General features: G+C 63.7%; 54 protein-coding genes (1 of these 54 cut by a window edge). 22 read left to right on the top strand and 32 right to left on the bottom strand.

Going from position 1 to position 56890, the window contains the following annotated elements:
• Both bla and NCG91_RS21705 read left to right on the top strand, forming a co-directional pair.
• Positions 1-243, top strand: partial view of a subclass B3 metallo-beta-lactamase gene (gene bla / locus NCG91_RS21710; protein WP_251351157.1) — the final stretch only. The gene continues 663 nt to the left of window position 1, outside the view; the window shows 243 of its 906 coding nt (coding positions 664-906); the start codon falls outside the window, past its left edge; its stop codon occupies positions 241-243.
• Positions 244-328: 85 nt separating this feature from the next.
• Complete coding sequence (locus NCG91_RS21705) at positions 329-808, top strand: META domain-containing protein (protein WP_251351156.1); 480 nt, start codon at positions 329-331, stop codon at positions 806-808.
• 100 nt (positions 809-908) lie between these two features.
• On the opposite strand, the gene epsC is transcribed toward NCG91_RS21705, so the two are convergent.
• Positions 909-1847 carry a serine O-acetyltransferase EpsC gene (epsC, locus tag NCG91_RS21700; RefSeq protein ID WP_077402556.1) on the bottom strand — a complete coding sequence of 313 codons (939 nt, stop codon included), beginning with the start codon at positions 1845-1847 and terminating at the stop codon, positions 909-911.
• Positions 1848-2035: 188 nt separating this feature from the next.
• Between epsC and NCG91_RS21695 the strand changes: the two genes are divergently transcribed.
• A complete protein-coding gene (locus NCG91_RS21695) occupies positions 2036-3223 on the top strand; it encodes a multidrug effflux MFS transporter (protein ID WP_251351155.1) in 1188 nt (395 codons plus the stop codon).
• A gap of 127 nt (positions 3224-3350) precedes the next feature.
• Here the strand turns inward: NCG91_RS21695 and NCG91_RS21690 are convergent, their stop codons facing one another.
• Together NCG91_RS21690 and NCG91_RS21685 are read right to left on the bottom strand one after the other, a co-directional pair.
• Positions 3351-3647: a hypothetical protein gene (locus NCG91_RS21690; protein ID WP_251351154.1), complete on the bottom strand. Its 297-nt coding sequence runs from the start codon at positions 3645-3647 to the stop codon at positions 3351-3353.
• 80 nt (positions 3648-3727) lie between these two features.
• Positions 3728-4168 (bottom strand): carboxymuconolactone decarboxylase family protein, encoded by a 441-nt coding sequence (locus tag NCG91_RS21685; protein ID WP_251351153.1) that lies wholly within the window; start codon positions 4166-4168, stop codon positions 3728-3730.
• 104 nt (positions 4169-4272) lie between these two features.
• On the opposite strand from NCG91_RS21685, the gene pdxR reads away from it, so the two are divergent.
• A complete protein-coding gene (gene pdxR / locus NCG91_RS21680) occupies positions 4273-5745 on the top strand; it encodes a MocR-like pyridoxine biosynthesis transcription factor PdxR (RefSeq protein ID WP_251351152.1) in 1473 nt (490 codons plus the stop codon).
• Here the strand turns inward: pdxR and NCG91_RS21675 are convergent.
• The 5 genes from NCG91_RS21675 to trxC all read right to left on the bottom strand — a co-directional run bounded on the left by NCG91_RS21675 (position 5714) and on the right by trxC (position 8506).
• Positions 5714-6304 (bottom strand): DUF1287 domain-containing protein, encoded by a 591-nt coding sequence (locus NCG91_RS21675; RefSeq protein ID WP_251351151.1) that lies wholly within the window; start codon positions 6302-6304, stop codon positions 5714-5716. The two genes, pdxR and NCG91_RS21675, sit on opposite strands and share 32 nt — an antisense overlap.
• A 62-nt stretch (positions 6305-6366) precedes the next feature.
• Positions 6367-6702 carry a DUF6616 family protein gene (locus NCG91_RS21670; protein WP_251351150.1) on the bottom strand — a complete coding sequence of 112 codons (336 nt, stop codon included), beginning with the start codon at positions 6700-6702 and terminating at the stop codon, positions 6367-6369.
• Positions 6703-6718: 16 nt separating this feature from the next.
• Positions 6719-7465 (bottom strand): HEAT repeat domain-containing protein, encoded by a 747-nt coding sequence (locus NCG91_RS21665; RefSeq protein ID WP_251351149.1) that lies wholly within the window; start codon positions 7463-7465, stop codon positions 6719-6721.
• Positions 7462-7983 carry a MarR family winged helix-turn-helix transcriptional regulator gene (locus NCG91_RS21660; RefSeq protein WP_251351274.1) on the bottom strand — a complete coding sequence of 174 codons (522 nt, stop codon included), beginning with the start codon at positions 7981-7983 and terminating at the stop codon, positions 7462-7464. Before NCG91_RS21660 ends, NCG91_RS21665 begins: the two co-directional genes overlap by 4 nt.
• A gap of 70 nt (positions 7984-8053) precedes the next feature.
• Positions 8054-8506 (bottom strand): thioredoxin TrxC, encoded by a 453-nt coding sequence (trxC, locus tag NCG91_RS21655; RefSeq protein WP_251351148.1) that lies wholly within the window; start codon positions 8504-8506, stop codon positions 8054-8056.
• A gap of 159 nt (positions 8507-8665) precedes the next feature.
• On the opposite strand from trxC, the gene NCG91_RS21650 reads away from it, so the two are divergent.
• The gene (locus tag NCG91_RS21650; protein WP_251351147.1) at positions 8666-10093 is read left to right on the top strand and encodes a coniferyl aldehyde dehydrogenase; all 1428 of its coding nucleotides are present in this window, start codon (positions 8666-8668) and stop codon (positions 10091-10093) included.
• On the opposite strand, the gene NCG91_RS21645 is transcribed toward NCG91_RS21650, so the two are convergent.
• Positions 10094-10699 (bottom strand): LysE/ArgO family amino acid transporter, encoded by a 606-nt coding sequence (locus NCG91_RS21645; protein WP_034785705.1) that lies wholly within the window; start codon positions 10697-10699, stop codon positions 10094-10096.
• Positions 10700-10901: 202 nt separating this feature from the next.
• Here NCG91_RS21645 and NCG91_RS21640 point away from each other — a divergent pair, with 202 nt between their 5' ends.
• Positions 10902-11792, top strand: a complete 891-nt coding sequence (locus NCG91_RS21640) for a LysR family transcriptional regulator ArgP (RefSeq protein ID WP_034785706.1) — start codon at positions 10902-10904, stop codon at positions 11790-11792.
• Positions 11793-11897: 105 nt separating this feature from the next.
• Complete coding sequence (locus NCG91_RS21635; protein WP_251351146.1) at positions 11898-12914, top strand: alpha/beta hydrolase; 1017 nt, start codon at positions 11898-11900, stop codon at positions 12912-12914.
• 106 nt (positions 12915-13020) lie between these two features.
• On the opposite strand, the gene phaP is transcribed toward NCG91_RS21635, so the two are convergent.
• The 6 genes from phaP to NCG91_RS21605 all read right to left on the bottom strand — a co-directional run bounded on the left by phaP (position 13021) and on the right by NCG91_RS21605 (position 17613).
• Positions 13021-13659, bottom strand: coding sequence for a phasin family protein (gene phaP, locus NCG91_RS21630; protein ID WP_251351145.1), 639 nt, complete (start codon positions 13657-13659; stop codon positions 13021-13023).
• Between the two features lie 280 nt (positions 13660-13939).
• Positions 13940-14260, bottom strand: a complete 321-nt coding sequence (locus NCG91_RS21625) for a hypothetical protein (protein ID WP_099664586.1) — start codon at positions 14258-14260, stop codon at positions 13940-13942.
• A 27-nt stretch (positions 14261-14287) separates the two neighbouring features.
• The gene (locus NCG91_RS21620; protein WP_099664587.1) at positions 14288-14659 is read right to left on the bottom strand and encodes a VOC family protein; all 372 of its coding nucleotides are present in this window, start codon (positions 14657-14659) and stop codon (positions 14288-14290) included.
• A 116-nt stretch (positions 14660-14775) separates the two neighbouring features.
• Entirely contained in the window at positions 14776-16047 is a 1272-nt protein-coding gene (locus NCG91_RS21615) for a YncE family protein (protein ID WP_251351144.1), read from the bottom strand.
• Positions 16048-16101: 54 nt separating this feature from the next.
• Positions 16102-16872 (bottom strand): creatininase family protein, encoded by a 771-nt coding sequence (locus tag NCG91_RS21610; protein ID WP_251351273.1) that lies wholly within the window; start codon positions 16870-16872, stop codon positions 16102-16104.
• A gap of 276 nt (positions 16873-17148) precedes the next feature.
• Positions 17149-17613 carry an SRPBCC family protein gene (locus tag NCG91_RS21605; protein ID WP_251351143.1) on the bottom strand — a complete coding sequence of 155 codons (465 nt, stop codon included), beginning with the start codon at positions 17611-17613 and terminating at the stop codon, positions 17149-17151.
• A 371-nt stretch (positions 17614-17984) separates the two neighbouring features.
• Here NCG91_RS21605 and NCG91_RS21600 point away from each other — a divergent pair, with 371 nt between their 5' ends.
• Entirely contained in the window at positions 17985-18401 is a 417-nt protein-coding gene (locus tag NCG91_RS21600) for a hypothetical protein (protein ID WP_180278579.1), read from the top strand.
• Entirely contained in the window at positions 18364-18957 is a 594-nt protein-coding gene (locus tag NCG91_RS21595; protein WP_251351142.1) for a lysozyme inhibitor LprI family protein, read from the top strand. Before NCG91_RS21600 ends, NCG91_RS21595 begins: the two co-directional genes overlap by 38 nt.
• A gap of 216 nt (positions 18958-19173) precedes the next feature.
• Here NCG91_RS21595 and NCG91_RS21590 read toward each other — a convergent pair whose 3' ends face one another.
• From NCG91_RS21590 to NCG91_RS21580, 3 genes are all read right to left on the bottom strand, one after another.
• Positions 19174-20820, bottom strand: coding sequence for a methyl-accepting chemotaxis protein (locus NCG91_RS21590; protein ID WP_099664592.1), 1647 nt, complete (start codon positions 20818-20820; stop codon positions 19174-19176).
• An 80-nt stretch (positions 20821-20900) separates the two neighbouring features.
• Positions 20901-22022 (bottom strand): patatin-like phospholipase family protein, encoded by a 1122-nt coding sequence (locus NCG91_RS21585; protein ID WP_251351141.1) that lies wholly within the window; start codon positions 22020-22022, stop codon positions 20901-20903.
• A 313-nt stretch (positions 22023-22335) separates the two neighbouring features.
• Positions 22336-23262: a LysR family transcriptional regulator gene (locus NCG91_RS21580; RefSeq protein WP_251351140.1), complete on the bottom strand. Its 927-nt coding sequence runs from the start codon at positions 23260-23262 to the stop codon at positions 22336-22338.
• Between the two features lie 115 nt (positions 23263-23377).
• Between NCG91_RS21580 and NCG91_RS21575 the strand changes: the two genes are divergently transcribed.
• From NCG91_RS21575 to NCG91_RS21520, 12 genes are all read left to right on the top strand, one after another.
• Complete coding sequence (locus tag NCG91_RS21575; RefSeq protein WP_251351139.1) at positions 23378-24937, top strand: MFS transporter; 1560 nt, start codon at positions 23378-23380, stop codon at positions 24935-24937.
• A gap of 238 nt (positions 24938-25175) precedes the next feature.
• Positions 25176-26396, top strand: coding sequence for a maltoporin (locus NCG91_RS21570; protein WP_251351138.1), 1221 nt, complete (start codon positions 25176-25178; stop codon positions 26394-26396).
• A 309-nt stretch (positions 26397-26705) separates the two neighbouring features.
• Complete coding sequence (locus NCG91_RS21565) at positions 26706-27716, top strand: substrate-binding domain-containing protein (protein ID WP_251351137.1); 1011 nt, start codon at positions 26706-26708, stop codon at positions 27714-27716.
• Positions 27717-27956: 240 nt separating this feature from the next.
• On the top strand, positions 27957-29594 hold the full coding sequence (locus NCG91_RS21560; protein WP_251351136.1) for an alpha-amylase family glycosyl hydrolase: 1638 nt from the start codon (positions 27957-27959) through the stop codon (positions 29592-29594).
• A gap of 221 nt (positions 29595-29815) precedes the next feature.
• On the top strand, positions 29816-30901 hold the full coding sequence (locus tag NCG91_RS21555) for an ABC transporter ATP-binding protein (protein WP_251351135.1): 1086 nt from the start codon (positions 29816-29818) through the stop codon (positions 30899-30901).
• A gap of 108 nt (positions 30902-31009) precedes the next feature.
• The gene (gene malE / locus NCG91_RS21550) at positions 31010-32230 is read left to right on the top strand and encodes a maltose/maltodextrin ABC transporter substrate-binding protein MalE (RefSeq protein WP_077402478.1); all 1221 of its coding nucleotides are present in this window, start codon (positions 31010-31012) and stop codon (positions 32228-32230) included.
• A gap of 133 nt (positions 32231-32363) precedes the next feature.
• Positions 32364-33875, top strand: a complete 1512-nt coding sequence (gene malF / locus NCG91_RS21545) for a maltose ABC transporter permease MalF (RefSeq protein WP_099664600.1) — start codon at positions 32364-32366, stop codon at positions 33873-33875.
• 10 nt (positions 33876-33885) lie between these two features.
• Positions 33886-34776 carry a maltose ABC transporter permease MalG gene (gene malG / locus NCG91_RS21540; RefSeq protein ID WP_251351134.1) on the top strand — a complete coding sequence of 297 codons (891 nt, stop codon included), beginning with the start codon at positions 33886-33888 and terminating at the stop codon, positions 34774-34776.
• 2 nt (positions 34777-34778) lie between these two features.
• Complete coding sequence (locus NCG91_RS21535; protein WP_251351133.1) at positions 34779-36425, top strand: alpha-amylase family glycosyl hydrolase; 1647 nt, start codon at positions 34779-34781, stop codon at positions 36423-36425.
• Positions 36422-37333, top strand: coding sequence for a carbohydrate kinase family protein (locus NCG91_RS21530; RefSeq protein ID WP_251351132.1), 912 nt, complete (start codon positions 36422-36424; stop codon positions 37331-37333). The genes NCG91_RS21535 and NCG91_RS21530 overlap by 4 nt, the downstream gene beginning before the upstream one ends.
• A 94-nt stretch (positions 37334-37427) precedes the next feature.
• Entirely contained in the window at positions 37428-38714 is a 1287-nt protein-coding gene (locus NCG91_RS21525) for an O-acetylhomoserine aminocarboxypropyltransferase/cysteine synthase family protein (protein WP_251351131.1), read from the top strand.
• Between the two features lie 49 nt (positions 38715-38763).
• Positions 38764-39756 (top strand): AraC family transcriptional regulator, encoded by a 993-nt coding sequence (locus tag NCG91_RS21520; RefSeq protein WP_251351130.1) that lies wholly within the window; start codon positions 38764-38766, stop codon positions 39754-39756.
• An 18-nt stretch (positions 39757-39774) separates the two neighbouring features.
• Here the strand turns inward: NCG91_RS21520 and NCG91_RS21515 are convergent, their stop codons facing one another.
• The gene (locus NCG91_RS21515; RefSeq protein WP_251351129.1) at positions 39775-40578 is read right to left on the bottom strand and encodes an SDR family NAD(P)-dependent oxidoreductase; all 804 of its coding nucleotides are present in this window, start codon (positions 40576-40578) and stop codon (positions 39775-39777) included.
• A 178-nt stretch (positions 40579-40756) separates the two neighbouring features.
• Between NCG91_RS21515 and NCG91_RS21510 the strand changes: the two genes are divergently transcribed.
• A complete protein-coding gene (locus tag NCG91_RS21510) occupies positions 40757-41335 on the top strand; it encodes a TetR/AcrR family transcriptional regulator (RefSeq protein WP_251351128.1) in 579 nt (192 codons plus the stop codon).
• Here NCG91_RS21510 and NCG91_RS21505 read toward each other — a convergent pair.
• The 13 genes from NCG91_RS21505 to NCG91_RS21445 all read right to left on the bottom strand — a co-directional run.
• Positions 41292-42335 (bottom strand): AAA family ATPase, encoded by a 1044-nt coding sequence (locus NCG91_RS21505; protein WP_251351127.1) that lies wholly within the window; start codon positions 42333-42335, stop codon positions 41292-41294. The two genes, NCG91_RS21510 and NCG91_RS21505, sit on opposite strands and share 44 nt — an antisense overlap.
• On the bottom strand, positions 42332-43693 hold the full coding sequence (locus NCG91_RS21500) for a phenylacetate--CoA ligase family protein (RefSeq protein ID WP_251351126.1): 1362 nt from the start codon (positions 43691-43693) through the stop codon (positions 42332-42334). Before NCG91_RS21500 ends, NCG91_RS21505 begins: the two co-directional genes overlap by 4 nt.
• A 2-nt stretch (positions 43694-43695) precedes the next feature.
• Positions 43696-44289 carry a hypothetical protein gene (locus NCG91_RS21495; RefSeq protein ID WP_251351125.1) on the bottom strand — a complete coding sequence of 198 codons (594 nt, stop codon included), beginning with the start codon at positions 44287-44289 and terminating at the stop codon, positions 43696-43698.
• A 1-nt stretch (position 44290) separates the two neighbouring features.
• Complete coding sequence (locus NCG91_RS21490) at positions 44291-46063, bottom strand: VWA domain-containing protein (protein WP_251351124.1); 1773 nt, start codon at positions 46061-46063, stop codon at positions 44291-44293.
• Entirely contained in the window at positions 46060-47031 is a 972-nt protein-coding gene (locus NCG91_RS21485) for a hypothetical protein (protein ID WP_251351123.1), read from the bottom strand. The genes NCG91_RS21490 and NCG91_RS21485 overlap by 4 nt, the downstream gene beginning before the upstream one ends.
• A gap of 9 nt (positions 47032-47040) precedes the next feature.
• Entirely contained in the window at positions 47041-47526 is a 486-nt protein-coding gene (locus NCG91_RS21480; RefSeq protein ID WP_251351122.1) for a hypothetical protein, read from the bottom strand.
• Positions 47523-49103 (bottom strand): AAA family ATPase, encoded by a 1581-nt coding sequence (locus tag NCG91_RS21475; protein WP_251351121.1) that lies wholly within the window; start codon positions 49101-49103, stop codon positions 47523-47525. Before NCG91_RS21475 ends, NCG91_RS21480 begins: the two co-directional genes overlap by 4 nt.
• Before the next feature lie 170 nt (positions 49104-49273).
• Entirely contained in the window at positions 49274-50425 is a 1152-nt protein-coding gene (locus tag NCG91_RS21470) for an ABC transporter permease (RefSeq protein ID WP_251351120.1), read from the bottom strand.
• On the bottom strand, positions 50422-51603 hold the full coding sequence (locus NCG91_RS21465) for an ABC transporter permease (protein WP_251351119.1): 1182 nt from the start codon (positions 51601-51603) through the stop codon (positions 50422-50424). The genes NCG91_RS21470 and NCG91_RS21465 overlap by 4 nt, the downstream gene beginning before the upstream one ends.
• 6 nt (positions 51604-51609) lie before the next feature.
• On the bottom strand, positions 51610-52584 hold the full coding sequence (locus tag NCG91_RS21460) for an HlyD family secretion protein (protein WP_251351118.1): 975 nt from the start codon (positions 52582-52584) through the stop codon (positions 51610-51612).
• A 2-nt stretch (positions 52585-52586) separates the two neighbouring features.
• Positions 52587-54011 carry a TolC family protein gene (locus NCG91_RS21455; protein WP_251351117.1) on the bottom strand — a complete coding sequence of 475 codons (1425 nt, stop codon included), beginning with the start codon at positions 54009-54011 and terminating at the stop codon, positions 52587-52589.
• Positions 54012-54188: 177 nt separating this feature from the next.
• Positions 54189-55799 (bottom strand): bifunctional aspartate transaminase/aspartate 4-decarboxylase, encoded by a 1611-nt coding sequence (locus NCG91_RS21450; RefSeq protein WP_251351116.1) that lies wholly within the window; start codon positions 55797-55799, stop codon positions 54189-54191.
• A gap of 76 nt (positions 55800-55875) precedes the next feature.
• Positions 55876-56890, bottom strand: a 1015-nt coding sequence (locus tag NCG91_RS21445; protein ID WP_285817197.1) for an aspartate-alanine antiporter-like transporter, incomplete at its 5' end; no start/stop codon positions are given.

Raw genomic sequence — 56890 nt, 5'->3', positions numbered from 1 at the left:
AGCGCCAGCAGCGAGTATCCGAACGCGGTGGCGGACTTGCGCCGCAGCTTCGAGACCCTGGAAAAACTGCCTTGCGACGTGCTCATTTCCGCGCATCCGGAGGCTTCACAGTTGTGGGAGCGGCTGGAGGCGAGCGCCACGGCCGGCAGCGACGCCTTTGTCGACCCGCAAGCCTGCCGCGCCTATGTGGCGGCGGCGCGCACCGTGCTCGACTCCCGGCTGGAACAGGAAAAGCAGCAGTGAACTTGCCAATGAGCTTGTCAACCGTGCACGCTGACGCAGCGCCGATCTGCTACGCTGGCGCCATTCATTTAAAGAAGGAACCGCCATGTTCAAACTCGCCAGCCTGATTCCCCTCGCCGCCATCGTCGCCATCACCGCCGGCTGCGCGCAAACACCGGTGCGCAGCGACGCTGCCGCCGCCGCGCCAGGCGCCACCTCGCCCGCCAAGCCGGTGCCCAAGCTGACGGGCACGCAGTGGAAGCTGAAGGAATTGAAGGGCAAGCAAGTGGTGCGCAAGGCGCCCGAGCAGCGCGAAGTGACCCTGCTGCTGGCTGAAGGCCGCGCCAGCGGCAACAGCGGCTGCAACCAGATGATGGGCGGCTACACCAGCGATGGCGTCAGCACCCTGAACTTTGGACAGCTGGCCGGCACCATGATGATGTGCCAGCCGCAGGACATGGACCTGGAACGCCTGCTGCTGACCACCCTGGGCGAAGTCAATGGCTACCGCTACGCCGACCAGGAATTGCTGCTGCTGAAGGATGGCGTGCCCGTGGCGCGCTATGAAGCGCTGACGGTGAAGTAAGGTCATCACAAAGCCAGGAACCCTCTCCTGGCGCGAAGAGTGCCCGAAAAACGTTCAGGGCAAGGCGCAGCGCCGCCATGGACGTTTTCTCGGCCACTATTCAATCGTTGCGCATCTGCGCCTGCGATACATTGCTTTCTGGCGGCACGCTCTGTGTCAGCCACACATTCCCCCCGATGGTCGATCCCGCGCCGATGGTGATGCGCCCCAATACGGTCGCGCCCGCGTAAATCACCACGTCGTCCTCGACGATGGGGTGGCGCGGCGTGCCCTTGATCAGCGCACCGCTGGCATCGGCTGGAAAACGCTTGGCGCCCAGGGTGACTGCCTGGTACAGGCGCACGCGCTGGCCGATGATGGCCGTCTCGCCGATCACCACGCCCGTGCCGTGGTCGATGAAGAAGGAGGCGCCGATGTGCGCGCCAGGGTGGATATCGATGCCCGTCAGCGTGTGCGCGATGTCGGCGATCAGGCGCGCCAGGAAGGGCGCACCGAGCGCATGCAGCCGGTGCGCCAGGCGGTGGTACAGGATGGCGATGGTGCCCGGATAGCACAGCATGATCTCGGCCACCGAGGTGGCGGCCGGGTCGCCCGCGTAGGCGGCCTGCACGTCCGACACCAGCAGCGCGCGGATATCGGGCAGGCTGGCGGCGAAGGCGCGCGTGATGTCGCGCGCCTGCTGCGCCAGGGCCGCATCGTCGCTGGCGCCATCGCCTTCATCGCCGGCCGGCACGGAAAAGAGCAAGCCGCGCCGCACCTGCTCGCTGAGGCGGTTCAGGGTGGTGTTGAGGGTGTCGCCGACAAAATAATCGATGCTTTCGTCCGTCAGGTTGGGCCGCCCGTAATGCGTGGGGAACAAGGCTGCCGACAGGCCGTTGACGATGGTGGTAAGGGCTTCGCGCGACGGCAGTTCGCGCACCCTGCCGTTATGGCGGATTTTGTGCTTGTCTTCGCGCGAGCTGCGCAAGGCCTGGATCACGGGCCCCAGGTTCCACTGGGCCGTGTCGTCGGCGGGCGCCGCGGGATAAATACTGTGCATGGCGTATCACTTCCAGAAAACGGCAAACAAGCCGGGTCGCCCCAGCTTAGCGGCGGCGGCAAGCGATGCAAACGAAGAATTTCAAGATTCCATATACGAAAAACACATATGGATGGCAAAAAGGCCGGCGCCAAACCTGATTCCGGTCACTAGCGTAAAATGACGGACTAACAAAAACACTGTTCAACATGACTAAATTATTAACATGGATTTTGGCGGGCCTGGCGATGGTCGGACCGCTTGCAATTGACACCTATCTGCCGTCTTTCCCCGCCATCGCGCATGATTTCAATGCCAGCCCCCTGCTGGTGCAGCAAACCCTGAGCTTTTTCCTGTTCACGTTCGCCTTCATGATGCTGTTTTACGGCACCCTGTCCGACTCGTTCGGCCGCCGTCCCGTCATTCTCGTCTCGCTGGTGCTGTATGTGATCGCTTCCGTGGGTGCCGCGCTGGCGCCGTCGCTGGGCTGGCTGCTGGCCTGGCGCGTGCTGCAGGGCCTGTCGGCGGGCGCCGGCTCCGTCATCGGCCGCGCCATCGTGCAAGACCGCTATTCGGGCGCCGCCGCGCAGAAAATCCTCTCGCACATCATGATGGTGTTCGCGCTGGCGCCGGCCATCGCCCCCGTGCTGGGCGGCTGGCTGCAGGTGGGCCTGGGCTGGCGCTGGATCTTCTGGTTCCTGACGGCCTTCGGCGTGCTGATGTTCGTCGTCGTCTGGCGCGCGCTGCCGGAAAGCTTGCCGAAGGAACAGCGTCACGCCTTCCACCTGGGCGACATCGCCGTCAATTACTGGAAAGTGCTGTGCCACCGCCAGTTCCTGCTGCTGTCGACGGCCATCGGCGCGGCCTTTGGCGGCTTCGCCCTGTACATCGGTTCGGCCGCCTATTTCATCATCAACATCCTGCACCTGCCGGAAACGGCATTCGCCTGGCTGTTCATTCCCTTAATTAGCGGCATGGTGTTCGGTTCGGCCCTGTCGGCGAAGATCGCGCACCGCTACAGCCAGCGCCAGATGATCTGGACCGGCTTCATCCTGATGCTCATCGCCGCGCTGGTCAACATCGGCTACAACTACTTCTTTGCCGCCGAAGTGCCGTGGGCCGTGCTGCCATTGTTCTTCTACTCGTTCGCCCTGTCGATCGCCATGCCGCCGATGACCCTGATGGCCCTGAACCACTTCCCCAACAACAGCGGCCTGGCGTCGTCGATGCAGTCGTTCATCCAGATGCTGCTGTTCGCGCTGGTCTCGGGCCTGGTGGCGCCGCTGCTGTTCGACAGCGCCCTGAACCTGTCGTATGGCGTGATGGCGGGGTTGCTGGTGAGTTTGCTGTGCTGGGTGTTTGCGCAGGGCAAGAAAGCGGAAGTGGTCAAGCAGTAGCTTTTACAGCGGATTTTTCAGGACGGGGGCACCTGAAAAACGTTCAGGACAAGGCGCCGTGCCGCAGGCAGTACGCCAGTACGGCCAGGCGCGGCAACGCAGTCATGGACGTTTTCTCAGGCGCTCCTCAAGGCCAGGGGGCGGGCGTCACATCCACATACTGCGCGCCGCCCTGCTCCGGTTCCGCTTCATTTTGCTGCACCGGCTGGTTCAGGGAACCGGCCGGCGAACGCAGGCTCAAGATTTCCTTGCGCGCCTCGACGAAGTCGGCGGAACTGAGCGGGTGTTCCTGGTCGGGCCAGTGGCTGACGGCCCATTCCTGCAAGGTTTCAAAGCGCCGCCACAGTTCCGCGATGAATTCGCGGCGCGCCTCTTCCAGCTGTTCCGGTGTCTTTTCAATTGCTTCGCTGATATTGACTTCCATGGCCGTTCCCTCGCTGACAAGTTGTCTTGCCAGACTACGCAGGGATCAGCCAGGCGTCTGTTCGCGAACGAACACAGGATTTATACGGGCATCTTGCGGAAACCCACGGCCAGGCGGTTCCAGGTATTGATGGAGCCGATGGCCAGGGTCACGTTGACCATTTCCGCCGGCGTCAATTGTTCCGCCAGCGCCGCATACACGTCATCGGGCGCCTGGCTTTGCGGCAGCAGGGTCAGCGCTTCCGTCCAGGCCAGCACGGCCCGCTCGCGCGGCGTGAAGAACGGCGTTTCGCGCCAGACGGACACGGCATACAGGCGGCGCTCCGTTTCGCCCGCCTTGCGCGCGTCGCTCGTGTGCATGTCCACGCAAAAGGCGCAGCCATTGATTTGCGAGGCGCACAGGCGGATCAGCTCGAGCAGCGAGTGTTCCACGCCCAGCCTGGCGATCGCCGCTTCCAGCGCGTACATGGCCTTGACGGCGTCCGGCGAAGCTTGTGTAAAATCGAGTCGTTGCTGTGTCATGATGCATTCCTTGAGGGAGTGGAGATGCACCATTGTAGTAGCCCAGGAACAGCGCGCGGCAGGCCAATCCCCCCGAAAAACAGCAGACCACCAGCAGATACTCCATGGAATTACATATCCTGATCGACGGCACGCGCGACCTGGGCGGCCAGCTGTACCGCCAGCTCAGCGAGGCCATCCGCTCTGGCCGGCTGACGGATGGACAGCAATTGCCCCCCTCGCGCCTGCTGGCCAGCCAGCTGGGCCTGTCGCGCAAGACGGTGTCCGACGTGTATGACAAGCTCGGTTATGAAAAGCTGCTGGTCGGCAAAGTGGGCGTAGGCAGCTTCGTGCAGACGCCGCACGCGTCGCCGCAGCGCCGCCACGCCAGCACGCCCCTGGCCAGCGCGCAGCGCATCGCCCGCTGGGAAGCGACGCCCACGCCCCTGCGCCGCGCCAGCCAGGAAGAACCGGCGCGCTACGCCTTCATCGGCGGGCGCGCCACGCCCGCGCACTTCCCGCAGGATGAATGGCGCGCCTGCATGCTGCACGCGCTGCGCCAGGGTGGCCAGGCGCGCGGCCGCTATGGCCCTGTCGCCGGCTTGCCGGCCTTGCGCGCGGCGATCGCCGGCCATGCCGCTTTCAGCCGCGGCATCCATTGCACCGAGGAACAAGTGCTCGTCACCAGCGGCGCGCAGCAAGCCTTGCACCTGCTGGCACTGACCTTGCTGGAAGCAGGCGACACGGTTGCCGTGGAAGAACCCGGCTACCCGGTGGCGCGCGCCGTGTTCGCCAGCCAGGGCGCCCGCGTGGTGGGCATCGACGTGGACGAGGATGGCCTCATCGTCGGGCAAATCCCGGACGGCACGCGGCTGATCTATGTCACGCCCGCGCATCAATTTCCGCTGGGCATGCCGATGAGCATGGCGCGCCGCCATGCCTTGCTGGAGCGGGCGCAGCAGCTGGGCGCCATCATCATCGAGGACGACTACGACAGCGCCTTCCGTTACGAAGGCCGGCCCGAAGATTCCCTGCAAAGCATGGACCGCTACGGCGTCGTCGCGCATGTGGGCAGCTTTTCCAAGATCATGCTGCCAGAATTGCGGCTCGGCTATGTTGTGCTGCCGCAAGCTATCGTGGCCGCCGTGGAAACGGTGAAATACCTGAGCGATTGCCACACGGCCAGCCTGGGCCAGCATGCGCTGGCCAAGTTCATCAGCGACGGCCATCTGCTGCGTCATATCCGCCGCTGCCACGATATCTATGCGGGGCGGCGCGAACGGCTGCAGCACTGGTTCAACGGCCCGCTGTCGCCGTGGTTCCGCCTGGTGCCCGCCAGCGCCGGCTTCCACGTGGCGGCCCTGGCCCAGGCGCCGCTCGATATCGCCGAATTGCTGCGCCGCGCGCGCCTGGCCGACATCAGCCTGTATGCGTTATCGGGCTTTTATCACGGCGAGGCACGCCACGCAGGCCTGTTCCTCGGTTATGGCGCCATCGACAAGCTCGATATCGACACGGCGCTGGCCCAGGTGCTGGCGATCCTGCAAGAAATCGCTCCCCTGCCCCTCAGCGCGGTTGCCAACGATAGTGTCCCGTGATGGGATAGCTGAATAGGATATTTTCCTCGCGCGCGCCCTCGCCGATGTTGTGGATGATGAGCGGCACGCCGCCCCACGACTGCTTGTCGCTGACGATGCCGATGTGCGTGAGGTTGCGCGGCAGGCGCCAGGTGACGATGTCGCCCGCGCGGTAAGCGTTCGCTTCCTTGCTTGGCGGTAAGCTGGTGCCGTGACGGGCAAAGTAGGTGCCCAGGTTCGGCACGCGCCGGTGGTCGATATTGCGGTCCGGCCCCTTCATCTGCCAGCGCCCCTGCTGCTGGTACACCTGCCACGCCTTGCGCATGTCTTCGTGCACCAGCACCTGCAAATCCTGCCCCAGCTGGCGGTAGGCGCGTACCACCACGTCCGTGCACACGCCCCGTTCCAGCGGCACGTCGCCGCCCGGATAGGCAAGGCGTTCATAGCGCGGATCGTACTGCAGGGTCACGCCCACCTGCTTGCGGGCGGCGGCGACGAGGGCTTGCGGGGTGGCAGGAATGGCCGAGGCCAGCATGGGCGCCAGGGCAAGCATCAGGATGGAGAGCAGTTTGATTGGCATCAACGTCAATGGTCGGATGAAAATACCAACTTTACCGCAGCAGCAAGGAAAACGGCGGACGCTTAGACCCCGGCCAGTTGCGCCAGGTGGGCAGGAAAATCTACGGCCGGTCCCGCCGCATTGATGGTGTCGAAGTAATCATGCCAGCCCGTGGCGGCGATGCCGGCCAGCAAAGCGTCCAGTGCCGCCTCATCCGGGAAGCGCCAGACGGCATAAAATTGCTGGGCAGCCCCATGCAGCTTGCCGCCATCGATGGCGCCCATGGCCAGCGCTTCCGCGCCCGTGCCGGACAAGGCTGCCATGCCGGCGCCCACCGTGCCGAAATACGCCTGGCGCGCGGCGGCGTCGAGGGCGAGCCAGGCGGGTTTCGGACTATACAGTTCTAACAGGTAATGCATGTTTTCCTCCAAAAAGTTAAGCAAGCGAGCGTTGGGCGCGCTTGCAGATGCGTTGGGTGGCGGCATTGGCACTGTCCTGCAGCCATTGCGCGCACAGGCTGCGCACCCAATCCGGCTGGCTCTTGGCCGCATCGTTGAGCCAGTTGGCCACGGAATCCTGCACGTAGACTGCCGGATCGGCACGCAAGGCGTGCAACACGGGCAAGGCCAGCTGCGGCTGTTCTTTCAACCGGGCAATATGCGTGCACCACACGCCGCGCGGACGCAGCGCTTCGCAAGCGAAACGGCGTACTCTTTCCGACGGGTCAGCCGTCCACGGCGCCAGCAAGGCAATGGCCTCGTCAAGGCTCTCCGCCAGATGGGGCCGCAGCGCCAGCCAGGCCCATTCGCGCACGCCGAAGTGCCCATCGTCGGCCAGCGGCCGCATGGCCGCCAGCCGTTGCGGCAAGGTCAGGCCAGCCTGGGCGGCGATGGCAAAGCAGACCCAGCCCCGCACCGTGTCGGAAGCATGTGCTTGCAGCAGCGCCAGGTCGGCGTTGGCTTCCAGCAGCATTTGCGCCGCCAGCGCCATGCGTTTGGTGATGCCGGCTGCGGCGTGCGCGCGCAGTTGATCCAGGCGGGCAGCGCCGATAGCAGGCACGGCCGCAGCCAGCAACACGCTGAAATCGATGGCCAGCCCTTCCGTCAGGGTGGCGCTCGCCACGCTTCCACCGTTCAGCAGGGCCAGGCGCGCGGGAGCGATGTCGGCGACGCCGCGGCTCATGGCGCACCCTGCATTTCACCTCTATCCGTCTTGCGCCAGGCTTTTTCCAGCAGCGCACTTAATAGCTGCATTTCTTCCGGCGTGAAATCGGCAAACAGGCTGGCGATCCATTGCGCGTGTTCATCGACCAGGGTCGCGGCGGCCAGGTCTCCCTGGGCGCTCAGGCGCACCAGCAGCTTGCGCCGGTCGACCTGGTCCGCGTGGCGCGCCAGGAAACCATCGCGTTCCAGGCCGTCGAGCAAGCCCGTGATGGTGCCGCGCGTCACGCCGGCCTGCTCGGCCAGTTCGTGCGGCGACAGTCCGCCTGGCACGTCGCGCAGCAGGGACAACAGCACAAATTTTCCTTCCGACAAGCCATGCCGGCCCAGGCGCGCGGCGCAATCGCCATCGATGGCGGAGGCCAGGCCCAGCACTTCAAAGCACAGGCGCAAGCGCGCCGTGGACTGCGCCATGTCGAGACCGCTGGCGCGACGCTGCACGTCGCCCAGCAAGGCCGTGTATTTCTGTTCGAGTTTTATCATATGGCGCAATATAATATGGCACCATATTAAATGTCAAATGGAAAACCTCAATGGTTTTCCCATGCGCTTAGAGACGCGCCTTGTCCCTCGCCCAGGCGATGATGGCTTGCGCATCGATGGCGCCCGGCTGGCGCGCCACTTCCACGCCTCTGCGGAACAGGGCCAGGGTGGGAATGCTGCGGATATTGAAACGGCTGCCCAGGTCCGGCGACGCTTCCGTATTCACCTTGACGACGCGAAATGCGGGTTCCAGGGTCTTGGCGGCTTGCACATAGAATGGCGCCATGCTGCGGCACGGACCGCACCACGGCGCCCAGAAGTCGACCAGCACGGGAATGTCGCTGCGTTCGATATGCTTGAGGAAGCGGGCGCTGGCCAGGTCCACGGGCTGGCCCGTAAACAAATCCTTCTGGCACTTGCCGCACGTGGGCTGTTCGATCAGGCGCGCCGCCGGCAAGCGGTTGACGGCGTCGCAATGGGGGCACACGATGTGCAGGGAGTCTGGCGTGGTCGAGGTCATGGCGTTCCTGGAAAGAGTAGCGTACAGTTGCCGGACATTTTACGGCGTATCGTGCAGCGCCGTCGGCACGCTGGCGGCACTTGTCCACAGAGTCCACTATAGTGTGCTGAAACGTGTGATGAAACGGCGCGCACATTGCCGGGCCGGCCAAGGAAAACAATGCCTGATGTCGCAGAAAACATGCAATTGAGCACCGAACTGACTGCCGCCCTGCGCTTGCAACGCGCCGCCTGCCTGGCCCACCCCGTGCCGACCCTGGCCGAGCGCAAACGCGACCTGCACACCTTGCAGCGCTTCATCCGCGACCACAAGGAAGCGCTGTGCGCGGCGATCAGCGCCGACTACGGCAACCGTTCCCGTCACGAAACCTTGCTGGCGGAAATCTTCCCCGCCATCGATGGCATCGCCCATGTATTAAAACACTTGAAGAAATGGATGCGGCCGCAGCGCCGCGGCGTGGACTGGCGCAGCTTTCCTGGCGCCCGCAACCGCGTGATGCCGCAGCCGCTGGGCGTGGTGGGCGTCATCGTGCCGTGGAATTTTCCCGTGAACCTGAGCCTGGTACCCTTGACCTACATCTTCGCCGCCGGCAACCGCGCCATGGTCAAGATGAGCGAAAACTCGCGCCACCTGGCGCGGCTGCTGATCGACACCATGCCCGCCTACTTTCCGCCGGAAAAGCTGCAGTTCTTTGACGAAACGGGCGGCGTGGGTATGGAATTTTCGCAACTGCCGTTCGACCACCTGCTGTTTACGGGTTCCGGCCAGACGGGCCGCGCCGTCATGGCGGCCGCCGCGCGCAATCTGTGCCCCGTCACGCTGGAACTGGGCGGCAAGGCGCCGGCCATCGTCTGCGCCGATTTCGACGTGCGCACGGCAGCCGAGCGCATCCTGTTCGTCAAGTTCCTGAACGCGGGGCAAATCTGCACGTGCGTCGACCACGCCTGGCTGCCCGAGGCCAGCATTCCTGCCTTCGTTGAACACGCACGCGCCATCGTGCCCACGCGCTACCCGCGGCTGGACACGCCCGACTACACCTCCATCATCGACGAGGCCGCCTTTGAACGCCTGCTGCAGGCGCTCGACGAAGCACGCGCACGGGGCGCGCAAGTGATTTCGCTGTTGCCGGGGCCCGCCTACGACCGCGCCACGCGCAAGATCGCGCCGCACATCGTGCTCGACGCCCCCGAAGACAGCCTGCTGCTGACGCGGGAAATCTTCGGCCCCATCCTGCCGCTGCGCGGCTATGCCAGGCTGGACACCGTGATCGACAGCATCAATGCGGGACCACGGCCGCTGGCAATCTATCCGTTCAGCAACAAAACAGACACGGTGCAGCTGCTGATCGACCGCGTGATGTCGGGCGGCGTGTCCGTCAACGACGCCCTGTACCACGTAGGCCAGCACGACCTGCCGTTCGGCGGCGTGGGCGAGTCCGGCATGGGCCACTACCACGGCGTCGAAGGCTTTCACACCTTCAGCAAGCTGCGGCCCGTGTTTTACCAGGCCCGCTACAGTGCGTTGAAACTGCTGTGGCCGCCGTATGGCAAGCTGGCCAGCCGCGTGCTGGCCTTCCTGACCCGCTGATTACAGAAACAGCGAAGCGGCGATGGCCCACATGACGAGCGCAATGATGCCGTCGAGCACGCGCCAGGCCATGGGCTTGGCAAACACGGGCGCCAGGTAGCGGGCGCCAAAGCCCAGCAGGAAGAACCACAGGGCCGAAGCCATGATGGCGCCGCCGGCGAAGTAGAAGCGTCCCACGCCTTCATGCTGGCCGCCGATCGAACCGAGCAGGATGACCGTGTCGAGGAAAGCGTGCGGGTTCAGCAGGCTGAACGCCAGCGCCGCGCCGATCACGGCCCAGTAGCCTTCCGGCGACTTGGCAGCCGACACCGTCAGAGCCGTTGGGCGCCAGGCGGACTTGGCGGCACGCAAGCCATATGCGATCAGGAAGGTGGCGCCGCCGGCCTTGGCCCACAGCAAGAAATTGGGGTTGTCTGCAATGAAGGTGCCCATGCCGGCCACGCCGGCCGTGATCAAGATCGCATCGCACACCAGGCAGACCAGGATGCAGGTGAGCACGTAATGACGCTTCAAGCCCTGTTTCAGCAAGAAGGCGTTTTGCGTGCCGATGGCAACGATCAGGCTCGCCCCGAGCCCCATGCCTTTCAAGAAGATTGCGCTGTCCATATCGATTCCTTTATTGCTTTCCATCACGCGCACGGCCGCCCACGCTCTGCCGGCAACGGCAAAGTCATCAAAGGTAGGTGGAGGGTGTAGCGGTACCAGCAGGACCGCGCGGGAGAGTGGAGTTGTTACCCTATTTCAACAGTGTAAAGAAAAAGTAAATATAAGTATAATGAATGATTCTAACCATATATAAGAGAAACTTATGCGCGTCGTCGATTACCGTGGATTGGCCGCCCTCGACGCCGTGATCGGCCTGGGCAGCTTTGAAAAGGCCGCGCAGGCGCTGGCGATCAGCCAGCCGGCCGTGTCGCAGCGCATCCGCACCCTGGAAAACCTGGAAGGCACTTTATTGATCATCCGCAGCCACCCGCCCCTGCCCACGGAAGCGGGCCAGCGCCTGATCGCCCATTACCGGCAAGTCAAGCTGCTCGAAGCGGCGCTCGACGCCCAGCCCGGCCCCACCACGCATTTGCCGGAACTGGCCATCGCCGTCAACGCCGACAGCGCCGCCACCTGGATCCCGGAAGCGCTGGGGCCGCTGCTGTCGCCGCCGTCCTGCCTGCTCGATATCCGCCTCGACGACCAGGACCACACCCTGAGCCAGTTGCGCGAAGGGCGCGTATTTGCCTGCGTCACCAGCGCCAACGACCTGGTGGCGGGCACCACGGCCACGCCGCTGGGCGGCATGCGCTACCTGTGCGTGGCCTCGCCCGCGTTCGCGCAGCAATGGTTTCCCCATGGATTTACGGTGGAAGCCGTCAGCCAGGCGCCCGCCATCACGTTCGGCAGCAAGGATGCGCTGCACGAGCGCTACCTGCAGCACCGCCTCGGCTACACGGGCCGCTATCCGCACCACGTGCTCGGTTCGGCGCGCGACTTCGTGCGCTTCATCGAAGCGGGCTATGCTTACGGCATGGTGCCCCTGCTGCAGGCGGAAACGGCGCTGGCCGCCGGCAGGCTGGTCGACGTGGCGGCCGGGCAGGCGCTCGACGTGCCCCTGACCTGGCATGCCTGGGATATCCAGACCCCGCTCACGCGCACCCTGTCGGACGCCGTCATCGCCACGGCGCGCAAATGGCTGTTGCAGGATTGATTGACGCATGCCACATTTATCTATGCTATACAGCAACTTCCCCGTGTGCGCCCTGCCCTGCCTGGCCTACACTGCAAGCATCACCCCTCACCATCAGGAGCTGGCATGACGATCCTGCGCACCACCCTGCTCGGTTTGCTGGCGGCCATCCCGCTGGCTGCCGGCCTGGCTGCCTGCTCACCCTTGATGGCCATCAATGCCTTCTCGTCCGGCAGCGCCTCGCACGTGACACGCGGCCTGGCTTACGGCCCCCTGCCACGGCAAAAGCTCGATGTCTACGCCCCCAAAACCCGCACGGGGCCCGTGCCCGTGGTGCTGTTCTTTTATGGCGGCAACTGGACGACGGGCGAGCGCGCCGACTATGCCTTCGTGGGCCATGCGCTGGCGGCGCGCGGCTATCTGGCCGTGATCGCCGACTACCGGCTGTATCCGGACGTGCACTATCCCGAAATCCTGCAGGATGCGGCCCGCGCCGTGGCCTGGGCCGCGATGGAATCGAGCCGCCACGGCGGCGACCCGACGCGCCTGTTCGTCATGGGCCATAGCGCCGGCGCCTACAATGCGGCGATGGTGGCGCTCGACGCCAGCCTGCTGGCGCGCCACGGCATGCACCCGCACGACTTGCGGGGCTGGATAGGCCTGGCCGGCCCCTATGATTTCTTGCCGATCGAAAACACCACCACCCGGCCCGTTTTCTTTTACCCGGACACGCCCGCCGCGTCGCAGCCCATCCACCACGTGACGGCCGCAGCCCCGCCCGCCCTGCTGATCGCCCCCCTGCCCGGACAGGATAAACTGGTCGATCCGCAACGCAACACGGGCGGCCTGGCCAAGGCCTTGCGTGCGCTGCCCCGGCCCGTAACGGAAACGTATTTCGACCGCGTGGGTCACGCCACCCTGGTCGCCACGCTGGCCGCGCCCTTGCGCAGGCTGGCGCCCACCCTGGACGCCGTCAGCGCCTTCATCGACGCCAACAGCGGGAGCGGGAACGGTAACGCGGTCTTGTCCGCCGTCTCGCCGAAGACAGCCGTGCCGGCAAGCATCACCGTGCCCACCCGCTCACCTGGCGCGGCCACGCCGGCCTCTGAACTGCACGCATACGACAAAACGCCCGCCCCGTGAAGGGCGGGCGCTCTGTCCAAACCAGGAGGCACGATGCTGCGTGCCGGCTGGCCGCAGCTCAAGGCTCGGCCCTCGCGAAGCGGCTCAGCCGCAAGCAGCCTCGTGCTTACTCTTTACGGCTGGCGCTGCTGCTCTTGCTTTGTGCGGAACCCGCTTGCGATACGCTGCCGCTGGCCGAGCCTTCGCTGCCGGCCGACTGCTGGCTGCCCTGGTGGCTGCCGCTTTGCAGGCTTTGGCCGTCACGGCTTTGCGCGCCCCGTTGCTGGTCGCGGCTGGCGCCGTTTTGCTGATAGGCCTGGAACGGTTCAGCGATGCGCTGCATGGCTTCCTGCTGCTTGCGCACGTTTTTCTCCGTTTCTTCCGACGCCGTGCGGGCCACTTCTTCGGCCAGCGCCTTGGCAGTACGGCTCGTTTCATTCACATGACGCTCTGCCACGTTGGCCAGTTCGACCTGCGTATCGGCTGCCAGGCGCGACACCTGTTGCTGGTACTTGCGCAGTTGCTCGGCGGCTGGCTGGCCCGCCGCGGCAGCCACCTGGAACACATCTTCAGCGCGCTCGGCCGTCAGCAGGTTCTGGCTGGTGACTGCGGTTTCTTCCAGCAAGCCTTGCGCCAGTTGCATGTTCAGGTCGCTGAAGTGCTGCACCGACTGGAACAGCGACTTCGACAGTCCATTGAAAAAAGCCAGTTGCGCTTCCAGGTGGTTTTTGGCGGCGGGGGTAACACTACGGGAATATGGATACATGGAGTTCCTCATTAGATAGCGGTTGGGTGGACATAAACAGATGGCGACACCACCGGCTGTCGAACGGTGAAGCAGACGGCCGGGCTACGCCACGAAACGCGAAAAAACATATCCGATTGGTGGGACGATGCTTTGCAACGCGAGTCCCAAGGCTACGTGAGCACCGCAGTTGAGGGATGATCTGGATCAAAGGTGCGCTAGGCTGCGCAGAAAGTTTTGGCTGGACGGCTTGCTCTTGGCAAACGTCAGTGACGTGATGGGAAATCTGTGCCAGGCAGGCTCAGCCCGGCACGACGGGCTTGTAGCCACGGCTGCGCAGCGACGCTTCCAGCCAGCGGTTGCCATACCAGCCACGCGCCAGCAGGTAACTGAGCTCCGCGGCGGCCATCAGCAGCATCATCGGGCCGATGCGCAGTTCGGTGGCCAGATGGCTGCCAAACCACAGGCAGGCATCCATGGCCAGCATGAGCAGCAACAGCCACCAGCGGCGCTTGGCGACGGCCCAGAACGAGCCCAGCAACAGGGCCGGCCAGGAAAAGCCCGCTTTCACATAGGCATAGCGGCCGGCATCGTCGGCAAACAGGGTGGCGCTGTGCTTCATGCTGCTCTCTTCAGGTAATGACCGGCGTCAAGGCTCGGGATGGTGGCAGACGGCTTCGACATTGTGACCGTCCGGGCCCAGCACGAAGGCGCCGTAGTAATTCGGGTGATAGATTTCGCGGATACCGGGGGCGCCGTTATCCTTGCCGCCCGCTGCCAGTGCGGCCTGGTAAAAAGCATCCACCTGGGCGCGGTTGTCCGCCGCGAAGGCGAGATGCATGCCGGCATGCGGCGCGCCACCCACGCCGAACCAGAAATCGGGCTTGCCATCCTTGCCCAGGCCGACCCAGCCCTGCACTTCCATCACCACCGACACGCCCAGGGGCGCCAAGGCGGCCGAAAAGAAGGCCTTGCTGGCCTGTGCATCGCTGACATTCAAACCGATGTGATCAAGAATCATGTTGGTGCTCCCTGAAGGTAGTGGAATGGGGAATACAGTATGCGCCAACATTGCCTTTTAGGCAAGCATAACTGCAGACCCGGCACTGCGGTTCCAGGGAGCGCCACGCGCCTCGCCTAGCGCAGGTTGCCCGTATGGCCCAGCGAATAGCGGCCCGGCTGCGGCCACACGGTCAGGCCGTGCGGCTCCTGGCCGACTTTCACTTTGGAAACGTCGCCACTGTTCGTATCGATGCGGTACACCACGTCGTCGAAACGGCCGGACAGCCACAGATATTTACCATCGGCACTCACATTGCCCATGTCGGGGCTGCCGCCGCCGGGAATCGGCCAGTTCGACACGACTTTTTCCGTGGCGAAGTCGATCACGCTGACGCTGCCCTTGCCCTTCGGCTTGCCGTGGATGCGGTGCGTGCCGCGGTTGGCCACGTATAATTTCTTGCCGTCGCGGCTGGGGTACAGGCCGTGCGCGCCCACGCCCGTCTGGATGAAGCCGATTTCCTTCAGGGTGGCGCCATCGACGATGTGCACGCCGTCCGCGTCCATGTCGGCGATAAAGAATTTCTTGCCGTCCGGCGAGATGCGTATGTCTTGCGGCATGCCCTTCTTGACGCTGCAGATTTCATTCGCCGGACCGCCCACGGGGCCGGACTCGGCAAAGCGCTTGGCCGGCATCTGCAATTTCAAATAGCCGTCGACCTTGCGGCCCACCAGGTCGATCTTGGCGATGGTGCCGTCGAATTCGCAGGTGAACATGGCGTAGCGGCCGTCATTGGAAAAATCGGCATGGTTGATGCCGCCGCACTGGGGCGTGTCGATCGAATACTGCACGGCCATGGTCTTCGGATCGCGGAAATCGAGGCGGTGGCGCGCTTCGGCCACGACGATGGCCGACTTGCCGTCCGGCGTGTAATACATATTGTAGGGATCATCGACGGGCACTTCCTTGCCCGGCTTGCCCGTCAAGGGATCGATCGGCGTCAAGCTGCCCTTGTCCGTGCGCTCGGCATTGTTCGCCACCCACAGGGTGCGCAAGTCCCACGACGGCACCACGTGCTGCGGGCCGCTGCCGACCTTGAACTTGTCGACCACTTTCAGGCTGTCCTGGTCGATCACATACACGTCGTTCGAGCGCAGGTTGGGCACGTACACCCGGCGCAAGTGATCCTTGACGACGGGACTCATATTGCTGCTGGCGATGCTGCCATACACGTTTTTCGGGTCCACCAGCGGCGGCATGCCCGGCAGCGGCGAATAGGTTGCGGCCGGTGCTGCAGCGGCCGGGGCCGGCGTACTGGCGCCGATGACCTGGCTGGCCACGCCCAGGCCGGCCAGTGCGGCAGCCAGGGCGGACAAGGTGACGATGGTGCGTCGTTGAGATTTTTTCATGTGATTTCGCGTCGTTTCGTTGCAAAAGCCGGAAGTTCAGCACTTCCAGCGGAATTATTTAGGTCGTTGCAGCAGTTGCCTGATGGCGGCCACCGAGGTGTCCACCTGCAGCTTGATGCCGATCTGACCCAGTTCAGCCGTGGCACGGGTCGCGTCGCCGCGCACGCCGTCCGCCACGCCAGGCTTGGGTCCGTGGGCCATGGCCTCGCTGCGCACCAGCGACGGGTCCGTCGCCAGCATCAGCGCCGCGTCCGCCAAACCGGCATGCAGGCCGATCTCGGCGCTGCTGTGGCCGCGCTTCTGCAGTTCGGCAATATAGGCCGATTGCGTGATGTCATAGTAATCGAGCAAGGCGTAAGCGCGCGCTTCCTTGCCGGCGGAAGCCTTGCCCCAGGCGCGGTTGAGCTTATTCGCCACGTTCTGCTCGTTCTTTTGATAGCCGCCATGGTCGCCGAGAAAAATGATGTCACGGAAACCATGCTGGCGCAGGCTGGCGGCCGCCCCTTCCAGCACGGCTTCGAAGGCGGCCGGCGGTATCGAGATCGTGCCGGCAAAGCGCATATGGCCGGCCGGCGGCGAAATACTGCCTTCCGGCACGTAGGAAACGACGGGCGCGACGATGGTATTGCCCAGCTTTTCCGCAATCTGCCGCGCCAGCAGCCCGGCGCGCACATTGTGCTTGCCCAGCGCGATGTACGGCCCGCTCTGCTCGACGCCGCCAATCGGCACCAGCACGGTGGTGGCGCCATGGTCGATACGGCTGCGCAACTCCGTGCTGGTCAGTTCTTCCAGCATGACGCTGCCGCTGGCTGGCGTGGCCGCCATGACGGGCGCCGTGAGCAGCAGGCATGAAAACGTCAGGACGAACAGGGAAACGAGGGGCTTGCGTGAAAGGCGGAGCGTGGATGGCGCGCAAGGCGCCGTTCGCTGGGGGAACTGCAGAGTCATAAGCCAACATCTTTCCGAGGTCAAAGCGTGGTGCCGTGCCCGGCCTTGCCAGGCAAGCTGGCTGCCACGCAAGAATTGTATTCCATCATGACGGGAACGGCACGTTAATTTGCTGCAGTGCTTTGCAAGGAATTGACGAGGGGAAACTATCTATCAGGCTGTAGTCGCGTCCGCCCTGCCCGCCTCGCCATCATGTAGTGTTTCGTTGCGCTTCTCGGCATAGGCCTTCAGCGAAAGCATCGTCCTGGGAAGCCCGTCCCTGACTTGCCTGGCAACGCCTGGTCCGAACAGAAAGGCAAGCGCTCCCGTAAACCACACGCGGTGAACGACTTCCGATCCGCCATTGACGGCGGCAACCGTGTGTTCGAAGTGGATGCGGAACAGGGGGATGTGGCCCTCAACGGTGAACGAGCGGCCGGCAGTGCGCTCCGTGACCAGCAGCGGAATGCCCATGCCCTTGCTGGGAACGATCCTGCCATGCGTCCCCACCGCGAACGGCCCATTAAGCCGGGCTTGCTTTGTGTCCGGATCCCACAGGTGCCATCGGTCGACCTCGCTCCAAATCTGGTCGACGACCTTGGGCGGGACTGCAATGTGGATGCTTTCTTTGATTTGCATCAATTGGGAATCTCCCTATCATTGTGTAAAAGTAACTGGGTCTGCTATCCGGCGCCGCGCGGTGTCTGCATATTGGCCTGCGGCATAGCATTCATCACGCAATATCGCCATGCCATTGCGCCAATTCAAAGATACTCCGCCAGCAGGAACAAATGCCGCAGCTTTTTCTTTGCCTCGACAAAAAATATATCTGCTGGGATTGAAGGATACACTGTTTTTTTATCATGCCAATAGAATTAGATTCTGGTTATACTGGTCGCAGATAAAGCCGGGCCATGATGACAGCCTTGTTTGGCGCCAGGATCAAGCGATGCACCGGATTCGACCGCGCTGCTCGCCATAACCACGAGCATATGAAACTTTGAGAAATGATGAACACAGCACATTGGCGGGTTCAGGAACTACAGCATCACTCAGCGGATATCGCCTGGCTGAATGCCGAGGATGCCCGCCGCGCCTATGAGATAGCAGGCCTTCACGACTCGAGGACGCATCTCGGCCTGAACGTTAACACCGTTGATTCGATCGAGCGGCTCGCATCCGGAGAGGATGCGGCCATCGCAAGCAAGTGGTTACGTGCCCGTGTGCTAGGAAACCAGCAGCTCATCGTCGTGTTTGGAGAAGACGAATGTTTCTTGTGCAGCAGTGTGTTCCTGGTCGAGAATTGGTCGGATATTTTTGTCCCTTCACGTGACGACGCAATGGTTTATTCGAAGGACACGCCGCTTATCCTGTTTTACTGCCACGAGAATGAATTCGAAGTGGGACAGCGAATTATCTTTGATTAACAACCGGGTCAGGCCAGGAGCGGACCTCAATACGATCAATTATCAGAAGGAGCGAGTGCTCGTGGGAATTGCTGTTTTAAGCCGGTTGTCCATGTTGGGCCTTATTTTCTTGTGCCTTTCGCTGTCGTCCTTGACCAATGCCTCCGAACAACAAAGCGATATGGCATCGATAAAGCAGGAGCATTGCGAAGAAAGTAATAATCTTGAAAATACTTTCTGCATGAGTCGAGAACTAAAAGAATCCGACACGCGTTTAAACGTCATCTACAAGACATTGATGTACGCGCTTGCCAAGCCACAAGGACTGCAAAGCGCGCAACGTGCATGGCTTGTTTTCCGCGACGCGGAGTGCAAGTTCCAAAACAAGGCGATGCATGGTGGAAGTGCTTACCATTTTTCGATGGACCTATGTTTGATGCAACTGACTGAACAGCGCATATCGGCATTAGAAACCGTTAGGCCCTGTAATGGATGCGTAGAATTCAAGGATGCGTTTTATAAAACGGGATTCAACTTGCCAGAGCGCAAACGCACTCCTGCTTCAGGCAAGTTATGACACGGGGCCAGCTTGATGGCTTACTCCCGTCTTAACGCGCTTCGACTGCTATGTCCGCTTTGGACTGCGGACTCACGCGCGTACAAGGCAAGCATGCCCCCAGACTGCCGCGGAACCAGGCGGCGCCCTGCCCTTGCCATCCCAACATCAACATTCCCCCATGGAACAGCACCGTCACCAAAGAAAAACCCCGGCGTACCGGGGTAATTTCCAAGCTTAAGCGCGGGCGCTGCGGCCTGGCAGCGCCAGGCGCCGGCTGGCTGAGGCGGAAGCCGGGGCCGGCAAGCCGCCTGCCACTTTCAACGGTTTTGCCTGGGCGTCGCCACGCAGGCGGAACACGGCCACCACGTCGACCAGCTCGACGGCGCGGTCTTGCAGCGAGGATGCGGCCGCTGCCGCCTCTTCCACCAGGGCTGCGTTCTGCTGGGTGACCTGGTCCATTTGCGAGATGGCCTGGTTCACTTGCTCGATGCCGGCGCTTTGCTCGTGGCTGGCGTTGGCGATGTCGCCCATGATGTCCGTAACGCGGCGGATGCTGGCGACGATTTCTTCCATCGTCGCACCCGCCTGGTCGACCAGCGCGCTGCCCGTGTTGACCTTGTCGACGGAATCCTCGATCAAGCCCTTGATTTCCTTGGCGGCAGCCGCCGAGCGCTGCGCCAGGTTGCGCACTTCCGTGGCCACCACGGCGAAGCCGCGGCCTTGTTCGCCCGCGCGGGCCGCTTCGACGGCCGCATTCAACGCCAAAATGTTGGTTTGGAAGGCAATGCCGTCGATCACGCCGATAATGTCGGCGATCTTCTTCGCCGATTCGTTGATCGAGCCCATCGTGCCCACCACTTGCGCCACCACGGCGCCACCCTTGCGGGCCACGTCCGAAGCGGACACGGCCAGCGAGTTCGCCTGGCGTGCATTGTCCGTATTCTGGCGCACGGCCGAGGTCAGCTCTTCCAGGCTGGATGCAGTTTCTTCCAGGGAAGACGCCTGCTGCTCCGTGCGCACGGACAAGTCCGCGTTGCCGGCGGAAATCTGCGCGGCCGCCACGCTGACCGTATCGGCCGACGTACGCACGGTGGCGATCACACCGACGATGCGCTCGAGGAATTTGTTGAAGGCGGTGGCCGTGCGGCCCACTTCATCCATGCGCTCGACGGGCATGGCGGCGGACAGGTCCAGCGAAGCGCTGACACGCTCCAGCGTGTGTTCGATATCGCCCAGGCCGCCGCTGATGGTGCGGTAGATATGCCAGGCCAGCGCGCCCGTCAGCAGCACGGCCACGCCCAGCACGGCCAGCATGGTGTTGAACGCCGTATCGTAGGCTGCCAGGCTTTCCGCCTTCACATCATCGACCAGCTTGTTGTTGTAGGCGATATGGTCATCCATGCTTTTCTTGGCGGCCGCGGCAGTGATGGCCAGCGGCGTGCCGGCCAGCAAGGTGGCACGCACGCCATCCATGTCGCCTGCGTAGGCGGCGGCAAAGAATGGCACGAGCGCGCGGCGGTAGGCTTCCATGGCGGCCTGGTCGGCATCGAGCATCTTGCTGTCCGTCGCGTCGTACAGGCGCTCGGCGCGGTAGGTGGTGATGACCTTGTCGAAATTCGTGTTGGCATCGGCCACGGCCTTGTCCAGCGCCGTCTTGTCGGCCAAATTCGAGAACACGGACAGGCGGTAGCCGGCCAGACGCGAATCGGCCAGGAAACCCTTGGCCGCATTCAAGCCCTGGATGCTGGGAATGATGCGGTTTTGCACCGTGTCAAAACGCTCCTGGGCGCGCTGCAGCTGGATGGCGCCGCCGGCGCCCAGCAATAGCAGGGCCAGCAAGGCGATGGTGAGAGTCAGAATTAATTGCTTGGTGATATTCATGGTGTTTCACAGTAAAAAGAGTGGCCTGGCAAGGCCAGGCAGGATAAATAGCTGCCGATCAGGTGGCCGGGGATCGGTGGCTAGGCCGCCAGCGGGGCAGCGTCCGGCGTGCGGCGCAGCAAGTCGCCATGCTGGCGGCAAAACGCCAGGCCCGCCTTGTGGCCCACGTCGAACAGCAATTGCATGTTCGAACTGGACCAGTCCAGGGTATCGGGCCAGTGCTGTTCCGGGATGCCGCCCATCAGGTCGAGCTTGAGCAAGCGCCGCTTGGGCTGGCCCGTGCGCGCGTCCGTGTTGTGCTCGAGCTCAAACAGGCGCAGCTCGCTCTTGGAAATTTTCACCAGCGGCGTGATGATGGAGCGCACCCAGGCGTCGTACAGGTTGCGCGGCTTGCGCAGCAAGCGCTCGTCACCGAGGATATCGAGGATGACCAGGGTGTCGGCGTCATGGTGCTCGCCCTTGCCTTCGATAAACGGGTCGAAATTGAGCGTGTCGAGCGCCGCGCCTTCGATGTAATCGTCGCCCGCGATGGTCGTGGGCGCATACAGGAAGGGGAACGACAACGCGGCGCGCACGTGGATGGGTTCGATTTCGTGCTTGCCCCAGATTTGCATGCGATGTTCGCTGAGGTTGTAGGCATTGATGTAGAAATCGGGGCGCATGCGGGCCACGCCCGAGAAATCCACGGCCTTTTCCAGGAAGGGCAAGTGCGCGCACAGGCCCAGGCTTTTCGCCGACAGGTCCGACGGCGACAGCGACGACACCATCAGCTTGCCCCAGTCCGACCAGGCCGTGGGCACGCCCGCAAACGTTTGCTGGAACGCCTGAAAAAAAGGATTGTTGGCCGGCGGCTGGAAGGCGTCGCGGAAAGTGCTCGCGTGCATGCCCGGCTTCTGGAACACCTTGTAGTTGATCGGGATCATCTTGTAGATGCTGTCGGCCACGCCCGTGTCGGCCCAGCTTTGCAAGGCCTGGCGCGGCGTCGCCTCGTGCGGCGTCGTGTAAAGCAAGCCCATCAACACACCGGCGCCCGAGGCGGAAATGACGTCGAATTCGATGCCTTCGTCGAGGAAAGCGGCCAGGGCGCCGGCGATCAAGGTGGAATTTGGTGCGCCGCCACCAAGCAGCAGACCCGTTTTACGGGCCGGTTTCGCTGGCGCGGCTGGCGCCAGATCCGGCGGTGTCGTAGTGACTGTCTTCATGCACACTCCCTGAACGGAACGGGGTTACCATCCCTTAATTGTTGGTTACTACACGCTTATGGCGCCTAATCCTGCACATGTTCCCGCAAGCGACCAGCCGATGCAATGTTGCAGAAACAGATATGAAATTAACATAAATAAATTCCTTATGGCAATTTCCATAACGAATGACCGGTATTCAGGAAGGGTATAAGTTGATGCCGTGCGGCATTGCCTGATGCGGCGCAGCAAATATAAATTCCGCGCTGTTAGGAATAATCTCTTTGGGGTAGGAATATTCCCCAACCAGCCGCCGGTGCGGCGGCCAGGGGCATCACGGGAAGGATGCAGGGTCGGCAGGGGGCGCGGAAAAATGCAGGTGGGTACACAAATGGTCAACAAAGACGCGAATTTTGGGCGACAGGTGGCGGCTCGATGGCCACAGCACCCAGAACTTGCTTGAGTGCAGCAGGTAGTCGGCCAGCACGGCTTGCAATTCGCCGCGCGCGATGGCGTCGCGCACGATAAAGTCAGGCAGGTAAGCGAGGCCCACGCCCTGCGTGGCGGCGCCGATCAAGGCTTCGATATTGTTGCAGGTCAAGGCCGTCGGCAAGCGCAACTCGCCGCCGCTGTCGCCCCCGGCCCGCTGCAGCGCCCATTCCTGCAGTTTTCCCGTGGTGGGGAATTTATAGCGCACGCAAGCGTGCCCTTCCAGCGCGCGCGGCGTGGCCGGCACGCCATGGCGGGCGAAATACGCGGGCGAGCCGACGATGGCGAAGGCAAACGGCCCCAGCTCGCGCGCCATCAGCCGCGAATCCGTCAAGGTGCCGCTGCGCACGGCCACGTCGACGCCTTCGGCCACCACGTCGACGAGGCGGTCGTTGAAATCGAGGTCGAGCTCGATTTCCGGATACCGGCGCGTAAAGTCGGCCAGCAGGGGCAGGATGATGCGGTAGCCGATCACGGGCAGGCTGACCTTGAGCTTGCCGCGCGGCGCCTCGGCCAGGTGCGACAGTTCCGCCTCGGCATCACCGAGGTCGGCCAGGATGCGCTGGCAGCGCTCGTAAAACAGCGCCCCCTCGTTGCTCAGGCTGATGCGCCGCGTGCTGCGGTTGAGCAGGCGCACGCCCAGCTTTTCTTCCAGCCGCGCCACGCTCTTGCCCACGGCCGAGGCCGACACCCCGAGCAGCCGCCCGGCCGCCACATAACTGGACGTTTCCGCCGCGCGCACGAAGGCGGCAATGCCGTTCAGATTATCCATGTCATCTCGCCATGTTGATTGGGGAATATTTGTCCGTTATGAGTGGATTTTCAACCACTTTTTCATTGATTACGTCCATATTATCATCGGATTCCCTCTTTCTGGAATCATTCCCATGGATACGAATCAACGTATGAAGCCGGCCTCCCCGGCCCGGCGCGCCTTCGTGCTGGCGGCCGTCTGCCTGGCCGCGCTATGCATGCCGCTCAGTTTTACGGGGCCGGCCATCGCCATCCCCGCCATCGCTGCCGACCTGCACGGCACGCCGCTCGCGCTGGCGTGGATCACGAATGCCTTCATGCTCAGCTTTGGCGGCTGCCTGATGGTGGCCGGCGCGCTGGCCGACCGCTATGGCCGCAAGCGCGTGTTCGTGCTGGGCATGGGCGTGTTTTCCGCCGCCGCCCTGGCGCTCTCGGCCGCGCCCGGCATCCTGTGGCTCGACGTGCTGCGCGCCGTGCAGGGCCTGGGCTGCGCCATGGCCCTGTCGAGCGGACTGGCGGCCCTGGCGCAGGAATTCGACGGTTCCGCCCGCGCGCGCGCCTTCAGCCTGATCGGCACGGCCTTCGGCGTGGGCCTCGCCTTCGGTCCCTTCCTGGCCGGCACCTTGATCACACACACGGGCTGGCGCGCCATTTTTGTCGCCACGGCCGCGGCCGGCCTGGCCGCCCTGCTGGCCGCCGCGCGCGCCATGCGCGAATCGCGCGACCCGCAGGCGCAAGGCGTCGACTGGCCCGGCGCCCTGACGTTTACCGGCGCATTGTCCCTGTTTACGTATGGCTTGCTGCAGGCGCCCGACAGTGGCTGGGACAGCGCCGCCAGCCTGGGTTTGTTCAGTGCCGCGGCCTTGCTGCTGGCTATCTTCATCCGCGTGGAACGGCGCGCGGCGCGGCCCATGCTGGATTTATCCCTGTTCCGCCTGCCCGCCTTTGCCGGCGTGCAACTACTGGCGGCCGCGCCCGCGTTTTCCTTCGTCGTACTGCTGGTGCTGCTGCCGGCCCGCTTCATCGGCATCGAAGGCTACAGCGCGCTGGAGGCGGGACGCATGATGATTGCCCTGTCGGCGCCCATGCTGGTGCTGCCGATCCTGGCCGGCATGGCGGCGCAGCGCCTCGCCGCCGCGCACATCTGCGCCAGCGGCCTGCTGCTGGCGGCGGGCGGCTTGCTGTGGCTCTCCACCTGCGCGCCGGGCCAGTCGCCCGCCACCTTGCTGGGGCCGCTACTGCTGATCGGCTGCGGCATCAGCCTGCCCTGGGGCTTGATGGATGGCCTGGCCATCAGCGTCGTGCCCGTCGAACGGGCCGGCATGGCGGCCGGCATCTTCAATACGACGCGCGTGGCGGGTGAAGGCCTGGCGCTGGCCATCGTCAGCGCGCTGCTGGGCACCTTCACCATGGCGGCGCTGGGCGGCGCCGGCCTTGCCGGCATCGGCGCGGAGCAGGCGGCGCCCTTCCTGGCGCTGGGCGAGCTGCGCCATGCGGGCGCGTTGTTGCCGCAGGCCGGCGCCGCCGAACTGGCGCAAGCCTATGGCGCCGCCTTCCGCCACTTGCTGTATGTGCTGGCCAGCATCACCACGGCGTCGGCCCTGCTGATCCTCACCTTCCTGCGCCATCCGGCGAATGCAGCCGACATCGCGCGGGACACGGCCGCCCTGCCCGCCTGCAAGACGCCAAACTAAGCGGCCCGGCTTTCCCGCGACAGCCATCCTCCTCCCCGCCATACCCGGCGGCGCCCACGCGCCGCCGCCCGCATTTGATGCTTCTCCGCAACACCTCAAAAGTTTTCAAAGATAAAACTAGTTTACTCATCAAAGCGCTTTGAACTATACTCAAAGCGCTTTGAAACATAACTAAAGCGCTTTGGTTGTGCGAAGTTATGCGCACCGATCCCACACTTATAAAAACACTGGAGACGCAATGAACAAACATTTCTTGAAAACTTTGCCTGCCGCCGTGGCGTTGGCCTTGAGCGCTTCGGCCGCCCAGGCTGCCCTGCCGATCGATTTCGGCGGCTACATCCGCTCGGGCTTCGGCACCAGCAGCGAAGGCGGCAAGGAAGCGTGTTTCGGCCTGGCCGGCGCCTCGTCCAAGTATCGTCTGGGCAATGAGTGCGAAACCTACGGCGAGCTGAAATTCGGCGGCGAAGCCTTCAAGGCAGCCAACGGCACCACCTTCCGCATCAATACCCTGGTGGCGTTCTCCGTCAACCAGAACCAGGACTGGGAGCAATCGGACCCGTCGTGGCGCGAAATGAACGTCGTCGCCGACAAGATCGGCACAGGCGCCTTCGCCGAAGCGCGCGCCTGGGTCGGCAAGCGCTACTACGACCGCCAGGACGTGCACATCACCGATTACTACTTCTGGAACAACAGCGGCCCTGGCGCCGGCCTGGAAAACATCGACCTGGGCGCCGCCAAGCTGGCCTACGCCATCGTGCGCACGGCCGATGACGGCGACAGCAAGCGCATGGGCCTGTCCCACGACCTGCGCTTCTCCGGCATCAAGGTCAACCCGGATGGCGAACTGACCCTGGGCCTGCAATTCAACCAGAAACGCAATGCGCAAGGCGCGGCCCCCATCGCCAGCGGCCACTTGCTGACCATCATGCATACGCAAGGCAATCTGCTCGGCGGCTTCAACAAGGTGGCATTGCAGTACGGCAAGGGCAGCGCCGCCAACACGGGCGGCTTCAGCCTGGGCGCCAACAAGGATGACAAGGTCGTGCGCCTGACGGAACAGATCATGATCCAGCCCAAAGGCGCCTGGTCGGGCATGGGCACCTTCGTCTACGAAGACAAGGAATCGGCAGGCGTGAGCAGCAAGTGGACGTCGATCGGCGCGCGTCCCGTCTACCACTTCACGGACAACTACAGCCTGGCGGTGGAACTGGGCCACGACATCGTCAAGCCGGAAGGCGGCGAAAGCCGCAACCTGACCAAGCTGACCTTCGCGCCGCAACTGTCGGCCGGCAACAGCTTCTGGTCGCGCCCCGTGCTGCGCGCTTTCTACACCTACGCCAAATGGAACAAGGCAGCCCAGTCGGCCGCCGCCGCGGAATCGGCGCTGTCGTCGACCGGCGTGTTCGGTGGCAAGACCAACGGCAGCTCCGTCGGTTTCCAAGTGGAATCCTGGTGGTAATCGCAGGCCGCTAGAACGTTGGCAAGCGTCCCCGGACGCTTGCCGGTGGCAGCAACACCGCCCGCTCATCCAGGGGCAAGCAGTACCCGGACCCACCATTTCGCCGCTGCACGCGATGGCCGGCAGCTTCAATGTAGTGATTCAGCAGTATCCTCTTTTAGCGCGGGCGCCCCTGGGTTTGCCCGCGTATTTTTTTGGGCGCCGCCGCTTGTCATGACCCTGATCAATCCGGCATTTATCAGATAAACTACCCGTCATCGCACGGCACCGTTCCCGACCCACCCTGGATAGACCCCAACCGCAGCATCCATGAACCTCAAAAATCTCGCCAAAACGCTAGGAATATCCGAAACCACCGTCAGCCGCGCCTTGAATGGCTATCCGGAAGTGAGCGAACGCACGCGCGAGCGGGTGCTGGCCGCCGCGCAGGCGGCCGGCTACCGTCCCAATCCCATGGCGCGCAGCCTGGCCGTGGGACGCACGAATATCGTCGGCATCATCTACCCGCTGATGCCGAACGACCTGGCCGACCCCATGTTCATCGACATCGTGGGCGGCATGTCGGAAGCGCTGGAAGCGCAGCAGATGGATATGATGATCGCGCCTGCCTCGGCCACCAACGAATTCCACACCTATGAACGCATGGTCAAGGGCCGCCGCATCGATGGCCTCGTTGTCGGCCGCACCAAACCGTTCGACGAGCGCATCGCCTACCTGGCGCAGCAGGGCATGCCGTTCGTCGCGCATGGCCGCACGCAGCTGAACCAGCCGCACGCGTGGTTCGATTACGACAACGAGGCCGGCATGCGCCTGGCCGTCGAGCGCCTGGCGCAGCTGGGCCACCAGCGCATCGGCCTGATCAGCGCCACGCCGGACCTGAACTTCGTGCGCCAGCGCGTCGAGAGTTTCCAGCACGCCATGCAGGCGGGCGGCCTCGCCGTCGACCCGGACAACTTGGTCGACAACGCGCACGACCGCCGCGCCGGCTACCAGGCCATGCAGCGCCTGCTGGCCCGCTCGCCCCGCCCCACGGCCGTCATCGTCGACAACCACATGTCGGGCGTGGGCGCCGTGCGCGCCCTGCTCGACGCGGGCATCGCCATCGGCCGCGACATGTCCCTGATCGTCTGGGGCGTGATGGAAGATTCCCTGGCCGGCCACAACGTCACCACCGTCGTCCAGCCCGACCCGCGCGGCGCCGGCGCGAAGATGATCCACATGCTGCTGGCCCTGATGGATGGCACGCCCGTCACCGACTTGCAGGAACTGTGGCCGTGCGAACTGTTGCCGGGCGAGTCCGCCGGCCCCGTGCCGCACTAGACGTTTTCCGCTGCCCCCATGCCGCCGGCCGCCTGGCCGGCGCTCCCGCCTCGCCTTCCTGAATCACCCTCATAAAAAAATCGTATGTCTGACACGTGTATCGCTTTACTTTTCAAAGCGCTTTGAACTATACTCATTTCATACCCAAAGCGCTTTGAATTTTAAAATAAGACGTTCGCCTACCAACCAGCAGCGCCGCCCTGATAGCCAAGGCTACAGGCAACTTTTAAGAAATCATTCATGCCGACCATCCAGAACAATCTCGCCCACCTGCCCGCCGACTGGTGGCGCAGCGCCGTCATCTACCAGGTTTATCCACGCAGCTTCCTCGACAGCAATGGCGACGGCATCGGCGACTTGCCTGGCATTACTTCCAAGCTCGATTACATCGCCGCCCTGGGCGCCGACATCGTGTGGATTTCCCCCTTTTTCACGTCGCCGATGAAAGACTTCGGCTACGACGTGGCCGACTTCTGCGACGTCGACCCCATGTTTGGCACCCTGGCCGATTTCGACCGCCTGGTGGCGCGCGCCCATGAACTGGGCTTGAAAGTGATGATCGACCAGGTGCTGTCGCACTCGTCCGACAACCACCCGTGGTTCGTGGAAAGCCGCTCCAGCCGCGACAATGCCAAGGCCGACTGGTATGTGTGGGCCGACCAGAAACCGGATGGCACGGCGCCGAATAACTGGCTATCCGTGTTCGGCGGTTCCGCCTGGCAATGGGAGCCGCGCCGCGGCCAGTATTACCTGCACGATTTCCTCGCCAGCCAGCCCGACCTGAATTTCCACAATCCGGCCGTGCAGCAGGCGCAGCTGGACAACCTGCGTTTCTGGCTCGAGCGCGGCGTCGATGGCTTCCGCTTCGATTCCTGCAACTTCCCGTATCACGACCAATTGCTGCGCGACAATCCGCCCGCCGCCCAGCGCGATGCGAGCAGCGTGTCGGCCATCAACCCGTACGGCATGCAGGCGCACGTGTACGACAAGACGCAGCCGGAAAACATCGCTTATTTGCAGCGCGTGCGCGCCGTACTTGACGAATATCAAGCCATTTCCATCGGAGAAGTGGGCGACGATAATGCGCTGGCCACCATGGCTGCCTACACGGGCGCCGACAAGCTGCACATGGCCTACAGCTTCAATTTGCTGACGGCCGAGTTTTCGGCCGCGCACATCCGCACGCAAGTGGAAGAGTTCGAGGCGCAAGTGGCCGACGGCTGGGCGTCCTGGTCCGTGGGCAACCACGACAGCGTGCGCGTCATGACGCGCTGGGGCGGCGAAAACCCGTCGCCATCGCTGGCCAAGGTGGTGCTGGCCGTGCAGGCGGCGCTGAAAGGCACGCCGTGCCTGTACCAGGGCGACGAGCTGGCCCTGACGGAAGCGGATATTCCTTTCGAAGCGCTGCAAGACCCGTACGGCATCCCGTTCTGGCCCCAGTTCAAGGGCCGCGACGGCTGCCGCACGCCGATGCCTTGGGTGGCCGACGCGCCGCACGGCGGTTTCAGCACGGCAAAACCTTGGTTGCCCGTGCCGCCTGAACACCTGGCGCGCGCCGTTGATGTCGAAGAAAACGATGCCGCTTCACCACTGCAGTTTGCGCAAAACATCCTCGCCTGGCGCCGCACCCTGCCGCAATTGTTGCGCGGCGACATCGTCTTCTTCGATGCGCCGGAACCCGTGCTGGCCCTGCGCCGCGACTTGCCAGGCCAAGCGCCCGTGCTGGCCGCCTTCAACCTGGGCACGCAAGCCGTCACGTTTGCCTGGCCTGATGCGGCGCCCGCGGCCGACCTGGCCGGTCACGGCTTGCCAGGAAACAAAGATGGCCAACAGATCAGCTTGCCTGCGCATGGCGGCTGGTTCGGCACCCTGGCGTAAATCGCAGGCTTTGGCGGCCATGCCGCCAATTACAATAACGAGCCCCGCGCATCAGCGGGGCCGAACAACAGAGTATCAGTGCTTGGCAAAATCGTAGCGAGCGGATGAAAGTTGTGGCTGAGAAGCGCAGCTGTGCGAATGCACAGTGAGCATCGCCAGCCGCAAGTTCGACGCGCAGTAGATTTGGCCAGGCACATTCAGTGAGAATGAGGACGACAGACATGGCTGGACTGAAGTTAACAGGCCTGAAGAAGGCATATGGCGACGTGCAAACCCTGCACGGCATCGACCTGGAGATCGCCGACGGCGAATTCATGGTCTTCGTGGGCCCGTCGGGTTGCGGAAAATCCACCTTGCTGCGCAGCATCTGCGGCCTGGAAGAAATCAGCGGCGGCGACTTGTATATTGGCAAGACCCGCATGAACGACGTGCCGCCCGCCAAGCGCGGCATCGCCATGGTATTCCAGAGCTACGCCCTGTACCCGCACATGAGCGTGGCGCAAAACATGGCCTTCGGCCTGAAACTGGCCGGCATGAACAAGGTGCAGATCGCCGACGCCGTACAGCGCGCCGCGCAAATCCTGCGCATCGAACCTTTGCTGGAACGCAAACCAAAAGACTTGTCGGGCGGCCAGCGCCAGCGCGTGGCCATCGGCCGCGCCATCGTGCGCAAGCCCGACGTCTTCCTGTTCGACGAACCGCTGTCCAACCTGGACGCCTCGCTGCGCGTGCAGATGCGCATCGAACTGGCGAATCTGCACCGCGAATTGCGCTCGACCATGATTTACGTCACGCATGACCAGGTCGAGGCGATGACCCTGGCCGACCGCATCGTCGTGCTCAACGCGGGCCGCATCGAGCAAGTGGGCGCCCCGCTGGAGCTGTACCACCACCCCGCCAACCTGTTCGTGGCCGGCTTCCTCGGTTCGCCCCGCATGAATTTCCTCAAAGGCAAGATCCACAGCTATGCGGACGGCGTGGCCACCATCGCCACCAACGCGGGCGGCATGCTGCAAGCCGTGTTGACGCAGCCGCTGGCCAGCGGCACCCCCGTCACCGTCGGCGCGCGTCCAGAACACGTGCAGGCGTGCGCACCCGGCGCCACCGCCGCCCTCACGGCAACCGTGCAAGCGGTGGAAAAACTGGGCGACATCAGCTATCTGTATGTGCAGGTACCGGGCGGCGACGAGCCGCTGGTGGTGCGCGCCGATGCGGAAACGGACTGGGCCATTGGCCAATCCGTGGCGCTGCAGGTGGCGCCCGCCCGCGTCCATGTGTTCGACGAGCATGGCCAGACGCGTACCTGATTCCGGATTTAAGGGCCAGGCGCTACAGGCGCCGCCTGGCCTGGTTGCATCGTTTCAGCCTTGATATTCAACATAAACTTAGCATAAAAAAAGATACTGGAGATTGACATGTCCTTCACGCACCCGAAACGCAGCTTCATCAAAACCACCCTGATCGCCGCCGCCCTGGCCGGCATCGGCAACCTGGCCGCCGTCAGCATGGCGAACGCGGCCGAAGCAGGCACCCTCTTGATCTGGATCAATGGCGACAAGGGCTACAAGGGCCTGGCCAAGGTCGGCGAGGAATTCACCAAGAAAACGGGCATCAAGGTCGTCGTCGAGCACCCGGAAGATGCGCCAAACAAATTCCAGCAGGCAGCGGCCGCCGGCAAGGGCCCGGACATCTGGATCTGGCCGCATGACCGCATCGGCACTTGGATCGACGCCGGCTTGCTGCAACCATTGACGCCAAGCAAGGAAGCGCGCGCCGCTATCCTGCCGCTGGCCTGGAACGCCTTCACCGTGGGCGGCAAGACCTGGGGCTACCCGATCTCCATCGAAGCCGTCGCCCTCGTCTACAACAAGGACCTGGTGCCGACCCCGCCGAAAACCTTCGAGGAAATCGCCGCGCTGGACAAGAAATTGTCCGCGCAAGGCAAGAAAGCCATCCTGTGGGATTACACGAATACCTATTTCACGTGGCCTTTGCTGGGCGCGGGCGGCGGCTTCCCGTTTGAAGTCAAGTCCGACGGCCGCTACGATGCGGCGAAAACGGGCGTGAACAATGCCGGTTCGCAAGCTGGCGTGAATGCGCTGATGACCCTGATCAACAGCGGCGCCATGCCGAAGGGCGCGGGCTATGCCGAGATGGAAGCCGGTTTCAACCAGGGCAAGATCGCCATGATGATCAACGGCCCATGGTCGTGGGACAATGCGCGCAAGTCGAAGATCAATTTCGGCGTGGCAACGATCCCTACCGTCGCCGGCAAGACGGCCACCCCATTCGTGGGCGTGCTGGGCGCGATGATTTCGAAAGCCAGCCCGAACAAGGACCTGGCCACGGAATTCCTGGAAAACCAGATGCTGCAGATCAATGGCCTGAAAACCATCAACGCCGACGTCCCGCTGGGCACGCCAGCCAACAAGGTGCTGTTCGCGGAACTGAAAGCCAATCCGAACATCCAGGCGACGATGGAAAGCGCGCAAGCGGGTCGCCCGATGCCAAACAACCCGGAAATGGGCCGCTTCTGGTCGTCGATGCAATCGGCGCTGGAAAACATCACGCAAGGCCGCCAGACGACCAAGGATGGCCTGGATGCGGCGGCGAAGCGGATTACGACGGCGAATTGATAAACGCTGGTTAGGCGAAATTTAATTTTCGGCCATCAGCAGAAATCCGGGGTCAGACCCGCCGGGTCTGACCCCAGCTCTCCATTGCGTACAAGTTCGACGCAAACAGCATCCATCTTCACAGGTATCCATCGTGCGCAAGTTTATCGGCCCTACGGTATTGACCATCAGCATGGCGCTGGGTCTGTATCTGCTCTTCATGTTGTACATTTCCGGCCAGACCATGCTGGCCGCCGTTTTCCTCGGCTTGCTGACCCTGACGACGTTTGTCTTCACGTCGCCGCGCGCCTATGCCTACCGCTATCTGTTTCCCGGCATTACGGCGGTCATCGTCTTCGTGCTGCTGCCGATGGTGTACACGGTGTCGATCGGCTTTACCAATTTCAGTTCGCGCAACCTGCTCACCTATGAGCGCGCCACGCAATACCTGCTGGACGAGACGCAGCGCGTGGAAAGCGCCGGCTATGCGATGACCGTGCACGCCGACAACAAGGAATACCGCTTGCGCCTGGAAAGCCCGGACACGGGCGAAGTGCTGCTGACGCAGCCGCTGGCCCTCAAGCGCGCCGTGCCCCTGAACGTAGAAGTGACGCCGCTCGACCCCGTGCAGGCGCCCGTGCTGGCCCCGCCGCTGCCCATCAAGGACATCATCGCCCTGCAAAAGGATCTGAAGTTGCTCACCTTGATCTTGCCGAACAGGATCGAGCTGCGCATGGTGGGCTTGCGCGAATTCGGCCCCGTTGCGCACGTGTACAAGCAGTTGCCGGACAAAACGCTCAAGAAAATCGCCACGGGCGAACTCGTGACACCGAACTTCAAGACGGGCTTTTATGAAATGCCGGACGGCACGAAGCTGGAACCGGGCTTCAAGGTCAACGTCGGTTTCGCCAATTTCGTGAAAATCTTCTCCGACGAAGCATTCCGCGGCCCTTTCCTGCGCATTTTCGTGTGGACCATCGTTTTCGCCCTGATCAGCGTGGCCACCACGACGGGCCTGGGCATGGTGCTGGCCGTACTGCTGAACTGGGATGCGCTGCGCTTCCGCGGCCTGTATCGCACCCTGCTGTTCCTGCCGTACGCCGTGCCTGGCTTCATTTCCATCCTGGTCTTCAAAGGTTTGTTTAACAATAACTTCGGCGAAATCAACCTCGTGCTCGACGCCTTGTTCGGCATCAAGCCCGCCTGGTTCTCCGACACCACCCTGGCCAAGGCCATGATTTTGATCGTCAACACCTGGCTCGGCTACCCCTACATGATGGTGGTGTGCATGGGCTTGATCAAGGCGATCCCGTCGGACCTGTACGAAGCGTCGGCCCTGGCCGGCGCAGGACCGCTGACGAACTTCTTCAAAATAACGTTACCCCTGATCATCAAACCGCTGACGCCGCTGATGGTGGCCAGCCTGGGTTTCAATTTCAATAATTTCGTGCTGATCAGCTTGCTGACGGGCGGACGTCCCGATTTCCTCGACACGACGTTACCGGCCGGCACGACGGACTTGCTCGTGTCCTACACCTACCGCATCGCGTTCGAGGATTCCGGCCAGAACTTTGGCCTGGCCGCCGCCATCTCGACCCTGATCTTCTTCCTCGTGGCCGCGATTTCGCTGGTCAACATGCGCCTGACGCGCATGAACAAAGCATAAAGGACCGACCATGGCTATCGTTGTCGACCGTTCCAACCGCTGGCGCATCCTGGCGGCCCACGTCGCCGTGATCGCGCTGATCGCGCTGGTGATGTTTCCCTTCCTGATGATCTTGTCGATCTCATTACGCCCTGGCAATTTCGCCTCGGGCAGTTTGATTCCGCCCGAGATCAGCTTCGAGCACTGGCGCCTGGCGCTGGGCATGTCTTACCAGGCGCCCAACGGCGCCCTGGTCGAGCCGGACTTCCCCGTGCTGCTGTGGCTATGGAATTCCATCAAGGTGGCCAGCATGAGCGCCACCGTCACCGTGCTGCTGTCGACCACCTGCGCGTACGCATTCGCGCGCATGCAGTTCCGCTTCAAGTCGCAAACCCTGTCCGCGCTGATGCTGCTGCAGATGTTCCCCGCCGTGCTGGCCCTGGTAGCCATCTACGCCATCTTCGATGTGCTGGGCAGCTACGTGCCGTGGCTGGGCATCGACCACCACGGCAGCCTGGTGCTGGCCTATACGGGCGGCATCGCCCTGCATATCTGGACCATCAAGGGCTACTATCAAACCATCCCCATCGAAATCGAGGAAGCGGCCAAGGTCGACGGCGCCACGCAATGGCAAGCGTTTGTCTTTGTGCTGCTGCCGATGACGGTGCCCATCCTGATGGTGGTGTTCCTGCTGTCGTTCATCGGCGCCATCATCGAATACCCGATCGCTTCCGTGCTGCTGCATGAACAGAACAACCTGACCCTGGCCGTCGGCTCGAAACTGTTCCTGTACGAACAAAAATACCTGTGGGGCGACTTCGCCGCGGCCGCCATTTTGTCCGGCTTGCCCATCACGGCCGTGTTCCTGCTGGCACAAAAATGGATGATCTCCGGCCTGACGGCTGGCGGCGTGAAAGGCTGACCATGCGACGCTCCCTGACTGCGCTGGCCGCCCTGTTACTCAGCGCTTCGGCGCAGGCAGGGAGCTTCAGCTTCGCTGACAACCCCATCGTCTACTTCGCCGTGACGGACCGTTTCGCCAACGGCAATCCCGGCAACGACCACAGTTATGGCCGCGCCGCCGACCCGCAAGGCGGCGATGTCGGCAGCTTTCACGGCGGCGACATCGCCGGCCTCACGCAGCAGCTCAAAGCTGGCTACTTCAAGGAACTGGGCGTCAACGCCCTGTGGATCACGGCGCCGTACGAGCAGATCCACGGCTGGGTGGTGGGCGGCAAGCAGCAATTCCAGCATTACGCCTACCACGGCTACTGGGCGCTCGACTACACCACCATGGACGCCAACATGGGCACGCGCGAGGAATTGCGCGAGATGATCGATATTGCCCACGCGCAAGGCATCCGCGTGCTGTTCGACGTGGTGCTGAACCACCCCGGTTACGCGGACTTGCGCACCCTGTCCGAATATAAAGTACCCGTGCTGTGGCCGGGCCATGAAAAAGCCACCCTGCGCGACTATCATAGCTACATCGACTACAACAACTTTGATTTCGCACAATGGTGGGGTCCGGACTGGGTACGCGCGGGCCTGCCAGGCTATCCCGACGGCGGCAAGGACGATTTCACCATGCAACTGGCGTATCTGCCCGACTTCCGCACGGAAAGCAGCAAGGCCGTGGGCTTGCCGCCCATCCTGCAGCGTAAAAGCGATACGCGCGCCGTGGCCCTGCCCGATGCGACTGTCCGCACTTACCTTGTCCACTGGCTGGCCGACTGGGTGCGCGAATTCGGCGTCGACGGTTTCAGGGCCGACACCGTCAAGCACGTGGAGCCGGCCAGCTGGCTGGCCCTGCGCGCGGCGGCCACCGATGCCCTCAAGGATTGGAAAACCCGCCACCCGCAGCAGAAGATCGACGACGCACCGTTCTGGATGACGGGCGAAGCGTGGGGCCATGGCCCCGAGCGCAGCAGCTGGCATGACGCGGGCTTCGACTCGATGATCAATTTCGATTTCCAGAATCGCGCGGGCGGAGACTGGAAAAGCATCGATGGCGTGTACCGCCAGTATGCGGGCTTGCTGGGCGAGCGCCTCGGCAATGCACCCCGCTACGACATCCTGTCGTACATCTCCTCGCACGACACCAGCCTGTTCCCGCGCGACCGGCTGAAACATGGCCTGTCGGCCCTGCTGCTGGCGCCGGGCGGCGTGCAGCTGTTCTATGGCGATGAAAGCGCGCGCCAGCCTGGCGCCGCGCCCATCGGCGACGAACAGCAGGCCACACGCTCCGACATGAACTGGTCGTCGCTCGATGCGGCCACCCTCGCGCATGCGCGCAAGCTGGGCCAGTTCCGCCTGCGCCACCCTGCGCTGGCGCGCGGCGAACACCGCTTCATCGACGACAAGCCGTACGCGTTCGCCCGCGCGATGGATGGCGACGCCGTCATCGCCGTGCCCGAAGCGCAAGGCGCCATCACCTTGAAAGTCCACGGCGTGTTCGCCGAAGGCGCCGTGCTGCGCGACGCGTATACGAATCACACCTGTTTGGTTAAAAATGGCGCCGTCGCCGTGAACGCGGCCGGCACCGTCCTGTTAGAAAAGGCAGCACCATGAGTACCTATGACATCCTGGTGGTCGGCGGCGCCGGCATCGACACCATCGTGCGCGTCCCTTCCCTGCAATTGCCCGTGGCCGATTCCGTGCACGTGCCGCCCATCCGCGACTACGTGGCGCACACGGGCAATGGCGTGGCGCTCGGCTGCCACGCGCTGGGCTTGCGCTGCAAGTTCATCGACTTCATCGGCGACGATGCGCAAGGCGCGGCCATCCTGCAGCGCTACAAGGAGGCCAGGCTCGATTTCTCGCACATCGTCGAACCGTCGGGCACGCGGCGCAGCGTCAACCTGGTCGACCCGCAAGGGCGCAGGATGTCGCTGTACGACGGCCGCCACCCGGAAGACGTGCGCATGCCGGCCGCCTTCTATCTGCCCTACCTGGGGCCGGCCCGCCACGCGCACTTTTCCATCATGGGCTGGGTGGCCGAGCTGTTCGACGATGCGCAAGCGTGCGGCACCACCGTGTCGACCGACCTGCACGACTGGGATGGCGTCAACCCGCACCACAAGACATTCGCCCTGCGCGCCGACCTGGTCTTCCTCAGCACGGCGGCGCTGGGCGAACGGCGCGACGATGTCATGCGCGCCATCGTGGCTGAAGGGCGCGCGCAGGCCGTCATCGCCATGGCCGGGGCGGATGGCGCCTATCTGCTGGAACGGAGCGGCGAAACCGTGCGCCATACTCCGACGGCAGGCATGAATTTGCCCGTGGTGGACACGAATGGCGCCGGCGACTCCTTCGTCGCCGCCTTCCTGCAGGCCTGGCTGGACGACGCAGGCCTGGACGAAGCCATGCGCCGCGGCGCCATCGGCGGCGCGTTTGCCTGCGCCCAGCATGGCACGCATGAACGGTTTATCGGCAAGGCAGAGCTGAATGACTTATATCAAGACAGCACTAGCTTATGACTTAAAATTCTATCAAGCGTGATAACTTGGTAACGGGCGCATGGCACAATGGCTGCGGATTTCACCATTGCAGACCATTCGAACCGGAGACCACATGAGAATCGAAACCCTGGCCGTGCACGCCGGCTACACCCCCGACCCGACCACCAAGGCTGCCGCCGTCCCCATCTACCAGACGGTGGCCTACGCCTTCGACAATGCCCAGCATGGCGCAGACCTGTTCGACCTGAAAGTCGCCGGGAATATCTACACGCGCATCATGAACCCCACGCAGGACGTGCTGGAAAAGCGGGTCGCGGCGCTGGAAGGCGGCGTGGCCGCGCTGGCCGTGGCGTCGGGCATGGCGGCCATCACCTACGCGATCCAGACCATCGCCGAAGCGGGCGACAATTTCATCTCCGCCAGCCAGCTGTATGGCGGCACCTACAACCTGTTTGCCCACACCCTGCCGCAAATCGGCATCGAAGTGCGCTTCGCCGACGCGCGCCAGCCCGAGACCTTCGCCGCGCTGATCGACGCGCGCACCAAGGCCATCTTCTGCGAATCGATCGGCAACCCGCTGGGCAATGTGACGGACGTGGCCAAGCTGGCCGAGATCGCGCACGCGCACGGCATCCCGCTGATCGTCGATAACACGGTGCCCAGCCCCTACCTGTTCCGCCCCATCGAGCATGGCGCCGACATCGTCGTCCATTCGCTGACCAAATACCTGGGCGGCCACGGCACCACCGTCGGCGGCGCCATCGTCGACAGCGGCAAATTCCCATGGGCCGAACACAAGGAGCGCTTCAAGCGCCTGAACGAACCGGACGTGTCGTATCACGGCGTCGTCTACACGGAAGCGTTCGGCCCCGCCGCCTTCATCGGCCGCGCGCGCGTCGTCCCGCTGCGCAACATGGGCGCGGCCATCTCGCCCTTGAGCGCCTTCCAGCTGATCCAGGGCATCGAGACCCTGGCCCTGCGCATGGACCGCATCTGCGACAACACGCTGGCCCTGGCCAAACACTTGAAAAACCATCCGAAAGTCGCGTGGGTCAATTACGCGGGCCTGGAAGACCACCCGGACCACGCGCTGGTGAAAAAATACATGCACGGCCGCGCCTCGGGCATCCTGTCCTTCGGCCTGAAGCTGGCTGCAGGCGAAGACCCGCGCGCGGCCGGCGCCCGCGTGCTCGACGCCCTGCAGCTGTTCACGCGCCTGGTCAACATCGGCGACGCCAAGTCGCTGGCCACCCACCCGGCCTCCACCACGCATCGCCAGCTCAATCCCGAAGAACTGGCCAAGGCGGGCGTGTCCGAAGACATGCTGCGCCTGTCCGTGGGCATCGAGCATATCGACGACTTGCGCGAAGACCTGGAGCAGGCATTGAACGCGGCGTAAGCCTCTTTTCCACGCCGGCCGGAGGGGACTTCATGCCATAATCGGCGGCATGTCTTCCCCTCCTACTCCCCCTGAGCAGCCGGCATCCGGCCATTTCCGCGCCGAATACGCGCGGCGCATGAATGCCGTGCTTGACCATATCGACCGCCACCTCGACACGCCGCTGGAGCTGGCGCAGCTGGCCGACGTCGCGCATTTTTCACGCTTCCACTTTCACCGCGTGTTCGCCGCCTGGATGGGCGAGACGCTGGGCGACTATGCACGCCGCCGGCGCCTGGAAACGGCCGCCCTGCGGCTGGCCTGCCGCCCCGGCGAAACGATACTGGACATCGCGCTGGCGACAGGCTTCGGCTCCGGCGAAGCGTTTGCGCGCGCCTTCAAGCTGAAGTTCGGCTGCACGCCGACGGCCTGGCGCGCCGGCATCGCCGCAAAAAACGCTGCCATGCTCGCAGCCATGCGCCTGCGCCGGCAAGATAGCAATCCGGATCAGGCCATGCGCAATCCCGGTCAGGAAAACGGGCCGAATTTCCAGCACCATGGGCACTCCAATCCACTTCATAGAGAGAGTCCCATGCAAGTCACCATCCTCGACCTGCCGCCCGCCACCGTGGCGTGCCAACGCCATATCGGCCCTTACGGCCCCGCCATCGGCGCCTTCTGGCGCGACACTGTCGCGCCATGGATGCAATCGCACGGCCTGGACGACGCGACGTGCTACGGCATCGGCCATGACGATCCCAGCATCACGCCGCCGGACAAATGCCGCTACGACGCCTGCGTCGCCGTGCCCGATGCATTCCAGTCGGGCGGCCGGGCCAGCATCACCACCCTGCCGGGCGGGCGCTATGCGGTGGCGCAATTCAAGGGGCCGTCCAGCGCCATTGCCGAAACGTGGACGCGCATGACGCGCGAATGGCTGCCGGCCAGCGGCCTGCAGTGGGATGAGCGCCCGTGCTTCGAGCGCTTTTCCGCGGCCACGGCGCTGGACCCGGCCACCGGCGAATTCTCTTGCGACATCTGCATCCCCGTACGGCCGCTGTAGCTTCCTCTTTCGCGTGTATCAGCCCGCGATACCATAGCGCGATGCCGGCTTGCCGCGCATCGCGCCTGCGAACAGGGCCAGGCGTGCAGAGTCAAACTGCTCCCACAAGGCCTGGTCTTCGACGGAAGGCAAGGTCACCAGTTCGCCCTGGTCCAGGCCCGCCAGCGCCGCATCGACACAGTCTTCGGCGCGCATGATGGTGGCCTGGTCCAGCTGCGCCAGCGGCACGCCGCTCAATTCCCAGATTTCCGTCGCCGTCGATGCGGGCAGCACCAGCTGCACCACGATGCCCGTGCCGGCCAGCTCCTGCTGCAAGCCGCGCGTGAAATTCATCACATAGCCCTTGGTGGCGCTGTAGATCGTGCTGACGGGCAAGATGTGGAAGGACAGCACGGAGCCGATATTGATGATGGTGCCGCTGTTGCGCTGCTTGAACTGCGGCAGCACGGCGTAGCTCAGCTCCGCCACGGCCGTCACGTTGACCTTGTCCATGGTGGCGATGCCCGCTTTCGGCGTATCGACGACGGGCGCCAGGGTCGACGCGCCCGCATTATTGACCAGCATGGTGATGGCCGGATTGCTGGCCAGTTCATCGGCCACGCGCTGCAGGTCGGCCGGTGCGGACAAGTCCGCCGCCATGACACGCACGGACACGCCATACTTTTCCGCCAGCGACCTGGCCAGCACGTCCAGGCGTTCGACCCGGCGCGCCACCAGGATCAGATCGAAGCCGCGGCTGGCCAGGCGGTCCGCATATACGGCGCCCAGGCCCGACGACGCGCCGGTGACGAGGGCCGTGCCCGGTGTATTGACTGTACTCATGATAGTTCCTTTGCAATTGGTAAATTCGAATGAATGGCTTTCAGCAGGACGGATCAAACATGATATCCATCATGTTTGATCCGACGCTAAACATGACGGTCATCATGCTTAGCGACGCAAGCATGACGCACGTAATGTATGATGTCAACAGAAATTATTTAATGATCGGGAGAACACCATGCGATACCCAGCGTCCGAAACGGCAGAAAAACACCAGCGCATCCTGCAGGAAGCGGCGCGGCTGTTCCGTGAACAGGGCTTTGACGGCGTCAGCGTGGGACAGATCATGAAGGCGACAGGACTCACGCATGGCCCCTTCTACAACCACTTTGCCTCGAAGGAAGCGCTGATGGCGGAAAGTACCCTGCACGGCTCGGAGCACTCGCGCGCGGCGCTCGATGCGGCAACCATCAGTCCGGAAGCCATGCGCCAGTATGTGCGCGATTATGTGAGTGCGGCCCACCGCGATGCGCCGGGCAACGGGTGCTTGCTGGCGGCGCTGGCCGGCGACGCGCGCAAGCAGCCGGCAGTGCTGCCCGCCTTCACCTTCCACCTGAAATCCATCATCGGCAAGCTGACCACGCATTTTCCGTGGCAGAAAAAACGCAACCCCCGGCAGGAAGCCATCGTCATGCTGTCGGCCATGGTGGGCGCCGTGGCGCTGGCGCGCGCCGTCGACGATGCCGCGTTTTCGGACGAGATACTGGCGGCGGTCAGCACGGCATTCGCGCCGCCAGCACTTGCGCCACCTGCCTGACCCTCTCGTCCACCGAACCTGACACATCGACAAAGGCGATCCCCCGCCGCGCCAGTTCGGCCTGATACCACGCATGCTGGCGCGCGCGGAAATCCTCGTCGCGGCGCGTGCCGTCCTGGATGAAGGGAAAATCAGGGGCGCACAGCAGCACCAGGTCGTAGCCGTGCTCGGCCAGTTGCGCCAGTTCCGGCTCGGCCTTGCCGAACATCTCGACGCAGTAGAAATACGTCGTCATGGGCGAGGTGTCGCAAAACAGCCAGCGCCGCGCGGCCAATAGCGCCTGCGCTTCGCGCCGCAGCTGTTCCCGGCCGATTTTCAACAAATCGTCATAGTTCAATATGCCATCCTGGCTTTCCCACAGTTCGCGGCCATACTCAGCCACCCAGGCTGTCTCGAAATGCGCCGCCAGCGCCTGCGCCAAGGTCGTTTTTCCGCTCGATTCGCCGCCGAGCACGCACACGCGCGTGACAAAATCGGCGCGCACAATCGGCGACAGGAAGGCGCTGTGCGCATGCGGATCTTGCCGCACCCTGGTGCCGGACACGGGTACCAGGGTCCTCGCCTGGTCCACGCTCACGTGCGCCACCGGCCCGCCGGCATAATGCCGTTCCAGCACCTGAGCAAAGCCGGAGCCATAGTCTTCGCTGGTGAACACGGCATCGACGGGCAGCGCCAGCACCGTCCAGCACAGCCAGCCCATGAAGTGGCGATGCAGCTCGCCATCGTCGTCGTTGTGCGGCAGATGGCGGGCAGGCACGCCGCGCGCGGCGCACAGGGCCGCCAGGCGCGCATCGTCCAGCACCACGATGTGCGCCTGCGGAAATTGCGCGCGCAGCCACCGTTCCCGGCGCGCCGGCTCATAGCCGGGAAATTCGGGCCTGGTGTAGCTGACCACCAGCAGTTCTTCGCAGGCGTCTTGCGCGCGCTTGATCAACAGTTCGTGACCCTGGTGCAGCGGGCAAAATTTGCCGACCACGAGGCCGCGTTTATAAAGGTTCATGCCACTGCTTCCTGCAAATCCGAGGTGTATTGAATGATCTTGTCTTCCGCCAGCAGGGTCTCGACCGTGATGGCGCCGAAAAAAGGCGCAAGCAAGGCGCGCGCCCGGTCAGCCTGCGGCATGGCGTTCGGCGCCAGGCGCAGCGCGATGGCGCCGTCGCCATGCTGGTGCACGCCGAACAGGGCGATGGCCAGCGGTTTCAAGGCATGCGTGATGTCGATATTATTGATCCACTCGCCCGTCATCGTCCTGTAGCGCAGGGGGCTGCGGCCGGCCAGGCCCACCAGCACGGGACCGTGCGGGCCATGCGCCAGCGAGGCGTAATCACCCGTGCGGTAGCGAACCAGCGGCAGGCAAAAATTGAAGCCGCCCGTCACGGTGATTTCGCCGCGCGCGCCATCCGGCACGGGCTGGCCCGCGCTATCGAGGATTTCCACGTACAGCCGGTGCTGCAGCAGCACGTGGCCGCCCGCCTGTTCATCGTAGACGGCCACGGGCCCCACTTCGTTGAGCGAATAGATGTCGAGCACGGGGCAGCCGAACGCCGCTTCGAGGCGCGCGCGCATGCCGGGCAACAGCATCATCGACACGGACAGCAGCGCGGCCGGCTTGTGCGTCATGGACAGGGTCAGCAACTCGGCAAACGAGATGGGGTCGCCCGCAATCAGCTCGGGCGCCATGGCATCGAGGTAACGCGCGCGGTCATCCGGGGCGCGCCAGTCGTCCGGGTGCAGGTTGATCTTCGCCAGGCCGGATTCGTTCATCGTGGGCGTGACGGAGACATAGGTGAAGCAGCGGCGCTGGTGCCCCAGCAGCATCACGCCCACCTGCCCCGCGCCATGGCGCAGGGTCACGCCGAAGCGGCGCAGCGCGCGCTTGTGGAAGGCCAGGTAGCGCCCCGCCACCAGCGGGTGCGAAGCGATCAGCAGCGGGTGGCCCGTGGTACCCGTCGTCTGGAAATTGATCATGCGCGCCAGGTCCGCATCGTCGGGCACGAAGGCGGCGATGTCGTGCGCCAGTTCGGCGCGGCTGATGGGCGCCACGTCCGCCAGGCGCGCGGGCGGCGAGCCGCAGGCGCGGTAATGCGGCACCGTGGCGTAGGCCGTTCTGAGAAAATCCGCCAGCCAGGGCGGCGGCGCATCGGCGCTCCAGCCGATATCCGCCTGCATGACTTCCTGCTCGTAGGCGCGCAAGGCCGCCACTTCCGCGGCCAGCAGCTTGTTGCCGCTGCGGTTGCGGTAGCGAGGCGCCGCGGGATGGCTGCGCAGTTTGTCCAGCATCCGCGCGCCCGCCGGCGTCAGGGTGGGACAGTAGTCGCGGTCCGCTTCCCAGGCGCCAGCCGGCAGATTGACGTCCACGCTCATTCGCGCGACCACTTGTCGGCCGATTCCTCGGCCGCCTTCTTCGCCAGCGCCTCGCGGATTTCCCGCGCGCGCTGTTCGGCCAGGCGGCTCGCTTCAAGCAGGCGGCGCCGCTCCGTGCCGCTGATGGCGGACAGGCGGTCCGTGGCCTGCGCCACGCTTTCGTCGCGGGGCCGAAAACCCAGGCGCGCCAGCACGATGCGCGCCAGTTCCTCGCGCCGCTCGGGGTCTTGCGTGAACTGGTGGGCCGGCGTGGCGGCGGCCAGTTCGCGCGCCGCCTCGCCCAGCACCTGCAACAAATCGTGCTGCGGCAACTGCTGGCCGATGAACCACTCGTCGGCCAGCAGCCAGCACAGGATCATGGCCAGCGCCAGCCGGTTGCGGTCCGCCTTCACTTGCGCGCCGATGAACCCCTGCAGGGACGCGGCCGGCGCGCGCGCGCCATGCAGCAGCAAAAAGTCGTTGACCAGTGCGGCAACCGCCACTGCCTGCGCATTGGCAACGCCGGCGATACGGGGCTCGGCGAGGAATTCGACGGGCGTGTCGGCCAGGCGGTGGGTTAATCTTTCGAGGTGGGGTCCGGGAATCTGCATGTCATGATTGTATATAGTGGCGCCGGCTGAACGCCCGCGCAAAGTCCAGCAAGTCCTCGTAGCGCTCGACGGCGTGGATATCCCAGCCCTGCTCGCGGCGCGCGCGTTTCAAATCGTCATAGGTCTGCTGCAGCCACTGGTGGCTGGCCGCCCCCTCCCAGTCGCGCGCCAGGTTCAAGGCCATGGTGCCGCCCGCGCCGCCCTGCGCCAGCGCTTTCGCCGAGATATCCCAGCCGCTGTTGCCCAGTTCATCCTTGTCGAACATGGTGGTGATACCGTCGTCGGAAATCATCAGGATGTGCGCGGGCCGTTCGCGCCTGGCCGCATAGGTCTGGCGCAGGCGGTGGATGGGGAAACAGGTGCCGCCGCCAAAAAATTCCGTCAGCACGCCGAGGATCATGTCTTCATCGCGCACGAAACCTGGCGTTAGCATCACTTCGTTCTTGCCGCTCCACAGGGTCACCTGCACTTTCGCGCCCGCGCGCAGGGCGGACAAGGCGATGACGGCGCCGGCCAGGGTCAGGAACGAGGTATGCGCCTGCGGGTTCGGCATGGAGCCGGAACTGTCCACGTACATGTCCAGGTCGACGGGCACGGCGTCGGTGGCGCGCGCCGGTTCGCGGCCATACACGCGGCGCACGGTGGTCACGCCCGGGACGGGGCGCGGCGACTGCATCACCGACTGCAGCCAGTCGATGTCTTCCAGCGGGTCGCCAATTTCCCATGGCTCCAGCCCTTCCATCTGCGGCTCCGGCGATTCGGGCGCCGGGCGGCTGGGAAATGCCACCAGATGCGGCAAGGCCCGCTCGCGGTAGTAGCGGATGGCGATTTCATGGTCGCTCAAGTCCACGCCCGAGGCCTTCAGAATGTCGCCCAGTTCGAACGGTTCGCGCAGCTGGCCGCCGCCGTTCCCGGGCGGCGCCTCGGCTTGCGGTTCCTCGCCATCGAGGCCCGAAATGCGCTTGTCGTGCACGGGGTGGATGGCGCCGTCCTCTTCGTCATCCTCGATCTGCTGCGCGCCATACGTCTGGCAGCCGCGTGCCGCGTCGCGCGTGTCCTGCAGATAGCGGCTGGGGTCAATGTCACCCAGGGCATCCGTATCTTCCACCAGGTAGGGCAGCAGCAAGGTGGCGAAGCGGCCCGCCGCCAGCATCCAGTCGTTCGCATACACGCGAATGAGGCGCGCCCCCAGCCAGGCATCCGTGTCCAGGCGCTCGTCAGCCTGGCCGCCGCCCAGCTCGCCCTTTTCCAACTGCCACAGGTTTTCATAGATACGCATGTACAGGGTCCATACGCCGCCGCTGCCCTTGCCGTCCGGTGCTGGCGCTTTCCCCTGTTGCAACTTGCGGTAGATGTCCGCCATGCGCAAGTTCGCCTGGCGCTGCAGGCGATCGTTGATGAACAGGTCCGTGTACAGGTTGGCCACCATGGGCGCGTGCTGTTCCAGCGTCGGCAAGGCTCGGCGCATGCGCGCCAGCAGGCGGAACTGGTCGCTGGCGCTGCCCGGCGCGAGGATATGGTGGCCGATTTCATGGGCGAGGATTTCCAGCGCATAGTCGTCCAGCCCCAGCTCCGTCACCAGCGGCAAGTCCACCACCACGCTCTGGTCGAGCAGCCGGATCATGGCGAAGCTGCCGGACAAGCCCTGCCTGCTGGCCTCGACGCGGCTGGCGCACAGGCTGGGGTCGCGCAGGCGCGTAAACTTGCTCCACACGGCCAGGGCCTCGGGCCAGGCGGCGCGCCAGCGGTCGATCAGGTCGGCATCGTTCTTCATGCGAGCGGCAGCAGGCGGATGGCGTGCGTCCACGGTGACGTGATGGCCAGCGTATGCGCATTCGCGGCGATGGCGATGTCGCCGGCCGGCAGGTCGAGCGCGATGCTGCGCGCGCCGATATGCACGGTCGCCCCCTCGAGGCGCACGGACGCCGGCACGCCGGTTTGCGCCAACTCAAACTCCTGCGCCGTGGCGCTGTGCAGCACGGCGCCATAGGCATCGGCCACCAGCAAATAATGGCGCTCGGCGCTGCGCACGACAAACCCGTCAAGCGTGGCGCGCACTTGCGGCGGCGTGGCGAAGTCGCCACCCAGGCCCGTGAAGGCGCCGAACTCCCTGCCTTCGGCATTGCCGCGCCACGGATTAGCCATGAGCTGCGCATGCACCTGCGGCCATTGCGCGCCCGGTTCGCCAAAGGCGGCCAGCGCCAGCGCATGCGGCAAGGTGTCGGCGGCGGCCAGCGCGCCCTGGCGGAAATGCGCGACGCCGGCGCGCCAGGCCAGCACCTGGCCCACGGCGCGCAGCTGTGCGACGCTGCCGACTTGCGGCGCCACGGCAGCCATCCCGGCCTGCCATTGCGCGGGCCGCGCTCCCGCCACGGAGGAAATATGGATGGCGGCGTTGCTCAGCATGCCCAGCACGTCGACGGGGGCCTTCGCCAGTAGCGGTGCAAACGATGGCGCCAGCCCGCGCCACACGCTATTCAGGAAGGGATTTTTCGCGGCCGGACCGGCCAGGCCATGGCCCACCAGCTCCAGGGCCATGTCGTAGGCGGCCAAGGTGACGCCGCCCACGCGCTCGGGTGCTGCGGCGGCCACGGCCGCCACCAGCGGATCGACGCCATCGTGCAAAAAGGCGCCGAAGGCGGCCATGTCGAGCGCGGGAAAGCGCCGGCGCGCTTCCGCCGCGCGGCCGTTGAACTGGGCGCGGCCGCTGGCAAGGATAGTTGCGAAGGCAGGAGAAATCATTGTTCCTCCTCAATCGCTATGCGAAAAATGCAGCAGATAGCGTTCATCCCCTGATTCAAACGCGATCTCGTCCCAGTGGATCGCATACCAGACACCAGGCGGCGGCGTCATCTTCACGATATGCATAGTGAATGCGGCCAGCGACATGTCCAGCGCGTCGAGGAAGGCGTTGACGAGGCAGGCGCGGAAACGGTCCGGCGGCGCCGTCCGCATGTGGTCCGACGAGAAGAACCAGCGCTGGCACACGTGCTCCAGGTGCGCGCGCCCGCACGGCGCCACCGTGATCTGCCACAAGGGCGCCGGCAAGTCGCGCGCCGCGCCGCTCACGTTCAAGGCATAGTCCTCCACGCGCAAGCCCAGCGCCGTGCGCAGGTCCGGCGCACCGGGCAGGCGCTGCAGCTCATAGCTTGCGCACAGGTCGCTGGCCTCGCTGTTCAACATGGCCAGCGCGTCGAGAAACCCGCGGCAATGGTCGATATTCAGTGCGTCATTCATTGCGAACGCAGCCAGCTGCGGTAATTCGTATAGCGCTGATGCAGGTATTTGAGCTTCAGCAGGTCGTCATATAGGGGGCCGTACAGTTTTCTTCCTTTGGTACGCTCGCCGATCAGCTTTTCGATGCGGTTCAGGCGCGCCAGGGTCTCGCGCTCGCTGACGCCATCGAGGCCCAGGTCGAATTCGGCAGACAGCACGCCGACAGGGTCGTCGCGGTCCAGGTCAAGGCGGTTGAATTCATCGTTCGACAGATCGAACAGACGGCGCAGCCAGCCCAGCCTGTCGCTGCGGTAGGCGGCGTTTTCCGGCAGCGCGAAAAATGGCGCATCCGGGTCCGGCTGCAGCTTGTTATGCAGGACGAATGGCAGCACCTGGCGCAAGTCTTCCAGCTCCACCTCGCCATTGCCGCGGAAATAAGCCATGGCCTTGGCGTAGATCAAGAGCGCCATCAGGGTGCGCACGGAGATCCCGTTGAGGGTCTGGCAGCCGAGGTCCTTCAGGCGGTCGCGCCCATTGTCGGCCGCCTGCGCGGCGCCCCGGTCGGCGCCGGCCAGGCGGGCCGTATCCTTGGTCATGTATTCGAACTGGCCACCGGCCGTCTCGAACAGCTCGAACTGGCTGGCGAAGAATTCCAGGCGACGGCGCACGGCTTCGGGCACGCCCACCTGGCGGATGGATTCGCCAATTTGATCCACCTCCGCTTCCGTAAAGATGATATCGGGCGGCACCAGTTCTTCTGGCCGCACGTTTTCTTCCACGCGCAGCAGCAGTTCATTCAGGAAGCGGGGGTTGAAGGCCAGCGCCTGCACCGTCACGTCGATCCGGTCGCGCAGCGCTTCGATCACCTGGTAGGTACCGCCGCCCTGGTCATCGTTGGCCGTCAGATACCAGGCCGCTTCCGGACATTCGTAAATATGGTTCAGCACTTCCGCGTAATTGTCGCCCATGACGGTGAGCAGCGCGCTTTGCGTGCGCGTGGGGATGCGGTTGTATTCATCGACGATTTTCACGCGCATGCCCAGCCAGGCGCGCCAGGCGATGCGGATCTCGTCCATGCTTTGCGCATTGACCAAGTCCGCCGGCAGCGGATTGCCCAGCAAGTCGGCTACCGTCATCTGCGGGTGGCCATGCTGCATGGCGCGCTTGACTTCCTTGACGGTGGAACCGGCCAGCACGCCCATCAGCAGGGCGCTGGCCGTCTTGCCCCGCCCCGGCCCGCCGACGAACAGGCATTTGCGGCGCGTGGCGAACGTCAGCAGGGGCAGCAAAATGAAGCTGGAGTAGCTTTGCGCCGACGGCAAATTCAGGGTGCGGCGGCTGTCGCCCACGGCATACGTCTGCGACGGGCCATCGTTGTATTCGATGTCGTAATGGGGGCTGATGATGGCGTGGTTGACGATCCAAAAGTATGCCTGGCGCAGCTTTTCATCGAACGGCCGCGCTTGCGCCTCGCCTTCCGCTCCCAGCGCGATGGGTCCCTGGTACAGGTCCGCCACGTCGAACTGCCGCGCGGCGGGCGCCGCCTTGGGTTTGGTGGGGGCCTGGGACAGGCGCTGGAACAGATTAAAAGCTGACATGATTGGCTAACGCCTGTCAAAACCTACTGCGCGTCGGTATTTACGGCCTGCGATGCTCACTGTACATTCGCACAGTTGCGCTTCTCGGCCGCAACTCCCTTCCGCTCGCTACGGTTTTTGTCAGGCGTTGTTATTTAATGTGGAAACGAAATTATTGCATATCGGCCCAGTTACGCCTTGTTCAAATCGACAACAGTCTCCTCCATCCCGCGCCAGCGCCACCAGCCCAACGCCACGCAAGCGACCAGCAAGGCCAGCAAGCCCGCCACTTCATGGCGGATTTCATACAGCGAGGCACCCATTTGATTGAGCGCAACAAAGCCCTGGATGCCGGCCGTCGATGGCAGCAGCCAGCGCAGCCATTGCAGCACGACGGGCATGGACGACACGGGCCAGGTCAGGCCCGCGAGGAACAGCACGGGCATCGAGGTGGCGATCATCAGCTGCGTGCCCCGCTCGCGCGTGCGGAACAGCATGCCCAGCAGCATGCCGAAGGCCGCCTCACACAGCGAGAACAGCACCAGCAGCAAGAGCATGCCGCCAAAGTTACCGCCACGTGGGTAATCCTGGAACCAGAAGACAAAGCCGAAGAAATAGCAGCAGTTCAAAAACGCGACGCAGGCAAACGCCAGCAGCATGCCCGCATAACCGCCGGCCGTGCGCCTGCCCGCCACAGGAAATGCCTTGCGCTGGTACCAGGTGCCGAACAGCATGGTCATGCCGATCAGCAAAGTCTGCTGCACAATGAGAGTAGCCACGCCCGGCACGACATAGGCGCCATAGCCTTCCTTGACGTTAAACAGGGGCACGGCGTCGAAGGCAATGGGCGAGCGCTGCTGGTTGGCCTGGATGGTGGACGGCGTGCCCGCGCCCAAACGCTTGAGCTCGATACCGGCCGACACCGTGCCCACCACTTCGGCCAGCCCGTTCAGGGCCACCTTGTTCAACATCAAATACAAGCCATTGCCCGCCACTTGCGCGTGGGCGGCGCGGCCGGCCAGCACGTCCGTCTGCAAACCATGGGGAATGATCAATACGCCCATGACCTGGTCGCGCCATAATAAATCCTGTGCGACGGGCAAGTCCGGCGTGACGGCGACCACGTGCAGCGACGGGTGGGCCATGGCAAAGCGCGTCAACTGGCGCGACATGGCGCTGCGGTCCTGGTCGACGACCGCCACGGGCACGCGCTGGATGATTTCCGTCGAATACGGCAGCGGATAGAAGAAGGAATAGATGATGCCGCCGATGAACAGCAAGGTCAGCGCGCCCTTGTCCGTCAGCATGGCGCGCCAGGTGGCGACAAAGGCCGGCCAGATCATGTGCGTCCCCAGGCGGCAGGCGCATTCGCGCGGCGCGCCAACAGGAACACGCCCACGGCGCCGCAGCCGATGGCGATGCCGGCCAGAATCAGCATTTCCTGCACGCCATAGCGCCATGGCGCGCCGGCCAGCCAGTATTTCGTTTGCAATTGCAGATAATGCGTGAGCGGCAAGGCTTCCGCCCAGGCGCGCGCTGGCGCCGGCATGGCCATCAAGGGAAAGGCCTGGCCCGCAAACGCGAACGCGGGCGCCGTGATGAAGGCCGCGCCCGACAGCGCCAAACGCAGGGACAGGGTGGCGGCGATCAGCAAGGTGGCCAGGCCGCAATACGCGAGCACCAGCAACAGCATGCTCAGCAGCAATACCGGCAAGCTGCCCGCCACGGCCCAATCCCGCGCCAGGCTGAAGAACAGCAAGTACAGCAGCGCCAGCGCGCAGTAGGCGACGAGGGGGAACAGCAGCTTGGCAAGCACGGCGCGCAACCAGCTGCCATGGGCCGAGGCCAGCCATTGCGGCACCGTGCCGTCGCGCAACTCGCGTCCGATACTCGTGACGACGGCGACGACGATGAAAATCTGCAGCATGGCCGGCATCAGCGCCAACGTTAAAAATGCTTCATAGCTGATGTTTTCGTTATATAAACTGTTCAAGGTCGTGCGTATCGGTTCAAACTGGGCCGCCGCCTGCACGCCCGACATGCCTTTCTTGACCCGCGCCGTCATCTCGATGCCGGCAGACAAGGTCGTGCTGACCGTGCGCACGTCGCGCAGCAAGGCGCCCGCGTGCGAGGAAAACTGCGCGTTGTACAGCCATTGCACGGTGGCTTGCCGGCCGCCCAGCAGTTTCTGCTCGAAATCGTTCGGGATCAGCAGATAGCCGAACGCCGTGCGTTCGCGCAAGCGATGCAGGGCTTCGTCGCTGGACGCCACTTTCGCCGCCACCTGGATGCCGGGAGAAGCGTCGAGCCAGCGCGTGAGCTGGCGCGACAGGGTGGAATTGTCGTTATCGATGACGACGATGGGCAAGTCGCGCGCGATGCCGGCGGAAAACACCAGCCACAGCATGCCGCACAGCACGACAGGAATCCAGCTGAGCATGCCGAAGTCCCAGAAGTCGCCGCGCAGCCGCTGCCACTCGCGTGCCAGCGCCGCCGGCTGCTCTTTGTCAATCTCGCTCATCGGCTATCAGAGCGGTGGGAACACGACCGACATGCCCGGACGCAAGCCTTCGACCTTGATGGCGGGACGCAAACGGATTTCAAACGTGCGCAGATCCGTGCCGCCCGGACGGGCCGCGCGCCACGTGGCGAAGTCCGGCAGCACGGCAACCGAACTGACCTTGAAGCTCAGTTGCTGTTTCAAGGCCGGCACGTTCGCCGTGTGCGTGCTGCCCATGGAAAACGCCGCCATCTCGTCTTCACGCACTTGCAGCACGGCCCAGGCGTCATCGAGGTTCACCAGGGTAATCACGGGGAAACCTTGCGGCGCCAATTCGCCCGGCTGGATCTGGATCTTGCTGACCTGGCCCGCCACCGGCGCGGCAATCTTCGTCTCGGCCAGCGCGATCTGCGCTTCCGTCAGCACGGCGCCCACCTGGCGCGCCTGGGCGGCGGCAGCCGTCTTGTCTTCGGGACGGGCGCCCTTTTGCGCCATGTCAAACTGGGCGCGAGCCGCTTGGGCCAGCTGGTCGGCGGCGCGCCATTGCGCTTGCGCCTCGTCACGTTTCTGCTGGGCAATCACGCCTTGCTCGAACATATTGTTGACGCGGGTATACGTGGTCTTGGCGATGGTGGCCCCCGTTTGCGCCCGCTCCCAGTTCGCTTTCGCAGCGGCAATTTCTTCCGGCCGCGCTCCCGCTTGCGCCTTGTGCGCCACGGCTTCGGCCGCTTGCGTGGCGGCCGTCGCTTGCGCGATCTTCGCATCCACTTCCGGGCTCGTCAGCTGGAATAGCAGTTCACCTTTCGGCACCGTTTGGCCCAGCTTGACGTACAGCTCGCCCACCCGGCCCGGCACTTTCGACGAGACATTGACTTCCTGCGCATCCATCTGTCCCTGCAAGGGCAGGCGCTGCGGCTGGAAGGCCTGGTACAAGCCCCAGCCCACGAAGGCCAGGACAATGACGGCGGCGACTATGGCCAAGGGTTTTTTGGAGGTGCTCATTATTATTTGTCCACAGGTAATTGGATATCGGCCGCGGCCGCCAGGCTGCCCAGGCGCTGCGTCTCGCCCGTCGCTTCCAGCAATTGCGCCAGCCCCATCACATAGTTATAGGCCGTCTGCGCGCGCTGGGTTTCCACCTTTGCCAGGTTCAGGCGCGCGTCGACCACTTCCAGCGACGTCACTTGCCCTTGCTGGAAAGCCACGGTTTGCAGGCGAATATTTTCGCGCGCCAGCTCCACCGACGAGGCCGTGGACAGATACTGGATACGGGCGTTTTCCAGCGCGCGCCAATTCTTTTCGATCAGGGTGGGAATGTCGCGCTCGGCCTGGCGCGCCACCACTTCCACCCGCTCCTGGTCCAGCTTGGCGGCGGCGATCATCTTGCCCGTATTGATGCGGTGCACGAGCGGTACGGACACGACCAGGCCGACGGCCCAGTTCGAGCGCACGAGCTTTTCATTGCCACGGTTCAAATTGTAGTTACCGATGGCAAACACGGTAGGTGCGTATTCCTTGCCATGCAGCTTCAAGGCTTGCTCGGCCTGCACGCGCTTGCTGTCGATCTTTTTCCAGTTCGCATTTTCGCGCATGCCCGTGCTGATGAACGATTGCAAGGTGCCAACCGGCAAGCTGTTGACGAACAGCGGCGTGCTGGGGCGCACTTGCGTATTGACGGCGAGCAAACGATCGAGCGCCACCTGGGCGATTTCCTCGTCGCTGCGCGCCTGCGCTTCGTCGCTGCGGGCGCTGTCCAGGGCCACGTCGGCGCGCAGGCGTTCCGCGCGCGAAATCAGGCCGCCCTTTTCCAGCTTGGCCGCGTCGCGCTGGTGCTGCGTCACGCCGGCCGTCACTTCGGCCCGCACGGCCACCACTCTTTTTGCCAGCAGCAACTGGAAATAGCGCTGCGCCACCAGGGTGGCCAGTTGCTCTTCCGCTTCCGTGCGCTCCGCCTGCGCGGCCAGGGTCAGGCTCGATGCGAGCCCCTTGACGGCGTCCAGGCGCCCGCCCGTGTAGATGGGCCACATGCCCAGCAAGCCGAACGAGGTCAGGTCCGTCACCACTTCGCGGTTGAGGGAGTTGGGAATATGCGGCGTGGGCAAGCCGGGAATGGGCGGCAGCACGGATTCGATGCCGCCCACCACGCCGGACAAGCCGCTCGTGTCGATACTCAAATCCGTCGACAAACGGCCGCGAAACGCCGTCAAGTCCACGGAAGGACCATCGATATTCGACAGCGCCTCCGCCTTGAGGGTTTTGGCGTGCACGTCGAGCGCGGCGCCCTGCACGGCGCCCGAAGCCTGGGCCGCCTGCTGCAGCGCTTCGTTGAATGTCAGCGGCGCGCCGGCCGGCAACTGCGCCAGGGCGGGCATGGCCGCGCCCAGCGCGCCCGCCAGCAATAATGATAAGTGTCCTTGCAATCTGCCCATGTAGCGTCCAGTCAATGAATGAGGGGAAAGCACGGGGTTGCCATGTTTATACTTTCACAATAGCAATTATATCTACGGATGTCTATTCCAGCCTGCACTATTGCCTACTGCGGCGGATACGCAAAAACGGGCGCCTCTTGCGGGGCGCCCGTTGAGCTCAAGCAGCTACCCGGCGAATTACTTCTTCGCCTTCTTACTACCCTTCTCTTTTTCCTTTTCAAACACGGCAAAGAACTCGGACGCCATGTTGCGGATGGCGCGGCCAATGTTGGCGTAGTCGTATTCGTTCAGGTTGGCCAGCGACACGCGGCCGGACGGGTGCGTGGTGCCGAAGCCGCGGCCCGGCAACAGGATGACGCCCGTTTCCTCGGCCAGGCGGAACAGCGCTTCGTTCGGCTTGAGCTTTTTCAGCAGCCACTGCGAAAACTCCACGCCATGCATCTGCGCGGCCAGCGATTCCATGTCCAGCAGGTGGTAGTAGCGCACGGAATTGGCGTCGTGCACCATCGGCAAGCCCAGTTCGCGGTACAGCGCTTCCTTGCGGCGCAGCACGATGCGTTTCATCGACTGCTTGTACTTTTGCTCTTCATCCATCAGCGAGAACAGGGAGAACAAGGTCATCTGCGCCTGCACGGGCGTGGACAGGCCGGCCGTATGGTTCAGCGCCACCGTGCGGCTGTCGGCTACCAGGCGGTCGATGAATTTCAGCTCGCGCGGCTCCGTCGTGATGGAGTGATAGCGCGCATCGAGCTGCTTCTTGATGGTTTCCGGCAACTTGGAAATCTTGTCGTCGAGTACATTTTTCTCATGCGTGGCCACCACGCCCATGCGCCAGCCCGTCGCGCCGAAGTATTTCGAGAACGAATACACGAGGATGGTGTTGTACGGACACATGGCGAACAGCGAGACGAAGTTGTCGGCAAACGTGCCGTACACGTCATCGGTCAGGATGATCAGGTCCGGGCGCTTCTTGATGATCTTGGCGATGTATTCCAGTGTGTCATCGTCGATCTTGACGGACGGTGGATTGCTGGGGTTGACGAGGAAGAAGGCCTTGACTTTCGGGTTCAGCAGCTTGTCCAGCTCTTTCTTTGTGAATTGCCAATTGTTCGATTGAGGCGCATCAATATGCACGGTGTTCAGCTTGTAATCATTGAGCTGGGGAATCTCGATGTACGGCGTGAAGATCGGCATGCCCAGGGCAATCGTGTCGCCTTCCTGGATGATGTGGTTCGATTTCAGGCTGGCGAACAGATACGTCATGGCCGCCGTGCCCCCTTCGACGGCGTACATGTCGAAGTTGCCGACGAAGGGATGGTCACCGATCATTTCGCGGTGGATATACTGGCCGACGATTTTCTCGGACAGGCGCAGCATGCGGTCCGGCACGGGATAGTTGCAGCCGAGAATGGCTTCGCACATCTCGTAGATGAAGTCGCCCGCGTCCAGACCCAGCTGGTCGCGCACATACGACATGGCTGCCTCGATGAAATGCACGCCGGGGTTGCCTTCATGCTTGCGCACGAAGATTTCGAAGCGCGCCTCGATGCCGTCGCGCGTGGGGAAGCCGCCCACGTCATCCATGTACACATAGGAACGTTCCGCTTCCGTCATGGCGAACTGGCCGAACTGGAAGAAGCCGTGGCGCGGCGTGGTGGCCAGGAAATTCGGGTTGCCGCGGCCCGCATTGAGCATCAGACGGTTGCTTTGCTTGGCCGTCTGGATCAGCGCATCCTTCAATTCGAAGGGGCTCAACAGCGCGAGTTTGCTTGGGTTACTGAAATCCATTTCAACGACTCCTTATCAACTGACAATATGGGAAAAGCCCCGCACAGGCGGCTTAGGTCCTGCAAATACGCCCGACTCAGACGAAGGCCACAATCAGCGGCCCCAGCAAGGTCAGGAAAACGTTGGCCAGGGCATACGTAATGGCAAACGGTACGGTGGGAATCGAGTTTTGCGCCGCGTTCAGCACTTCGCCGAACGCGGGATTGGCGCTGCGCGAGCCGGACAAGGCGCCCGCAAAGATGGCCACGTTGTCATAACGCAAGATGTAGCGGCCGATCAGCATGGTCAAGATCATCGGCAGGATGGTCACCACCACGCCCACGCCAAACAGGGTCAGGCCGTGTTCGCGCACGGTTTGCACGGCTTGCAGGCCGGACGTGAGGCCGACGACGGCAACGAAGCCGGCCAGGCCCAGGTCTTTCAGGATTTGCACGGCGCCGCTGGGCATGTAGCCAAACGTCTGGCGCTTGGCGCGGAACCAGCCGAATACCAGGCCCGACAGCAGCACGCCGCCGCCGCTGCCCAGCGTCAGCGGAATCGAGCCGATGCGCGCCACCAGCAAGCCCACGAGCAAACCGACGACGAGGCCGGTGCCCATGTAGACGAAGTCCGTCTTGGCGCTCGGCACGATCATGTAGCCCACTTCGGCCGCCACGCGCTTGACGTCCTGCTCGGCGCCGTAGATGGTCACCACATCGCCCGTCTGCACGACGGTTTCCGCTTGCATGGGCAGAATCTTGCCCATGCGGCTCAGTTGCACGACAAAGATGCCGTGGCGCACGCCCGGCGCCGTGGCGCTGCGGATTTCGCCCACCGTCTTGTTGTGGTAAGCCTTGTTGGTCAGCACCATGTCGCGGCGCTGCATCACCAGTTCCATGCCTTCGACGGCCAGCAATTCCTTGCCCAGCTGGGAAGACACGCTGAGCATGGCTTCGCGCCGGCCCACCAGCAGCACGATATCGTCGGCCGCCAGCACCAGGTCCGGGCTGACGTCGATGATCTGGCCATTGCGTTTCACGCGTTCGATGGTGATGGCCGTGCTCGGATGGGCGCTTTCGATGTCCGCCACGGAGCGTCCGGCGCCCGGACCC

Source organism: Janthinobacterium kumbetense (genome assembly GCF_023703445.1).
In the GTDB taxonomy this organism is placed as follows: Bacteria; Pseudomonadota; Gammaproteobacteria; order Burkholderiales; family Burkholderiaceae_D; genus Janthinobacterium; species Janthinobacterium kumbetense.
Note: the sequence above shows the minus strand (reverse complement) of the source record. Positions and strands in the feature narration are given on the sequence as shown.

Coding starts and splice junctions, on each gene's coding strand:
- NCG91_RS21705 (WP_251351156.1), top strand. CDS start 329: ATGTTCAAACTCGCCAGCCTGATTCCCCTCGCCGCCATCGTCGCCATC.
- epsC (WP_077402556.1), bottom strand. CDS start 1,847: ATGCACAGTATTTATCCCGCGGCGCCCGCCGACGACACGGCCCAGTGG.
- NCG91_RS21695 (WP_251351155.1), top strand. CDS start 2,036: ATGACTAAATTATTAACATGGATTTTGGCGGGCCTGGCGATGGTCGGA.
- NCG91_RS21690 (WP_251351154.1), bottom strand. CDS start 3,647: ATGGAAGTCAATATCAGCGAAGCAATTGAAAAGACACCGGAACAGCTG.
- NCG91_RS21685 (WP_251351153.1), bottom strand. CDS start 4,168: ATGACACAGCAACGACTCGATTTTACACAAGCTTCGCCGGACGCCGTC.
- pdxR (WP_251351152.1), top strand. CDS start 4,273: ATGGAATTACATATCCTGATCGACGGCACGCGCGACCTGGGCGGCCAG.
- NCG91_RS21675 (WP_251351151.1), bottom strand. CDS start 6,304: ATGCCAATCAAACTGCTCTCCATCCTGATGCTTGCCCTGGCGCCCATG.
- NCG91_RS21670 (WP_251351150.1), bottom strand. CDS start 6,702: ATGCATTACCTGTTAGAACTGTATAGTCCGAAACCCGCCTGGCTCGCC.
- NCG91_RS21665 (WP_251351149.1), bottom strand. CDS start 7,465: ATGAGCCGCGGCGTCGCCGACATCGCTCCCGCGCGCCTGGCCCTGCTG.
- trxC (WP_251351148.1), bottom strand. CDS start 8,506: ATGACCTCGACCACGCCAGACTCCCTGCACATCGTGTGCCCCCATTGC.
- NCG91_RS21650 (WP_251351147.1), top strand. CDS start 8,666: ATGCCTGATGTCGCAGAAAACATGCAATTGAGCACCGAACTGACTGCC.
- NCG91_RS21645 (WP_034785705.1), bottom strand. CDS start 10,699: ATGGACAGCGCAATCTTCTTGAAAGGCATGGGGCTCGGGGCGAGCCTG.
- NCG91_RS21640 (WP_034785706.1), top strand. CDS start 10,902: ATGCGCGTCGTCGATTACCGTGGATTGGCCGCCCTCGACGCCGTGATC.
- NCG91_RS21635 (WP_251351146.1), top strand. CDS start 11,898: ATGACGATCCTGCGCACCACCCTGCTCGGTTTGCTGGCGGCCATCCCG.
- phaP (WP_251351145.1), bottom strand. CDS start 13,659: ATGTATCCATATTCCCGTAGTGTTACCCCCGCCGCCAAAAACCACCTG.
- NCG91_RS21625 (WP_099664586.1), bottom strand. CDS start 14,260: ATGAAGCACAGCGCCACCCTGTTTGCCGACGATGCCGGCCGCTATGCC.
- NCG91_RS21620 (WP_099664587.1), bottom strand. CDS start 14,659: ATGATTCTTGATCACATCGGTTTGAATGTCAGCGATGCACAGGCCAGC.
- NCG91_RS21615 (WP_251351144.1), bottom strand. CDS start 16,047: ATGAAAAAATCTCAACGACGCACCATCGTCACCTTGTCCGCCCTGGCT.
- NCG91_RS21610 (WP_251351273.1), bottom strand. CDS start 16,872: ATGGCGGCCACGCCAGCCAGCGGCAGCGTCATGCTGGAAGAACTGACC.
- NCG91_RS21605 (WP_251351143.1), bottom strand. CDS start 17,613: ATGCAAATCAAAGAAAGCATCCACATTGCAGTCCCGCCCAAGGTCGTC.
- NCG91_RS21600 (WP_180278579.1), top strand. CDS start 17,985: ATGAACACAGCACATTGGCGGGTTCAGGAACTACAGCATCACTCAGCG.
- NCG91_RS21595 (WP_251351142.1), top strand. CDS start 18,364: ATGAATTCGAAGTGGGACAGCGAATTATCTTTGATTAACAACCGGGTC.
- NCG91_RS21590 (WP_099664592.1), bottom strand. CDS start 20,820: ATGAATATCACCAAGCAATTAATTCTGACTCTCACCATCGCCTTGCTG.
- NCG91_RS21585 (WP_251351141.1), bottom strand. CDS start 22,022: ATGAAGACAGTCACTACGACACCGCCGGATCTGGCGCCAGCCGCGCCA.
- NCG91_RS21580 (WP_251351140.1), bottom strand. CDS start 23,262: ATGGATAATCTGAACGGCATTGCCGCCTTCGTGCGCGCGGCGGAAACG.
- NCG91_RS21575 (WP_251351139.1), top strand. CDS start 23,378: ATGGATACGAATCAACGTATGAAGCCGGCCTCCCCGGCCCGGCGCGCC.
- NCG91_RS21570 (WP_251351138.1), top strand. CDS start 25,176: ATGAACAAACATTTCTTGAAAACTTTGCCTGCCGCCGTGGCGTTGGCC.
- NCG91_RS21565 (WP_251351137.1), top strand. CDS start 26,706: ATGAACCTCAAAAATCTCGCCAAAACGCTAGGAATATCCGAAACCACC.
- NCG91_RS21560 (WP_251351136.1), top strand. CDS start 27,957: ATGCCGACCATCCAGAACAATCTCGCCCACCTGCCCGCCGACTGGTGG.
- NCG91_RS21555 (WP_251351135.1), top strand. CDS start 29,816: ATGGCTGGACTGAAGTTAACAGGCCTGAAGAAGGCATATGGCGACGTG.
- malE (WP_077402478.1), top strand. CDS start 31,010: ATGTCCTTCACGCACCCGAAACGCAGCTTCATCAAAACCACCCTGATC.
- malG (WP_251351134.1), top strand. CDS start 33,886: ATGGCTATCGTTGTCGACCGTTCCAACCGCTGGCGCATCCTGGCGGCC.
- NCG91_RS21535 (WP_251351133.1), top strand. CDS start 34,779: ATGCGACGCTCCCTGACTGCGCTGGCCGCCCTGTTACTCAGCGCTTCG.
- NCG91_RS21530 (WP_251351132.1), top strand. CDS start 36,422: ATGAGTACCTATGACATCCTGGTGGTCGGCGGCGCCGGCATCGACACC.
- NCG91_RS21525 (WP_251351131.1), top strand. CDS start 37,428: ATGAGAATCGAAACCCTGGCCGTGCACGCCGGCTACACCCCCGACCCG.
- NCG91_RS21520 (WP_251351130.1), top strand. CDS start 38,764: ATGTCTTCCCCTCCTACTCCCCCTGAGCAGCCGGCATCCGGCCATTTC.
- NCG91_RS21515 (WP_251351129.1), bottom strand. CDS start 40,578: ATGAGTACAGTCAATACACCGGGCACGGCCCTCGTCACCGGCGCGTCG.
- NCG91_RS21510 (WP_251351128.1), top strand. CDS start 40,757: ATGCGATACCCAGCGTCCGAAACGGCAGAAAAACACCAGCGCATCCTG.
- NCG91_RS21505 (WP_251351127.1), bottom strand. CDS start 42,335: ATGAACCTTTATAAACGCGGCCTCGTGGTCGGCAAATTTTGCCCGCTG.
- NCG91_RS21495 (WP_251351125.1), bottom strand. CDS start 44,289: ATGCAGATTCCCGGACCCCACCTCGAAAGATTAACCCACCGCCTGGCC.
- NCG91_RS21490 (WP_251351124.1), bottom strand. CDS start 46,063: ATGAAGAACGATGCCGACCTGATCGACCGCTGGCGCGCCGCCTGGCCC.
- NCG91_RS21485 (WP_251351123.1), bottom strand. CDS start 47,031: ATGATTTCTCCTGCCTTCGCAACTATCCTTGCCAGCGGCCGCGCCCAG.
- NCG91_RS21480 (WP_251351122.1), bottom strand. CDS start 47,526: ATGAATGACGCACTGAATATCGACCATTGCCGCGGGTTTCTCGACGCG.
- NCG91_RS21475 (WP_251351121.1), bottom strand. CDS start 49,103: ATGTCAGCTTTTAATCTGTTCCAGCGCCTGTCCCAGGCCCCCACCAAA.
- NCG91_RS21470 (WP_251351120.1), bottom strand. CDS start 50,425: ATGATCTGGCCGGCCTTTGTCGCCACCTGGCGCGCCATGCTGACGGAC.
- NCG91_RS21465 (WP_251351119.1), bottom strand. CDS start 51,603: ATGAGCGAGATTGACAAAGAGCAGCCGGCGGCGCTGGCACGCGAGTGG.
- NCG91_RS21460 (WP_251351118.1), bottom strand. CDS start 52,584: ATGAGCACCTCCAAAAAACCCTTGGCCATAGTCGCCGCCGTCATTGTC.
- NCG91_RS21455 (WP_251351117.1), bottom strand. CDS start 54,011: ATGGGCAGATTGCAAGGACACTTATCATTATTGCTGGCGGGCGCGCTG.
- NCG91_RS21450 (WP_251351116.1), bottom strand. CDS start 55,799: ATGGATTTCAGTAACCCAAGCAAACTCGCGCTGTTGAGCCCCTTCGAA.